General features: G+C 73.7%; 47 protein-coding genes and 1 pseudogene (1 of these 48 running past the window's edge). 33 read left to right on the top strand and 15 right to left on the bottom strand.

Going from position 1 to position 57,671, the window contains the following annotated elements; genetic code table 11:
• The 7 genes from ACVV2G_RS17175 to ACVV2G_RS17145 all read left to right on the top strand — a co-directional run.
• Window positions 1-504, top strand: the end of a protein-coding gene (locus ACVV2G_RS17175) for an MCE family protein (RefSeq protein ID WP_453843572.1). 795 nt of this gene lie to the left of the window's left edge; 504 of the gene's 1,299 nt are visible here — the last part of the coding sequence; its start codon lies off the left edge, out of view; its stop codon occupies window positions 502-504.
• A complete protein-coding gene (locus ACVV2G_RS17170) occupies window positions 501-1,019 on the top strand; it encodes a hypothetical protein (protein WP_453843571.1) in 519 nt (172 codons plus the stop codon). The genes ACVV2G_RS17175 and ACVV2G_RS17170 overlap by 4 nt, the downstream gene beginning before the upstream one ends.
• The gene (locus ACVV2G_RS17165) at window positions 1,016-1,894 is read left to right on the top strand and encodes a hypothetical protein (protein WP_453843570.1); all 879 of its coding nucleotides are present in this window, start codon (window positions 1,016-1,018) and stop codon (window positions 1,892-1,894) included. The genes ACVV2G_RS17170 and ACVV2G_RS17165 overlap by 4 nt, the downstream gene beginning before the upstream one ends.
• Window positions 1,891-2,475, top strand: a complete 585-nt coding sequence (locus ACVV2G_RS17160; RefSeq protein WP_453843569.1) for a nuclear transport factor 2 family protein — start codon at window positions 1,891-1,893, stop codon at window positions 2,473-2,475. The genes ACVV2G_RS17165 and ACVV2G_RS17160 overlap by 4 nt, the downstream gene beginning before the upstream one ends.
• A 25-nt stretch (window positions 2,476-2,500) precedes the next feature.
• Window positions 2,501-3,349, top strand: a complete 849-nt coding sequence (locus ACVV2G_RS17155; protein WP_453843568.1) for a hypothetical protein — start codon at window positions 2,501-2,503, stop codon at window positions 3,347-3,349.
• A 36-nt stretch (window positions 3,350-3,385) separates the two neighbouring features.
• Window positions 3,386-4,639, top strand: a complete 1,254-nt coding sequence (locus ACVV2G_RS17150) for a lytic transglycosylase domain-containing protein (protein ID WP_453843567.1) — start codon at window positions 3,386-3,388, stop codon at window positions 4,637-4,639.
• Between the two features lie 315 nt (window positions 4,640-4,954).
• Window positions 4,955-5,197 (top strand): DUF6411 family protein, encoded by a 243-nt coding sequence (locus tag ACVV2G_RS17145; RefSeq protein WP_453843566.1) that lies wholly within the window; start codon window positions 4,955-4,957, stop codon window positions 5,195-5,197.
• A gap of 46 nt (window positions 5,198-5,243) precedes the next feature.
• On the opposite strand, the gene ACVV2G_RS17140 is transcribed toward ACVV2G_RS17145, so the two are convergent.
• The gene (locus tag ACVV2G_RS17140) at window positions 5,244-6,599 is read right to left on the bottom strand and encodes a helix-turn-helix domain-containing protein (RefSeq protein WP_453843565.1); all 1,356 of its coding nucleotides are present in this window, start codon (window positions 6,597-6,599) and stop codon (window positions 5,244-5,246) included.
• Between the two features lie 696 nt (window positions 6,600-7,295).
• Here ACVV2G_RS17140 and ACVV2G_RS17135 point away from each other — a divergent pair.
• On the top strand, window positions 7,296-8,048 hold the full coding sequence (locus tag ACVV2G_RS17135) for a PAS domain-containing protein (RefSeq protein ID WP_453843564.1): 753 nt from the start codon (window positions 7,296-7,298) through the stop codon (window positions 8,046-8,048).
• A gap of 83 nt (window positions 8,049-8,131) precedes the next feature.
• Here ACVV2G_RS17135 and ACVV2G_RS17130 read toward each other — a convergent pair whose 3' ends face one another.
• On the bottom strand, window positions 8,132-8,650 hold the full coding sequence (locus ACVV2G_RS17130) for an RNA polymerase sigma factor (RefSeq protein WP_453843563.1): 519 nt from the start codon (window positions 8,648-8,650) through the stop codon (window positions 8,132-8,134).
• 64 nt (window positions 8,651-8,714) lie between these two features.
• The gene (locus ACVV2G_RS17125) at window positions 8,715-10,064 is read right to left on the bottom strand and encodes a phthiocerol/phthiodiolone dimycocerosyl transferase family protein (RefSeq protein ID WP_453843562.1); all 1,350 of its coding nucleotides are present in this window, start codon (window positions 10,062-10,064) and stop codon (window positions 8,715-8,717) included.
• 470 nt (window positions 10,065-10,534) lie between these two features.
• On the opposite strand from ACVV2G_RS17125, the gene ACVV2G_RS17120 reads away from it, so the two are divergent.
• The 4 genes from ACVV2G_RS17120 to ACVV2G_RS17105 all read left to right on the top strand — a co-directional run bounded on the left by ACVV2G_RS17120 (window position 10,535) and on the right by ACVV2G_RS17105 (window position 24,798).
• Entirely contained in the window at window positions 10,535-19,204 is an 8,670-nt protein-coding gene (locus ACVV2G_RS17120; protein ID WP_453843561.1) for an amino acid adenylation domain-containing protein, read from the top strand.
• Between the two features lie 85 nt (window positions 19,205-19,289).
• Window positions 19,290-23,243 (top strand): type I polyketide synthase, encoded by a 3,954-nt coding sequence (locus tag ACVV2G_RS17115; protein ID WP_453843560.1) that lies wholly within the window; start codon window positions 19,290-19,292, stop codon window positions 23,241-23,243.
• A 35-nt stretch (window positions 23,244-23,278) separates the two neighbouring features.
• Complete coding sequence (gene ccrA / locus ACVV2G_RS17110; RefSeq protein ID WP_453843559.1) at window positions 23,279-24,508, top strand: crotonyl-CoA carboxylase/reductase; 1,230 nt, start codon at window positions 23,279-23,281, stop codon at window positions 24,506-24,508.
• A gap of 95 nt (window positions 24,509-24,603) precedes the next feature.
• Window positions 24,604-24,798: an antitoxin gene (locus ACVV2G_RS17105; RefSeq protein WP_453843558.1), complete on the top strand. Its 195-nt coding sequence runs from the start codon at window positions 24,604-24,606 to the stop codon at window positions 24,796-24,798.
• Between the two features lie 60 nt (window positions 24,799-24,858).
• Here the strand turns inward: ACVV2G_RS17105 and ACVV2G_RS17100 are convergent, their stop codons facing one another.
• The 4 genes and pseudogenes from ACVV2G_RS17100 to ACVV2G_RS17085 all read right to left on the bottom strand — a co-directional run bounded on the left by ACVV2G_RS17100 (window position 24,859) and on the right by ACVV2G_RS17085 (window position 27,590).
• Window positions 24,859-25,458 carry a hypothetical protein gene (locus tag ACVV2G_RS17100; RefSeq protein WP_453843729.1) on the bottom strand — a complete coding sequence of 200 codons (600 nt, stop codon included), beginning with the start codon at window positions 25,456-25,458 and terminating at the stop codon, window positions 24,859-24,861.
• 54 nt (window positions 25,459-25,512) lie between these two features.
• Window positions 25,513-25,560 (bottom strand): annotated as a pseudogene (locus ACVV2G_RS17095) (hypothetical protein); the annotation flags it as partial.
• Between the two features lie 297 nt (window positions 25,561-25,857).
• A complete protein-coding gene (locus tag ACVV2G_RS17090; protein WP_453843557.1) occupies window positions 25,858-27,342 on the bottom strand; it encodes a class I adenylate-forming enzyme family protein in 1,485 nt (494 codons plus the stop codon).
• Complete coding sequence (locus ACVV2G_RS17085; RefSeq protein ID WP_453843556.1) at window positions 27,342-27,590, bottom strand: acyl carrier protein; 249 nt, start codon at window positions 27,588-27,590, stop codon at window positions 27,342-27,344. The genes ACVV2G_RS17090 and ACVV2G_RS17085 overlap by 1 nt, the downstream gene beginning before the upstream one ends.
• 332 nt (window positions 27,591-27,922) lie before the next feature.
• Here ACVV2G_RS17085 and paaA point away from each other — a divergent pair, with 332 nt between their 5' ends.
• The 11 genes from paaA to ACVV2G_RS17030 all read left to right on the top strand — a co-directional run bounded on the left by paaA (window position 27,923) and on the right by ACVV2G_RS17030 (window position 36,537).
• Window positions 27,923-28,972, top strand: coding sequence for a 1,2-phenylacetyl-CoA epoxidase subunit PaaA (gene paaA, locus ACVV2G_RS17080; RefSeq protein ID WP_453843555.1), 1,050 nt, complete (start codon window positions 27,923-27,925; stop codon window positions 28,970-28,972).
• Entirely contained in the window at window positions 28,969-29,280 is a 312-nt protein-coding gene (paaB, locus tag ACVV2G_RS17075) for a 1,2-phenylacetyl-CoA epoxidase subunit PaaB (RefSeq protein ID WP_453843554.1), read from the top strand. The genes paaA and paaB overlap by 4 nt, the downstream gene beginning before the upstream one ends.
• 79 nt (window positions 29,281-29,359) lie before the next feature.
• Complete coding sequence (gene paaC / locus ACVV2G_RS17070; RefSeq protein WP_453843718.1) at window positions 29,360-30,151, top strand: 1,2-phenylacetyl-CoA epoxidase subunit PaaC; 792 nt, start codon at window positions 29,360-29,362, stop codon at window positions 30,149-30,151.
• On the top strand, window positions 30,148-30,660 hold the full coding sequence (paaD, locus tag ACVV2G_RS17065) for a 1,2-phenylacetyl-CoA epoxidase subunit PaaD (RefSeq protein WP_453843553.1): 513 nt from the start codon (window positions 30,148-30,150) through the stop codon (window positions 30,658-30,660). The genes paaC and paaD overlap by 4 nt, the downstream gene beginning before the upstream one ends.
• Window positions 30,661-30,668: 8 nt before the next feature.
• Window positions 30,669-31,952 carry a 2Fe-2S iron-sulfur cluster-binding protein gene (locus tag ACVV2G_RS17060; RefSeq protein ID WP_453843552.1) on the top strand — a complete coding sequence of 428 codons (1,284 nt, stop codon included), beginning with the start codon at window positions 30,669-30,671 and terminating at the stop codon, window positions 31,950-31,952.
• Between the two features lie 121 nt (window positions 31,953-32,073).
• Window positions 32,074-32,850, top strand: coding sequence for an SDR family oxidoreductase (locus ACVV2G_RS17055; protein ID WP_453843551.1), 777 nt, complete (start codon window positions 32,074-32,076; stop codon window positions 32,848-32,850).
• 25 nt (window positions 32,851-32,875) lie between these two features.
• A complete protein-coding gene (locus tag ACVV2G_RS17050) occupies window positions 32,876-33,724 on the top strand; it encodes a tryptophan 2,3-dioxygenase (RefSeq protein WP_453843550.1) in 849 nt (282 codons plus the stop codon).
• The gene (locus ACVV2G_RS17045; RefSeq protein WP_453843549.1) at window positions 33,714-34,562 is read left to right on the top strand and encodes an alpha/beta hydrolase family protein; all 849 of its coding nucleotides are present in this window, start codon (window positions 33,714-33,716) and stop codon (window positions 34,560-34,562) included. Before ACVV2G_RS17050 ends, ACVV2G_RS17045 begins: the two co-directional genes overlap by 11 nt.
• Entirely contained in the window at window positions 34,559-35,818 is a 1,260-nt protein-coding gene (locus ACVV2G_RS17040) for a kynureninase (RefSeq protein WP_453843548.1), read from the top strand. Before ACVV2G_RS17045 ends, ACVV2G_RS17040 begins: the two co-directional genes overlap by 4 nt.
• A gap of 208 nt (window positions 35,819-36,026) precedes the next feature.
• Window positions 36,027-36,206: a hypothetical protein gene (locus ACVV2G_RS17035; RefSeq protein WP_453843547.1), complete on the top strand. Its 180-nt coding sequence runs from the start codon at window positions 36,027-36,029 to the stop codon at window positions 36,204-36,206.
• A 28-nt stretch (window positions 36,207-36,234) separates the two neighbouring features.
• Complete coding sequence (locus ACVV2G_RS17030; RefSeq protein ID WP_453843546.1) at window positions 36,235-36,537, top strand: hypothetical protein; 303 nt, start codon at window positions 36,235-36,237, stop codon at window positions 36,535-36,537.
• Between the two features lie 312 nt (window positions 36,538-36,849).
• On the opposite strand, the gene ACVV2G_RS17025 is transcribed toward ACVV2G_RS17030, so the two are convergent.
• On the bottom strand, window positions 36,850-37,785 hold the full coding sequence (locus ACVV2G_RS17025) for an aldo/keto reductase (protein ID WP_453843545.1): 936 nt from the start codon (window positions 37,783-37,785) through the stop codon (window positions 36,850-36,852).
• Between the two features lie 693 nt (window positions 37,786-38,478).
• Between ACVV2G_RS17025 and uppS the strand changes: the two genes are divergently transcribed.
• Together uppS and ACVV2G_RS17015 are read left to right on the top strand one after the other, a co-directional pair.
• The gene (gene uppS / locus ACVV2G_RS17020; RefSeq protein WP_453843544.1) at window positions 38,479-39,189 is read left to right on the top strand and encodes a polyprenyl diphosphate synthase; all 711 of its coding nucleotides are present in this window, start codon (window positions 38,479-38,481) and stop codon (window positions 39,187-39,189) included.
• Entirely contained in the window at window positions 39,186-40,700 is a 1,515-nt protein-coding gene (locus tag ACVV2G_RS17015; protein ID WP_453843543.1) for an oxygenase MpaB family protein, read from the top strand. The genes uppS and ACVV2G_RS17015 overlap by 4 nt, the downstream gene beginning before the upstream one ends.
• Before the next feature lie 212 nt (window positions 40,701-40,912).
• Here the strand turns inward: ACVV2G_RS17015 and ACVV2G_RS17010 are convergent, their stop codons facing one another.
• The 5 genes from ACVV2G_RS17010 to ACVV2G_RS16990 form a co-directional block, all read right to left on the bottom strand.
• A complete protein-coding gene (locus ACVV2G_RS17010) occupies window positions 40,913-42,511 on the bottom strand; it encodes a polyamine aminopropyltransferase (protein ID WP_453843542.1) in 1,599 nt (532 codons plus the stop codon).
• 10 nt (window positions 42,512-42,521) lie between these two features.
• Window positions 42,522-42,959, bottom strand: coding sequence for a DUF350 domain-containing protein (locus ACVV2G_RS17005; RefSeq protein WP_453843541.1), 438 nt, complete (start codon window positions 42,957-42,959; stop codon window positions 42,522-42,524).
• Window positions 42,960-43,022: 63 nt separating this feature from the next.
• Window positions 43,023-43,424, bottom strand: coding sequence for a DUF4247 domain-containing protein (locus ACVV2G_RS17000; RefSeq protein WP_453843540.1), 402 nt, complete (start codon window positions 43,422-43,424; stop codon window positions 43,023-43,025).
• Window positions 43,421-43,912, bottom strand: coding sequence for a DUF2617 family protein (locus tag ACVV2G_RS16995; RefSeq protein WP_453843539.1), 492 nt, complete (start codon window positions 43,910-43,912; stop codon window positions 43,421-43,423). Before ACVV2G_RS16995 ends, ACVV2G_RS17000 begins: the two co-directional genes overlap by 4 nt.
• Window positions 43,913-44,153: 241 nt before the next feature.
• Window positions 44,154-44,549, bottom strand: coding sequence for a cupin domain-containing protein (locus tag ACVV2G_RS16990; protein WP_453843538.1), 396 nt, complete (start codon window positions 44,547-44,549; stop codon window positions 44,154-44,156).
• A gap of 52 nt (window positions 44,550-44,601) precedes the next feature.
• Between ACVV2G_RS16990 and ACVV2G_RS16985 the strand changes: the two genes are divergently transcribed.
• A complete protein-coding gene (locus ACVV2G_RS16985) occupies window positions 44,602-45,594 on the top strand; it encodes a GlxA family transcriptional regulator (RefSeq protein WP_453843537.1) in 993 nt (330 codons plus the stop codon).
• 591 nt (window positions 45,595-46,185) lie between these two features.
• Here ACVV2G_RS16985 and ACVV2G_RS16980 read toward each other — a convergent pair.
• Window positions 46,186-46,728, bottom strand: a complete 543-nt coding sequence (locus tag ACVV2G_RS16980) for an MOSC domain-containing protein (protein ID WP_453843536.1) — start codon at window positions 46,726-46,728, stop codon at window positions 46,186-46,188.
• Window positions 46,729-46,750: 22 nt separating this feature from the next.
• Here ACVV2G_RS16980 and ACVV2G_RS16975 point away from each other — a divergent pair, with 22 nt between their 5' ends.
• The 7 genes from ACVV2G_RS16975 to ACVV2G_RS16945 all read left to right on the top strand — a co-directional run bounded on the left by ACVV2G_RS16975 (window position 46,751) and on the right by ACVV2G_RS16945 (window position 56,374).
• Window positions 46,751-47,212, top strand: a complete 462-nt coding sequence (locus tag ACVV2G_RS16975; protein WP_453843535.1) for a peptidoglycan-binding domain-containing protein — start codon at window positions 46,751-46,753, stop codon at window positions 47,210-47,212.
• Between the two features lie 463 nt (window positions 47,213-47,675).
• On the top strand, window positions 47,676-49,034 hold the full coding sequence (locus tag ACVV2G_RS16970; RefSeq protein WP_453843534.1) for an ABC transporter substrate-binding protein: 1,359 nt from the start codon (window positions 47,676-47,678) through the stop codon (window positions 49,032-49,034).
• 66 nt (window positions 49,035-49,100) lie between these two features.
• Window positions 49,101-50,018, top strand: a complete 918-nt coding sequence (locus ACVV2G_RS16965; RefSeq protein ID WP_453843717.1) for a carbohydrate ABC transporter permease — start codon at window positions 49,101-49,103, stop codon at window positions 50,016-50,018.
• Complete coding sequence (locus ACVV2G_RS16960) at window positions 50,015-50,914, top strand: carbohydrate ABC transporter permease (RefSeq protein ID WP_453843533.1); 900 nt, start codon at window positions 50,015-50,017, stop codon at window positions 50,912-50,914. Before ACVV2G_RS16965 ends, ACVV2G_RS16960 begins: the two co-directional genes overlap by 4 nt.
• Window positions 50,911-52,944, top strand: coding sequence for a beta-galactosidase (locus tag ACVV2G_RS16955; protein WP_453843532.1), 2,034 nt, complete (start codon window positions 50,911-50,913; stop codon window positions 52,942-52,944). Before ACVV2G_RS16960 ends, ACVV2G_RS16955 begins: the two co-directional genes overlap by 4 nt.
• A gap of 46 nt (window positions 52,945-52,990) precedes the next feature.
• On the top strand, window positions 52,991-55,147 hold the full coding sequence (locus tag ACVV2G_RS16950; RefSeq protein WP_453843716.1) for an alpha-galactosidase: 2,157 nt from the start codon (window positions 52,991-52,993) through the stop codon (window positions 55,145-55,147).
• A gap of 234 nt (window positions 55,148-55,381) precedes the next feature.
• The gene (locus tag ACVV2G_RS16945) at window positions 55,382-56,374 is read left to right on the top strand and encodes a LacI family DNA-binding transcriptional regulator (protein ID WP_453843531.1); all 993 of its coding nucleotides are present in this window, start codon (window positions 55,382-55,384) and stop codon (window positions 56,372-56,374) included.
• 337 nt (window positions 56,375-56,711) lie between these two features.
• Here ACVV2G_RS16945 and ACVV2G_RS16940 read toward each other — a convergent pair whose 3' ends face one another.
• On the bottom strand, window positions 56,712-57,125 hold the full coding sequence (locus ACVV2G_RS16940) for a hypothetical protein (RefSeq protein WP_453843530.1): 414 nt from the start codon (window positions 57,123-57,125) through the stop codon (window positions 56,712-56,714).
• Window positions 57,126-57,671 lie beyond the last annotated feature (546 nt).

Genomic DNA, 57,671 nt, shown 5'->3' with positions numbered 1-57,671 from the left:
GGCGTCGTCCTCGCCAACCTCCTCACCACCTCCGAGGTCGCCGTCACCCGTCAGCGCGGCATCGAGGAACTCCTCGTGACGTACCCGGCGGCCGTCTCGGCCGGCGCCACCTCCGTCGACGGAGGAACGATGAATCTGGGCCTGGCCGTCACCTTCTTCAAGCCCCTGCCCTGCACCGACGGCTACGGCGGTACCCGGTACCGCACCGGGCTGGACCTCGGCACCGCCCCCGCCCTCAACACCGGCGCCTCCTGCACGGCGCCGGCCGCGAGCGGCGTCAACGTACGCGGCTCCGCCAACGCCCCCCGGGGCGGCGCGGTGCCCGACCCGGCCAAGCCCGGCTCCCTGCCGTCGGGCAGCACGGCCAGCACGGGGAGTACCGCGCCGGCCCCGTCGGGCACCGCCGCGTCCCTGCCGGGCGCGCTGGCCCTGCCGGGCACGGGCGGCACCGGGGTCACCGGCCTGCCGGGGCTGCTCGGCGCGGACCCGGAGGCCGTCCGATGAGGCGGGCGCGCGTCCTCACCGGGGCGGGAGTGGCACTGGCGCTGGCCTTCTGCGGCACCGGGGCGTGGACGTACGCCGAGGCCCGGGGCGACGACTCCCTCGCGTACGGCCGTGAACGCGACGAGGCGCTGGCCGACGGGCGCGAGCGGCTCACCGTCCTCAACACCCTCGACGCCTCGTCCCGCGAGCGGGCGCGTGCGGGTATCCGGGAGTGGCGCGCCGCCTCGACCGGCCCGCTCAGGGAGGAACTGGGCGGCACCGTTGCCGAGAAGGGCGCTTCGGCGCGGGGCACGGTCACCGAGGCAGCGCTCACGGCGCTGGACACGCGCGCGGGCACCGCCAAGCTCATCGCCACCGTACGCGTCGAGGTCACGCCCGCCGGGGCGAAGAGGCCGACCACGGACCGCAAGCGCCTGGAGGCGGTTCTGGCCCGCACGGGAGAGGGCGGGTGGAAGGTCAGGGCACTGAGCGCGGTACCGCTCGCGCGGACGGCGGAGGAGGACGAGGGCCGATGACACGGCTGCTGCACCTCGGACGGTCCCGGGACCGGACCGGCCCGGGCGACGGGACGGAGGGCGGGACGGCCGCCGGCCAGGACGGGGGCGGCGCGGAGCCCGGCACGGACGGGAGGCCCGACGCCGGTACGCCGTCCGACACCGATGCCGACGCCGGCGCACCGTCCGAGCCGGGCGGGCCTTCCCCCGCGGGTACGCGGCCCGGTGCCGAGGCGCAGCCCGAGCCCGAGCCCGAGCCCGACACCGAGCCACGCCCCGAGCCCGGCTCCCAGGCCGAGCCCCGCGCCGACGGTGCGGACGCCGAGCCCGGCCAGGAGGTCCGGCAGGAGGAGGCGTCGCAGGCTCCTGGGAGCGTTCGCGGCGGGCGGCGTTCGCGCGTGCTCGTCCGGCGCCTCGTCCCCGCGGTGAGCGCCGCGCTGCTCGTCCTCGCCGGCTGCGGCCTCTTCCACGGCGCCCAGCAGCTGAGGTCCACCCCGTCCGCCGAGAACCGTGCGCTGACCGACGCCGAGGCGACCACCCGCGTCGCCGGCGACGTGGGCAACGCCCTCGCCCGCGTCTTCTCGTACACGCCGGACGGACTGGACACCACCGAGCGGGCGGCCAGGTCCGTCCTCGCGGGGCGGGCGGAACGCCAGTACACGGAGCTGATGGGCCGGATCCGCGCGGATCTCGCCGAGCAGCGCGTCACGCTGAGCACCCAGGCCGTACGCACCGGGGTGGTCGAACTCGACGGCGACAGCGCGCGGTTGCTGGTCTTCCTGGACCAGATCTCACACCGGGGCAAGGACGGGACCACCACCGCGGCGGCCCAGCTCACGGTGACGGCGCGATGGGAGAGGGACCAGTGGCGGATCGTCGACATCAGGACCCGATGAACGGGCGCGGGGAGAGGGGAACACGCGTGGAACGCGGAACCGGCGGACCGGCCCGGCCGAGGGCGCTGCCCGTCCCGGCCCTCGCCCTCGCCCTCGTCCTCGCGCTGATCGCGGGCGGCTTCGCCGCGTGGGCGGGCTGGGACTGGTACGACGCGGCCCACGACGACACCGTGGGCTACGCCGAGCAGCGCGACGCGGCCCTCGCCGCCGGTGAACAGGCCGTGCAGAACCTCAACACCCTCGACCACCGCAGCGTCGACCGCGGTCTGGACCTCTGGGAGTCCTCCACCACCGGGGAGCTGCACGAGCAACTGGTCTCCGGGCGGGACGAGTTCGTCACCCAGGTGAAGACCGCCAAGACCGTGACCACGGCGAAGGTGCTCTCCGGCGCGCTCACCGAACTCGACGACCGGGCCGGCCGGGCCCGGGTGCTGGTCGCTCTGCGGGTGACGGTGAAGGCGCCCGGCGACGCGCGTACCGACAAGGACAGCCGCATGCTCGGCGAACTGACCCGCACCGACGGCCACTGGAAGCTCAGCGCCCTGGGCCAGGCTCCGGTCGGCGGCACGTCGGCCGGCTGACCGGCGCAGGAGAGGACGACACACGATGCCGACGACCCGCCACCACCTCAACAACCTACGCCGCCGACAGGCCCGCGAGGCCCTGCGCACCCCCGCCGCCGCCGACGCCTTGCGGGCGGGCGAAACCCTGCGCACCCCGGCCGCCACCGACGGCCCCCGGGGCCGCGCGGTCCCGCCCGCCCCGGTGACCACCGACGCCACCGGGGGACGCGGGGAACCCCGCGACCGGCCTCGACCCACGCGCACCCGGCGCACCGCGCCCGGCACGGCGGCGGCCTCCCGGCAGACCCGCCCCGCGCCCGGCGAGGACACGGAGCAACCGCACGGAACGACCCGGCGCCCACCCGGGCCACGACGCCGTGCACTCGTCGCCCTCTGCCTGTCGACCCTCGTCCTCGGGGGCTTCGCCGGCTGGGCCCACGCCCGCGCCGAAGCCCTCCGCGACACTCCGGCCGCCCGCAACACGGCCCTGTCCGACACCGCCCGCACCAGCGAGATCAAGGGCCAGTCGACCAAGGCCGTCGCGGCGCTCTTCTCGTACGACCACGCGCACCCCGACGCCCTCGACAAGGCCGCGAAGGAGTGGCTGACGGGACGCGCCGCCGCCCAGCACCGGGAGCTGTTCGGCGACATCCGCACGCAGGCCGACCGGCAGAAGGCGGTGATCACCACCACGGTCACCGACAGCGCGGTCGAGCGCCTCGACGGCGACCGGGCCCGCCTCCTGGTCTACGCCGACCAGAGCAGCGTGAGCACCGCCGGCGACAAGAAGGCGGAGGACGACGGCGCCTACGCCGGGGCGATGTTCGCCGTCGACGTCGAGCGGCGCGAGGGCCGCTGGCTCGTCTCGGGCATCGACACCTTCGGCCGCTGAACCCCCACGCGCCTCACCACCAGGGAGTGACGGACCATGCCCCAACACCGCGCCCGACGCGTGCCCGCCCGGACCCGGCAGGGTCTGCGGGCCACCGCCATCGCCGTGACCGCGGTGGCGGCGCTCACCGCCTCCCAGGCACCCGGCCTTCCCCGGCAGGAGAGCGTCCGCAAGGCCGCCGACGGCCGCCCCGCGCCGGCTGCGGACCTCCCGTACGCCGAACTCGCCCCACCCGACGACGGCTCGTACCACACCGAACTGCCGCCGCTGGTCTCCCCGGACATCCCGCCGCGCCCCGCGCAGGCCGCCCGGGTGCGTGCCCAGGCAGGCATCCCGGGCACCGTGCTGCGCGCCTACCGAGCCGCGGAGAAGTCCGTCGACCGGACGGACCCGGGGTGCGCGCTGCCCTGGGAACTGCTCGCCGCCATCGGCAAGGTGGAGTCCGGGCAGGCGCGCGGCGGGGCGGTCGACCGGCACGGCACCACGCTCGGCCGGATCACGGGCCCCGCGCTCGACGGCCGGAACTTCGCCCTGATCCCGGACAGCGACGGCGGCGCCCACGACGGTGACACGGTGTACGACCGGGCGGTGGGGCCGATGCAGTTCCTGCCGTCGACGTGGGCGCGCTGGGGCGCGGACGGCAACGGCGACGGCCGCGCGGACCCCAACAACATCTTCGACGCGGCACTGGCCGCCGGGCACTACCTGTGCGCCGGGGACCGGAACCTGAGCCGGGCCGCCGACCTCGACCGGGCGGTCCTCAGCTACAACCACTCGCGTTCCTACCTCGAACTGGTCCGCCACTGGTTCGACTTCTACCGCGGCGGCGTGCACACCGTGCCCGACGGCAAGGGCGTCATCCCCGCATCCCCCGGAGCCGGCGGCCCCACCCCGGCGACGGAGCCGGTCGACGAGGACGGCCACGAGGGAACCGGCGGCCGGGGCGGTGGCGCCGATGACGGCATCGTCGTCGGGCCCGACCCCGGCACGCCCACTCCGTCCCCCTCTCCCTCCCGCCCGGTACCGCCCTCCCCGTCGTCCTGGCCGCCGTCCCCGTCCCCGTCCGCGACGAGACCCGGACCGTCCCCGTCACCGGATCCCACGCCGTCCGACTCCCCGACGCAGGAGCCCTCACCCACCCCGGCCCCCACCGGGACGCCCACCCCGGCCCCCGGCCCGTCGACCCCGCAGGACTGCCCCACCGACCCGGCGAGCCCCTCCCCGGACACCGGCGCGTCACCCACCGCCGGCCCGGCCGCCGAGGGGGAGGAGCCGCCCTGCCCGGCCTGAGCGAGCCGGTCCCGACGACCAGGTCGTGCCCCACCCGGACTCGGCCCACTGCCGGCCGGACTCCTGAGGAACAGCCCCCGAAGCCGTACGACGGGCTCCCGCACGGCATGCCGTCGACCCACCGGGAGGTCCGCAACCCCGGCCTCCTGGAGTCCGCGGGGCCGTAGCCGCTACCGAGGGCGGCGGCCCCGCCGGCGGAGGCCGCACCCCGCTCCCCGCATGCGGTGTCCCGCCCCGGGCCTGATCACGCGAGAAGCGGGCACGTGGGATCCACGGATTCCAACCGGTACGGCTCTCACCTCCCAGGAGGCTCGCATGATGGTTGTCGGCATCATCGCCGTTTGCGTGGTCATCGCTGCCCTCGCCTTTCTCGTCCCCCGTCTCTCCCGGCACCCGCAGAACGGAGCGCAGCGCTCCCTCGGTGTCGGTTCCCGGGCCGGCTCCAAGGCTCCGGGACTGCTCGGACGCCTCTTCAGCAAGCCCTTCCGTTCCAGCTCCCGCGCGGTCGGCCGCAGCGGCTCGGCGGGCCGGCGGGCTCGCGGGAAGCTGCCGTTCTGACGCCCGTCCGTACCGCGGCTCCGGTACCGGTGGGGGAGGGGCTCCGTCACCGCCGGCCGGTGCCGCCGCTCTCGCGGCGCCGTCCGGGGCCCTTCCGCTGCGGCGTCCCGTCCGTGCCCGGTGGGAGACCGGCGGCACCGCGCGACCCGACCTCCACGGCGTCGGCGTCGACGCCCCGCTCCGCGCGGGCGTCGGCCAGGGCCGTGGCCAGCGCCTGCCAGACATGGGCCGCCAGGTCGTGGTTCCTGGACTCCGTCGCCTCCCGTCCGAGCCGTCGCAGCACGGTGATGCCCTCGTCCACGTGGCCCGCCAGGATCGTCAGCCGGCCGTCGAGGACCGACAGCCGCACCCGGTCGCGGTAGGAGAGACGCAGGTCCTCCTCGGACAGCAGGGCCTCACCGAGCGCACGGGCCTCGTCCAACCGGCCCCGGTGGAAGGCGAGATGAGCCTGGAGCGCCCGCAACTCCTGGAGCTGCAGAGGGGTGCCGATCAGGCCGACGACGGAGGCGGCCTCGTCCAGCCAGCGCTCGGCGTCGGCCACCCGGGGCGGTGACATCTGCAGCGCGGCGGCGGTGGCCGCGGCCCGCAGCCGGGTCCACAGCACCAGGTCGTCCCCGCCCTGGAGCAGGCGCAGAGCCCTGTCCAGCCGGGCGCGCGCGGCCGCGTCGTCGCCCTGGCGGTTGCTGACCACCGCGGCCGTCCACAACGCCTCCGCCGCCTGCGCGGGCGTGGCCCCGGGCACCAGATCCCGCTCCAGTTCGTCGACGTGCCGGCCGGCCGCCTCCAGCCTGCCGAGTTCCGTCTCGACGCTGATCAGCACCATCAGGGCGGCCAGGGTGTCGGACACGGACAGATCGTCGGCGCGGGCGATGGCCAGCGCCTCGAGGGCCACCGGTTCCGCCGTGTGCATGTCTCCCAGCGCGCGGGTGCAGCGGGCGTACCGGACGCGCGACCTGGCCCTGAGTTCCGGTGACTGCAACAGGTCGCTCAGGGCGATGAGTTCCCGCAGCCGCTCGCCCTCCAGTTCATGGTCGCCGTCGCGGCCGGCGGCGTGGCTCAGCAGCCACAGCGCCTGCCAGCGGGCGGCGGGGTCCTCGCCCGTGTCCTCCTCGACCGCGCGGCTGAGGGCCGCCGTGTCGTCCAGACCGGGCGGTGCCGAGGCGACGGCGGCCAGCACCCCGGTCAGGGACCTGTCGTCCGAGGGCCCGGCCAGGGCGGACACCTCGACGCCGAGCCGGTGGGCGAGATAGGACACGGCGCGCTCGGTGGGGCGCCGTTCGCCCGACTCCAGGCGGGACAGGTATCCCGTCGACATGCCTTCACCGACCAGGCGGGCCTGGCTCAGGCCCCGTGCCAGCCGGAGCCTCTTCAGCCGACGGCCGAAATGCGGCTGCTCGAGCATCTCCCCCCTCTGGTTCCGTGGCGCGATCGGCAACGCCTCGCCGGTCCCGGCCTGCCCGGTCGGGCGCGTGGAGTTGCCAACACTGTACGAAGCGCGGCAAGCGCCGACAAGCTGCGCCGACAAGCTCTCGGATACTGGTCGGCCGCTCCCTCCGGGGCCGGCCCGGCGCCACGGAACGGTTTGAACCGGGGGTCCGCGCTGCCCGAAATCGGCCCGATTGCAAAGGAGTTGCCAGATCGCCGAGGCCATCTGGCAAACCCTTGCCACGCGGGTTGCCGCCCCTTAGTCTCGCAGGTGCCCCCTGATGCGATCCCCCTCGTCTCGTGGAGGTTCTTCGTGCTGCACATGTCCCGGCAGGGCTCCTCGCACCGGCCGACCGCTCGGTCGGCCGGTCCGCCCGGAGGCTCTCGGCCCGGATCGAACACTGAGATCGAATGGCCTTGACAACGTTATCCACGTCATCCAGGTGCCGACCGCCTCGGTACCGGCCGTTCAGTTCCCTCTGGCCCCACCCGGGAGACCGGCGTCCGCCGCCGGCCGGCCCGGAGCGACGCGGAACACCCGGCCCGGCCGCCGACCAGGTGGCACGTGCCGTCGCCGGGCGCCGGGCCACATCCAGGCCCGGCGCATCGGCCCGCTCCGCGCTCGCCGACCCTTCCCAGCTCCCCCACGCGCAGGAAGAAGGACGGTACGTCCGTGGCGACCACGAGTTTCCCCGACGCCTCGCTCCACAAGAAGAGGGCCGCCGCCCCGGCCGCCCGCGCCCGCCGCGCCCCGGCCGGGAGGGGCGTGCACCGCGATGCCGCCTCGGCGGCCGTCCGCGCAGCCCGTGTCTCCCCCGGTGATCCGGTCGTCACGGCCGCGGAACCCGCATTCGCCCGGCCATTCGGCCTCAGTGCCGAGGAAATAAGCGGGCGCCGATTTCTCGACCTGCTCGGTGCGCCCGTTCCCGCGCGGTTGCGGGAACACTTCGCCGCCCTCTTCTCGGGGCGTTGTCGGCGATTTACGGAAACGGTGACCTGCCGGGACGGCGACGGCCGGAAATTCCAGGCGGAAGTCACCGGAGTCCGCGTCAGAAAACCCTCGGGCGACGCCGTCGACGCCGTCCTCCTGCTGCGCCGGTCGGGCAAGGCGCAGCGGGGAGACGGCCCGCCCCGGGCCGGCGACGCGCGCGGGACGCGGCAGGGCGCCCCGGAGGCGGCCGGCCACGGGCCCGTACTCAGCGCCCTCGACGCGCAGGTGCTGGAAGGAGTCGCGAGTGGCGAGTCCACGGTGCAGTTGGCCTCCCGTCTCTATCTGAGCCGTCAGGGAATCGAGTACCGCGTCGGGCAGATGCTGCGGAGGTTCGACGCGCCCAACCGCCCCGCCCTGGTGGCGCGCGCGCACGCGTTCGGGTTGTTCGCCGCCGGCCAGTGGCCTCCGCGCGTCCTGCCGGAACACGTGCGGTAGCGCGGACGGGGCCCGCCGGAACCCCGGCTGGCCGTGTCGGTGACGCACCGTCACGGCCACCCGGGGCTCGCTCCGGCGTCGTCTCACGCCGCCGAGGGCTGCCAGGCCTCCTGGAAGCGCCGGCGGGCGCGGAAGAGACGGGAGCGGACGGTGCCCAGGGGCAGCGCCAGGACCTCGGCCATCTCCTCCTCGTTGAGCCCGTAGGCGCGCAGGGTGAGGACCTGCCGGTGCGCCTGAGACAGCCGCTCCAGCACATCGCTGATGTGGACCGCGTCCAGCGGATTCGCCTCCTGCCGCGACTCCAGGTCGGAGCAACTGCGTTCCTCGCCGTAGCGCTTGGCGGTGCGGACGGCCTCACGGACCGTCACCGAGCGCACCCAGCCGTAGAACGCCGCCGGTTCCCGCAGGGACCCCAGGCCGCGGTAGATGGCGAGCAGCGCCTCCTGCATGGCGTCGGCGCCGTCGTCGTGGGTGATGGACCGGCAGATGCGGGCGACGTACGGCGTGATGCCGGTCAGGAGGTGGTTCATCGCGTGCTCGTCGCCCGCCTGGGCTCGGGGGAGCAGCGTCAGGGGAGAGGGCAGTTCGCTGACGGTGGTCATGTCGGGCAGGGGCTCCTCACGGATGCCGGGCGGGCGGGGACAGGTGCGCGGGGGAGGGCCGTACTCAGCCGGTGCCGGTGCCGGTGCCGGTACCGCTGCCGGTGTCGGCGCGGGCGTGCTCGGGCTCCGCCGCGGCCGCGAAGCGCAGGAGGCCGGCCCGCACGTCGTCGCGGAACGCCCGCATGAAGTCCGGGCTGAAACAGGCGGTGGAGTGCGGGAACTCGACGGACAGCCGCCCCTCGAAGGAGACCACGCACGCCATGAGGGGGCTGCGTCCCGCCTGCGGGAAGTAGTGCTCGCGGGCCGGCACCAGACGCACGTCGACCGCCCGCAGTCCGCGCGGCAGGCGCGGGCCGGGGACGACGCCCATGTTGGTGGCGATCACCGTGGCCAGCTGCAGCGCGGGGTTGCGGGGGATCTCCGGAGTGATGCGCATCTCGTGGAAGTGGTCACCGCGGTCGAGGAAGTCGCCCAGGCGGGCGTGCACGGCTCGGGCCAGATCCAGCGGCTCGGAGGCGTCGGAGACCTCCAGGGTCTGCAGGTGGGTGGTGACCGCGGGCACCGTCGCGCCGGCGGGCAGCGGAGGGGACAGCCGGGAGCGCAGGTCGACGGGGGAGAGGCAGCCGAGGGTGCGGGGACCGTCGCCGCCCAGGCGCCGCCGTGCCGTGGCCAGGAGCGTGGCGGCGATCAGCGCGTGCACGGAGACACCCGAGCCGCGCGCCGTCCGGCGCAGCCGCCCGGTGAGAACCGGGTCCAGGGTCAGCCGGGAGACCTCGATGTGCCCGTCCGGGCCGGCCTCGTGACCGGTGGAGGAGGGACGCCGGACGTCGTAGGGGACCAGCTCGACGGGGTGGCGCCGCGCCTCCTCCAGACGGCCGTCGAGGTACTTCGCCGTGTCGGCCTCGTCGGCCGGGGGCAGGAGCCGGCTGACGGGCTCGGGCCACAGCGGCCGTCCGGACGGCGCCGCCGGGCCCGCGGGCTCCGCGTCGACCAGTGCCCGGTAGCGGTCCCACAGGGCGTTGTGGAGCGCGATACTGCTGTGGCCGTCCGTGACGGTGTGGTCGACCACCAGCACGAACAGGTGACTCTCGCCGTCCGACGCGCTGACCAGGACGGCTCGGCTCAGCGGGCCACCGACCGGCAGGGGCCTGTTCAGCTCCGCCGCGTACGCCTCCTCCTCGTCGCCCGCGCGGGTGGCCAGCCGGGGGCGCTCGTCCTCGTCCAGGAGACGCAGTACGTGGCCCGCGCCGTCCTGCTCGATGCGTGACCGCAGCGCCGGGTTCGCCTCCGTCAAGGCGTCGAACGCGGCGGACAACGCCGGGACGTCCACGGGTCCGCGCAGGGTGCAGGACAGGACGGCTCTGCTTCTCTGGCCCACGTAGAGCGTCTCGACCGGACACAGCACACGGTGCATGCCGTCAGCCTTCTTTCCGTCGTTCACGTCGGGGATCTCCGCGGCCCGGGACCGGCCGGCCTGTGCGGGCTGTCCGCGGGGGAAGGGGCCTTTCGAGAGTGCACGGCAAAAGGCCGCCGAATCCAGCCGGGAACCCGATGCGAAAGGCAAGTCGCGTGATTTCCCTAGAAGATGAACCGGGCCCGCGCACTCCCCGGCCCCGCATTCTCCAGGGAAACACCTGAATCGACGTCGTCGGGGCCCGTCCCGCTTGACCCGGCCGCTTTCGCTGCCGCAGCGTGATGTGCCGTGAAACCGGGGCCGGGCGACGAGGTCTTCCCGCCCTCGGCGTGCGGCCTCCTTCGCCGCTGCGCGGGCCGGCCCGGCGCGTCACACACGCCAGGGCGGCACGCGACGGTGGCCGCACCCGTCCGATCCGGCCGGGCCTTCGCCGTCCGGGACATTACGGCTTGCCACGTGAGGGTTGTGCTATGTCACTCCAGGAGGACGAACGTCGACCGCTGTCCGGAGCCCAGGAGGGTCTCTGGTACGCCGGCCGGCTCGCGGCGGACAGCGCCGCGTACAACACCGCGGAGGCGGTGGAGATCCACGGCCCCCTCGACACCGCCCTGTTCGAGACCGCGCTGCGGCGCACCGTCGGTGAGGCCGACACCTTCGCCCTGCGGTTCACCGACACCGACGACGGCCCCCGCTGCCATCCCGCTCCGGACGCGGACGCCTGGACCCTGCACCGGGTCGACGTCAGCGGCGCCGAGGACCCCGAGGCCGCCGCGTGGGCCCACGTCCGCGCCGACCTCGCGGCCCCCGCGGACGTCGACAAGGGCCCGCTGTTCGCGCACTCCCTGCTCACCCTGGCCCCCGACCGCTTCCTCTGGCTGCTGAGGGCCCATCACCTCCTTCTCGACGGCTACAGCTACAAGCTGCTCGGACGGCGCCTGGCCGAGACGTACAACGCGCTGGCCGAGGGCCGTGACCCGGGCCCCAGCGGATTCGAGCCGGTGAGCCTGCTCCAGACGCAGGAGGCGGCCTACCGCGCCTCCGAGGGACACGCCCGCGACCGCGACCACTGGGCGCGGCGTCTGACCGGTCTGCCCGAGCCCGCCCGCCTCACCTCCCGTACGGCCGCCCCCACCGCGCCCTTCCTGCGCCGCACCGCCGGACTGACGTCCGCGGAGACCGACGCCCTCGACACCGCCGCGGCCCGCCTCGGCGTTCAGCGCACCGACCTGCTGACCGCGGCCACCGCCGCCTACCTGCACCGGATGACCGGCGCCGGGGACCTGGTGCTGGGCCTGGCCACCATGAGCCGCCTCGGCAGCGCCGCCCTGCGCACCCCCGGCACCGCCTCCGACGTCCTCCCGCTGCGCGTGGCCGCCGCCCCGGACACGCCCCTCGCCCAGCTGGCCCGGACCGTCGCGGACGAGCTGAGGGCCCTGCGCCGCCACCAGCGCTACCGGGGCGAGTTCCTCCGCCGCGACCTGGGCCTGCTGGGCACCGGGCGCCGGCTGTACGGGCCGGTGCTGAACATCGTGCCGTTCGACGAGTCCCCCGTCTTCGGCGGACACCCCACCACCTGGCACCACCTGTCCGGCGGAGCCGTCGACGACCTCCAGATCTCGGTACGCCCCGACGCCCGCACCAAAGGACTGTGGCTGGCCTTCGACGCCAACCCCGCCCTGTACGAGGAGGAGGAACTCGCGCTGCACCGCGACCGGTTCCTCACGGTGCTGCGCCGGCTGGCCGAGGCCGGGCCCGCGACCGAGCTGGGCGACCTGGACCTGCTGCTGCCCGGCGAGCACCCGGGCGACGCCCCCGTCCGCACGCTTCCCGTCGAGCGGACCCTCACCGAGCTGTTCGAGGAGCGTGTGGCGGCCGGGCCCGAACGCACCGCCGTCACCTGCGGGGACCGACGGCTCTCGTACGCCGCCCTCAACGCCGAGGCCAACCGGCTGGCCCGGCTGCTGACCGAGCACGGCGCCGGCCCCGGCCGGGTGGTGGCCCTGGCCCTGGAGCGCGGGGTGCGCCTGCTGCCCGCCCTGCTGGCCGTTCTCAAGACCGGCGCCGCCTACCTGCCCCTGGACCCCGGCCACCCGGCCGAACGGCTGCGGCTGGTCGTCGAGGACGCGTCCCCCGTCGTCCTCGTCACCGAGCACGCCCACGCGCACCTGGCCGGGGACGCGGTCCCCTCCGTCCTGCTGGACGACCCGCGGATCACGGCGGACCTGGCCCGCCGCTCGGCCGCCGACCTGGGCGACACCGACCGGCACGCGCCGGTGAAACCGTCCGACACCGCCTACATCATCCACACCTCCGGCTCCACCGGCCGCCCCAAAGGAGTGCCCGTCCCGCACGCCAACGTCGTGCGCCTGTTCACCGCCGCGGCCGAGCACTTCGACTTCGGTGCCGACGACGTGTGGACGCTGTTCCACTCCTACGCCTTCGACTTCTCCGTCTGGGAGATCTGGGGCGCCCTGCTGCACGGCGGCCGGGTCGTCGTCGTCCCGTACGCCGTCAGCCGCTCTCCGCGGCAGTTCCTGGAACTGCTGCACCACGAGGGCGTGACCGTCCTCAACCAGACGCCGTCCGCCTTCGAGCAGCTCATGGACGCCGACCTCGAACGGGACGGCGACACCGGGGCGCTGCGCTACGTCGTCCTCGGCGGCGAGGCCCTGCGCCCGGCGCGGCTGCGGCCCTGGGCCGACCGGCACGGCCTGGACCGCCCGGCGCTGGTGAACATGTACGGCATCACCGAGACGACCGTGCACGTCACCCACCACCGCCTCACCCGGGCCGACCTGGACGACCCGCGACGCGGCAGCGTCATCGGCACCCCCCTCGCGGACCTCCGCGTCCACCTCCTGGACGCCGGCGGACGCCCCGTGCCGCCGGGCGCGAGCGGCGAGGTGTACGTCTCCGGCGCCGGCGTCGCCGCCGGATACCTCAACCGGCCCGACCTCACCGCCGAACGCTTCCTCGACGACCCCTACGGCCCGCCCGGCACCCGCATGTACCGCTCGGGCGACCTGGCCCGGCGCCGCCCCGACGGCACGCTCGACCACCTCGGCCGCGCCGACGCCCAGGTGCAACTGCGCGGATTCCGCGTCGAACCCGGCGAGATCGAGGCCGTCCTCGCCACCCACCCGGGCGTCGCCCGTGCCGCCGTCGTGCCCCGCCGGGCCGGCAACGGCGCCCTGCACCTCGTCGCCTACACCGTCCCCGCGGGCGACCTCCCGGTGGACCCGGCCGAACTGCGGTCCCACGCCGCCGCACACCTGCCCGAGCACATGGTCCCGGCCGTCTGCGTCCCGGTGGACACCCTGCCGCTGACCGCCAACGGCAAGCTGGACACCCGGGCCCTGCCCGCCCCCGACTTCACCGCCGCCGCCTCCGGCACCCGCCCGGAGACTCCCCGGCAGATCCTGGTGTGCGGCCTGTTCGAAGACGTGCTGAAACTGCCCCGGGACACCGTGGGCACGGACGTGAACTTCTTCGACCTCGGCGGCGACTCCCTCCTCGCCACCCGTCTGCTGGCCCGCCTGCGGCACGAGACGGGCGCCGAGGTCCCCATCACCGCCCTGTTCGAGACGCCGACCCCGGCCGCCCTCGCCCACCGGCTCGCCGCACACACGGGCGGTGCCCTGCCCCGGCCTGCCCTCGGCGACGCCGCACGCCCGCCGCGCGTGCCGCTCTCCTTCGCCCAGGAACGCATGTGGTTCCTCCACCGGCTCGACGACGCGGCGGCCACCTACAACATCCCGCTCCTCGTCCCCCTCGGCACGGACCTCGACACCGAGGCGCTCGGGGCCGCCCTCGGCGACCTGGCCGACCGCCACGAGAGCCTGCGGACCGTGATCGCCGAGCACGACGGCGTGCCCCACCAGCGCATCCTGCCGCCGGGGGAGCTGCGCCCGGTACTGCGCCGCGTCGACTGCCCCGCCGCGGAGACCACCGCCCACGTCACCGCCGCCCTGCGGCACCGCTTCGACCTGACCGCCGAAAGCCCCCTCGCCGTCTGGCTGCTGGGCACCGGCACCGACCGGGCGCTGCTCTTCGTCCTGCACCACAGCGCCGCCGACGGCTGGTCGCTCGGCCCCTTCGCCGCCGACCTGAGCGCCGCCTACGCGGCCCGCCGCGCCGGCCGGGCTCCCGACTGGACCCCGCTGCCGGTGCAGTACGCCGACTACGCGCTGTGGCAGCGCGCCCTGCTGGCCCCCGAACCCGACGGCCCGGGCCGGCTGGAACGGCTCACCGCCCACTGGCGCGCGGCCCTGGACGGGCTGCCCGAGGAGTGCACCCTCCCCGGCGACCGGCCGCGTCCCACCGCACCGCGCGGCGGCGGCGCCCACACCGACGCCACCGTCGACGCCGCCCTGCACCGCGCCCTGCTGCGCCTGGCCGACCGCGAGGGCGCCAGCCTGTTCATGGTGCTGCACGCCGCCGTCAGCGCCCTGCTCACCCGCGCCGGCACCGGCGAGGACATCGTCCTCGGCACCCCCGTCGCCGGCCGCACCGAACCCGCCCTCGACCCCCTGATCGGCCTGATCACCAACACCCTGGTCCTGCGCGCCGACACCTCCGGCGACCCCGCCTTCCGGGACCTGCTCGCCCGGCTGCGCACCGCCGACCTGGCCGCCCTGGACCACCAGGACATGCCCTTCGACCGGCTGGTGGACGCGCTCAACCCTCCCCGCACACCCGGCCGGCACCCCCTGTTCCAGGTCATGCTGGCCCTCCAGAACAACGAACCCGCCGTACTCGAACTGGACGGCACCAGGGCCGAGTTGCGGCCCACCGCCACCGGCACCGCCAAGTTCGACCTGTTCGTCGACGTCTTGGAGCACCACACCCCCGAGGGCGCCCCCGACGGCCTGACACTGCACGTCGAGTACGCCACCGACCTGTACGACGCGCCGACCGCTCAGGCGTTCACCCACGCCCTGCACGACGTCCTGCGCACGGTGAGCGCCGACCCCGGGCTCCGCGTCGGGCAGCTCCCCGCACTCCCCGAGCGCGCCCCCGCCCCGGCAGCGACCGGCACCGGACCGCTGGAGGACACGGCCCTCGCCGTGGCCGGCGTCCGCGAGGCCCTCGCCCTGCCCGGCACCGGCGACGGCCCGCCGCGCCTGTACGTGGTGCCCGGCCGGGCGGACGCCGCCGAGCGCGTCGAGGACGCCCTGGACCGCGCGGGCCACGGCACGGTCCGCGTCACGGCCGTCAACGCGCTGCCCCGCGCCGAGGACGGCGCCGTCGACACCGAGGCGCTGCGCGCCCTGCCCGCCGTCGACCGCACCGCCGCCGAGACCTGGCGGGAACGGCTGGCCGCCCTCCCCGGCGTCACCACCGCCGAGGTGACGGCGCAGCCCGCACCCGAGGAACTGGACCGCCGCCACACCGGTCTGCCCGACCGCGCGGCGCGGCCGGCCCCCGCCGCCGCCCGCCCCGGCCGCGCCTCCGCCGTCCCGGCACTCAGCGAGGGCCCCGCCCTCACCGAACCGTCCGTGCCGAGCTGGGCCGAGGCCCTGCGCCGTGCCGCAGCACGGGACCGGGGCGACATCGTCCACGTCCACGCCGACGGCAGCGAACACCGGCGCAGTTACGCCTCTCTGATCCCCGAGGCCTCCCGCGTCCTGGCCGGACTGCGCCGGGCGGGCCTGCGCCCCGGCGACCAGGTCATCCTCCAGTGCGACGCCACCGAGGACTTCCTCGCCGTGCTGTGGGGCTGCGTTCTCGGCGGTTTCGTCGCCGTCCCGCTGACCGTCCCCGCCTCCTACGACACCCCCTCGGCGGCGCTGACGAAGCTGGAGGGCATCTGGCGGATGCTCGGCCGGCCCCGGATCGTCTGCTCCGCCGGCCGCGAGGCCGGGCTGCGCGCCGTGGCGGACCGGCAGAACTGGCCGGGGCTGCGGCTCACCACCGCCGACGCCCTGCGCGAGGCGCCCGAGGACCACGACTGGCACCCCGCCCGGCCCGACGACCTCGTCCTGATGCTGATGACGTCCGGCAGCACCGGCCTGCCCAAGGCGGTGCGGCTCACCCACCGCAACGTCCTGACCCGCTCCGCCGCCACGGAGCAGCTGAACGGGCTCGGCGAGGACGACGTCTCCCTGAACTGGATCCCGCTCGACCACGTCACCGGCGTGGTGATGTTCCACCTGCGGGACGTGTACCTGGGCTGCCGTCAGGTCCACGCCCCCACCTCCTGGATCCTCCAGGACCCGCTGCGCTGGATGGACCTCGCCGACCGGCACCGGGTCAGCGTCACCTGGGCGCCCAACTTCGCCTTCGGGCTCCTCGCCGAGCAGTCCCACCGCTTCGCCGACCGGTCCTGGGACCTGACGCCGATGCGGCTGGTGATGAACGCCGGCGAGGTCGTCGTGGCCTCGGCCGCCCGCCGGTTCCTGCACACGCTGGAACCGTTCGGCCTGCCGCAGGACGTGATGCACCCCGGCTGGGGCATGTCCGAGACCTGCTCGGTGGTCACCGACGCCGTCCTGCCCGCCCGAGCCGGCGGTGACGAGGACACGTTCGTGAGCTGCGGCCGGCCCTACCCCGGCTTCGCCATGCGGGTCGTCGACGAACAGGGCACGGTCCTCACGGAGGGCGAGGCGGGCCGGCTCCAGGTCCGCGGCACCTCCGTGACCGGCGGCTACCACGACAACCCGGCGGCCAACGCCGAGGCCTTCACCGAGGACGGCTGGTTCGACACCGGCGACCTGGCGTACCTGCGCGCCGGCGAGCTGTACATCACCGGCCGCGCCAAGGACGTCATCATCGTCAACGGCGTCAACCACTACAGCCACGAGATCGAGGCGTGCGTCGAGAAACTGCCGTACGTCGAGAGCAGCTTCACCGCCGCCGTCGCGGTGCGCTCCGAACCGTCGTCGCCCACCGACGAACTCGCCCTCTTCTTCCACCTCACCCCCGAGACCACCGCCGACCCGGCAGCGGCACTCCGCGAGATCGGCGGCAAGGTGACCCGCGAGATCGGCGTCAGCCCCGCCTTCCTGATCCCGGTCGGACGCGACGCCGTCCCCAAGACCGAGATCGGCAAGATCCAGCGCACCAGGCTGCGCAAGAGCTTCGAGGCGGGCGCCTTCGACGACGAGGTCCGCCGCACCCAACTGCTGCTGGGCACCGCGGCCACCCTGCCCGACTGGTTCCTGCGGCCGGTCTGGCAGCGGGCGGCACGCCCTGCCGCCCGTACGACGACGCCCGGCCGGCACACCCTCGTCCTGGCGGGCGGCGACCCACGGGTCCACGCGCTCGCGGAACGGCTCGCCGACGCGCTGCGGTCCGGTGGCGGCCTGTGCACGGTGGCCGGCGAGGGGATGTCGTACACCCGGCTCGACGCCGCGCACCACCGCCTGCGGCCCACCGAGGAATCCGACTACGCCGCACTCCTCGACCACCTGGAGGACGACCACCGGCCGGTCGACGCCGTCCTCCACCTCGACGGGCTGCGGCACCCGGCGGGCCCGGGCGCGGCGCCCGACGACACGACCGGTGCGGAGGAGCTGCTCGCGCTCACCCGGGCCCTCGCCGCCCGGCCCGGCGGACAGCGCCCCGTCGACCTCGTGTACGTGACGGCGGGCGCCCGGGCCGTACGGCCCGGGGACCGGCCCGCCCCGGCCCACGCCATGGCGAGCGCCCTGCTCAAGTCGCTGGCCGAGGAGTCCGGCCGGCTGCGCGGCACGCACCTCGACCTCCCGCCGGACGACGGTACGGACCCGCTGCCCGTCCTGCTGGCCGAGGCGACGGTCACCGCGGACGGCGCGGAGGTGGCGTACCGCGACGGACACCGGTACGTACGCCGCCTCGCCCCCCTGCCCGCCACGCCGGCCCGCGTCGAGCCGCCCGCGCACGACGGCTTCACCCTGCTCACCGGCGGCCTGGGCGGCGTCGGCGCCGAGGTCGCGGCACACCTGCTCAGCACCCCCGGCACCCGGCTGCTGGTCGTGGGCCGCACACCGGCGTCCGAGGCCGAGGCCCCCGGCCAGGCGCTCCCACGGCTGCGCGAGCTGGGCGAGGTCCGCTACGCCCGCGCGGACGTCACCGACGAACGCCAGGTGCGGGCCGCGGTGGAGGACGCCGCCGAGGCGTGGGGCGCACCCCTGGCGTCCGTGCTGCACCTGGCCGGCACCCTCGTGGAGAGCCCCGCCGGCGAGCTGGACGCGGCCACCTGGCGCCGGGCGCTGGCGGCCAAGGTACGCGGCGCGTGGACGCTGCACCGGCTCACCGCCGACCACCCGGTCGGCTCCTTCGTCACCTTCTCCTCGGTCAACGGATTCTTCGGCGGCGCCCTGAACGCCGCCTACGCCGCCGCCAACGCCTACCTGGACGCCCTCGCGCTGTACCGCCGCGACCTCGGCCTGCCCGCGCAGTCGCTGGCCTGGAGCATGTGGCGCGAGCGCGGCATGAGCCGCGGCTACCGCCTCACCGCGCTCACCGAGGCGCGCGGCTACCGGCTGCTCGACGCCCCCGCCGCGCTGCGCTCGTTCGACCTGGCCCGCACCCTGGACGAACCGCACCTGCTGATCGGCGCCGACCGCACCGCCCCCTGGGTCCGCAGCCACGTCGTGGCGCCCGCCCGGCAGGTGCGGCGCCTGGCCGCACGCGTCGGCCTCGAGGACGGGACCGACCTCGGCGCCCTGTACGGCGCGGCGGCCGACCGTGCCCGCGCGGCCGGTCTGTCCGACGCGTGGACACTGCTCTCGGCGGGGGCCACCGCCCGTCCGGACCACGCGGAGGCGGGGGAGGACCTGCGGCGGCTGGAGCACCGGCTCGCCGAGGTGTGGTGCGGGGTACTGGGCCGCGACCGGGTGGGCCGGGACGACAACTTCTTCGACCTGGGCGGCAACTCCCTGCTCCTCGTCACCGCCCAGACCGCCGTCAACCGCGCCTTCGGCACCGACCTCTCGGTCGTCGACCTGTTCGCGCACCCCACCGTGCGGGACCTGGCCCGCCGGCTGACGGCGCACACCGGCGCCGGTGCCACGACGGCCGCCGCTCCGTCACCGCAGCACGAGTCCGCCGAACCGCCGCCCAGCGGCCTGGACCGGGCCAGGGAGCAGGCCCGGCGCCAGCGAGCGGCCCGCGCGAGCCGCTCCGCACGGCACGGAAAGGACCGGGGCCGTGGGTGACGTGGCCACGGGTGGAGGAGACGGCGGAGACGGGGCGGGAGCCGTGGGCCATACCACCGCGGGCGGAGGAGACGGAACGAGAGCCGTGCGGGACGCCACCGAGCGGCAGGATCCCACCGAGCCGCAGAACGCCAATGAGCCGCAGAACGCCACCGAGCCGCAGGACCCCAACGAGCCGCAGAACGCCACCGAGCCGGAAGAGGACGAGGCACAGACCGTGCACGACACCACCGCAGCCCAGGACGAGGACTTCCCCGCAGTCGCCGTCATCGGTATGGCGGGCCGCTTCCCCGGCGCCGACGACCTCGACGCCTTCTGGGAGAACCTCGCGGCCGGCCGGGAGGCGATCCGGCCCGTGACCGAAGAGGAGTTCCTCGCCGCGGGCGGCGCCCCGCGCGACCTGGACGACCCCTCGCTGATCCGGATGGCGTCGGTCGTCGAGGGCATCGACCGCTTCGACTCCGGCTTCTTCGGCCACAGCCCCGCCGAGGCCGCCGTCGTCGACCCGCAGCAGCGGCTGCTGCTGGAGACGGCCTACCACGCCCTGGAGGACGCCGGCTGTCTCGGTGCGGACCGCACGTCCGAGGCGTTCGGCGTCTACGCGGGCGCCGGCGACAGCCGCTACTACCCGGCGCACGTGTACCCGCGCTTCGCCGGGCAGCCCGGGTCGGTGGAACTCGTCCACGCGGCCACCGCCAACTCCCTGGGCACCCTCGCCACCCGCGTCTCCTACGAACTCGGGCTCACCGGCCCCAGCGTGTCCCTCCAGACGGCCTGCTCCACCGCGCTGGTCGCGGTGCACACCGCCTGCCAGGACCTGCTGGACCACCGCTGCGACACCGCCCTCGCCGCCGCCGTCTCCCTCAACCCCTCCGCCGCGCTCGGCTACCGCCACGTACCCGACGGGCCCTTCTCGCCCGACGGCCACTGCCGCGCCTTCGCCGCGGACGCCGCAGGCACCTCCTCCGGCGACGGCGTGGGAGCCGTCGTACTCAAGCGCCTGGAGGACGCCCTCGCCGACGGCGACCGCGTCCGCGCCGTCATCCGCGGCAGCGCCGTCAACAACGACGGCCGCCGCAAGGTCGGCTTCAGCGCGCCCAGCGCCGCCGGACAGACCGAGGTCGTCCTCGCCGCGCAGGCTCAGGCGGAGGTCGACGCCGACACCATCGGCCTCGTCGAGGCCCACGGCACCGCGACCAAACTCGGCGACCCGATCGAGGTGTCCGCGCTCACCGAGGCGTTCCGGCACAGCACGCGGCGGACCGGGTTCTGCGCGCTCGGCTCCGTCAAGACCAACATCGGCCACCTCGGCGCCGCCGCCGGCATCGCCGGACTCGTCAAGGCGGTCCTGGCCCTGGAACACCGGCAAATACCGCCGAGCCTGCACTTCGACCGGCCCAACCCGCTCATCGACTTCGACGCCGGCCCCTTCCGCGTCCCCACCGCACTGGAGGACTGGCCCGCGGGGGAACACCCCCGCCGGGCCGCCGTCAGCGCCTTCGGTATCGGCGGCACCAACGCCCACGTCGTCCTGGAGGAGGCCCCGCCCGCCGCCCCCGCCGCGCCCCGCCCGCCCGAGGACGGCCGCCGCCTGGTGCTGCCGCTGTCCGCACGCACCCCCGGCGCCCTGCGCGGCCAGGCCGACGCCCTCGCCCGGCACCTCGAACGCCACCCGCACCTGCGCCTGGACGACGTCGCGCACTCCCTGCGCGCCGGCCGTCCCGCCATGCCCCACCGCCTCACCGTCACGGCGGCCTCCCGCGACGAAGCCCTCGACGCCCTGCGCTCCGCCACGCCCCACATCCCGCCGCCGTCCGACGACCCGGCCCGCGTGGCGTTCCTGCTGCCGGGCGGCGGCACCCAGTACCCCGGCATGGGCGCGGAGCTGTACCGCGACCACACCGTCTACCGCGACACCGTCGACGAGTGCGCCCGCATCCTGCGCCCCGCCCTCGGCGCCGACCTGCGCACCGCCCTCTTCGAGGAACAGCGGCCCGACGACACCGCCGCGTTCCTCGGGCTGGTGGTCACCGAGTACGCCCTGGCCCGTACGCTCATGGAGGCGGGCGTGCGCCCCGACGCGCTGATCGGCCACTCGCTCGGCGAGTACACGGCCGCCTGCCTGGCCGGCGTCATCGACCTCGCGGACATGCTGCCCCTGGTCACCGAACGCATCCGGCTCATCAGCTCCGCCGGCGGTGCCACGGTCGGCGTCGCCGCCCCGGCCGAGGAGATCCGGCCGCTGCTCGACGACGCCCTGTCCCTGGCCGCCGTCAACGGGCCCGGCGCCTGCACCGTCGCCGGACACCTCGACGCCGTCACCCGCTTCGAAGCCGAACTGTCCCGCCGCGGCATCCCCTTCCGCCGCCTGCGCATCCCCGTCGCGGCCCACTCCCACGTCCTGGACCCGGTCCTGCCCGCCTACGAGGCGCATCTCCGCCAGGTCACCCTGCGCCCGCCGCGCATCCCGTACGTCACCAACGTGACCGGCACCTGGGTCACCGACGCCCAGGCCACCTCCGTACGGCACTGGCTCGACCACACCCGCGACACCGTGCGGTTCGCCGACGGCATCGCCGCCCTGTGGGACCGCCTGCACCCCGTCCTCGTCGAGATCGGGCCGGGCGACACCCTGACCAGGCTCGCCACCGGCCGGCTCGACGACGCGGCACCGGTGACGGTGACCACCATGCGGCACGCCAAGGCCGAGGCGTCCGACGGGTTCGTCCTCGCCGAGGCACTGGGAGGGCTGTGGAGCGCCGGCGTCGACAGCGCCCTGCCCCCGGTACCGGGCACGCCCCGGCGAGTGCCGCTGCCCCCGTACGCCTTCGAACGCCGGCGCCACTGGATCGACGCCCCCGGCGCCCGCACGGGCCCGGCGGCGCCCGACGACACCCCCGCCGCGGCGGAGGCCGGTCCCGGCCTCGCCCCACGGCCCCGCCTCACCACGGAACACGTGCCGCCCCGCACCGGACGGGAACGGGAAGTTACCCGCCTCTGGGAGGAGACCCTCGGTATCGGCGGCATCGGCGTGCACGACAACTTCTTCGACCTCGGCGGCGACTCGATGCGCGCCGTGCTGCTGGCGGGCCGGCTGCGCCAGGCGGGCGTCCTCGACGTCCCGGCGGCGGCCCTGCTGGCCGCGCCCACCGTGGCCGGGGTCCTCACCGCCGCCGAAGAGCAGCCGGACGCCCGCACTCCGGGGGCCGCCACCACCGCCCTCGCCCCCCTGCTGCCGCTGCGCGCCGAGGGCACCGCCCGGCCGCTGTTCTGCGTCCACCCCGGCGCGGGCGTGTCCTGGCGCTACACCGGCCTGCTGCCCCACCTCGGCGGCGACCAGCCCGTCCACGGCATCCAGGCGGCCGGCCTCGACGGCACCGTCCCGCCCGCTCCGGACGCCGCCGCCATGGTCGGCCACTACCTCGACCTCGTGCGCCGGGTGCAGCCGCACGGCCCGTACCGGCTGCTGGGCTGGTCCTACGGCGGATTCGTCGCGCACGCCATGGCCTGCGCACTCCAGCGCGACGGCGAGCGGGTCGAACTCCTCGCCATGCTCGACGCCCCCCAGCCGCACGGCACCGCCCACGACCCCGAAGCGGCCGAACGCCAGGTGGCGGCCCTGCTGTCCAGGGTGGCCGGCCTCCCCGTCGACCCCGGGACCACGCCCGCGGACGCCGGCACCGTCCTGGACCGGATCGACGCCCGGGTCACGGCCGACCCGTCGAGCGCGCCCGTCACCCGCGCCGAGGCCGCGGCCATCGCCGCCGTCATGCGCAACAACCTGCGCATCGCGCCGCAGTTCACCCCCGGCGTCTACCACGGTGACGTGCTGTTCTTCAGCGCGGCCGAGGAGGAGCGCACGGACTTCCCGACGGACCTGGCGGTGCTGCCGGGCAAGGCCGACAGCTGGCGGCCCTACGTCGACGGCACCCTCCACGACCACCACGTGCCCTGCGGCCACTACGAGATGACCGAACCCGAGCCGATCGCCCGTATCGGCGAGGCGGTTGCCAAGGCCCTGCGGGACCTCGGCGACTGATCCCCTTCCCCCTGAGCACGTGTTGAGGAGAGCCCGTGAGAGCGACCCAGGACCTCTACGAACTCGGCGACGCCCCCGAGATCGGCACCGCCCCGAAGGAGATGTACGCCTCGCTCATCCGCCGTGAGCGCTACGGCCGGCCCGTCGACGCCTTCCGGACCGAGGTGGTCGACGTCCCACCGGTGGGCCGCGGACAGGTCCTGGTGAAGGTGATGGCCGCCGGCATCAACTACAACAACGTCTGGGCGGCGCTGGGTTCACCGCTCGACGTGATCGCCGCCCGGCAGAAGGCGGGAGCCACCGAGGACTTCCACATCGGCGGCTCCGACCTGTCCGGGATCGTGTGGGCGGTCGGCGAGGACGTACGCGGGGTGCGGCTCGGCGACGAGGTCGTCGTCCTCGCCAACCGCTGGGACGAGAAGGCCGAGGACATCCGCCTCGGCGGCGACCCCACCTGGTCCGCCAGCCAGCGGGTGTGGGGCTACGAGGAGAACTACGGGTCCTTCGCCCAGTTCGCGGTCGTCGACGACTACATGTGCCACCCCAAGCCCGCCCGGCTGTCCTGGCCGGAGGCGGCCTGCTACATGGCGACCGCCGCCACCGCCTACCGCCAGCTCTTCGGCTGGCCGCCGCACACGGTGCGCCCGGGCGACCCGGTGCTGATCTGGGGCGGTGCCGGCGGCCTCGGGTGCATCGCCATCCAGCTCGTCCGGCACGTCGGCGGCATCCCCGTCGCGGTCGTCTCCAGCGAGGAACGGGGCGAGTTCTGCCTCAAGCTGGGCGCCGAGGGCTGGATCGACCGGCGGGAGTTCGACCACTGGGGGCGGCTGCCGGACACCTCCGACGAGGCGGCGATGGGCCGCTGGCTGTCGGGAGCCCGCGCCTTCGGCCGGCGCCTGTGGGACGTGCTCGGCGAGCGCCGCAGCCCGCGCATCGTGCTGGAGCACTCCGGCGCCGACACCATCCCCACCTCGCTGTACCTGTGCGACAACGGCGGCATGGTCGTCCTGTGCGGCGGGACCACCGGCTACAACGGCGACGTGGACCTGCGCTTCCTGTGGATGCGGCAGAAGCGGCTCCAGGGCTCGCACGTCGCCACCGCCCGCGAGGCACGGGAAGTCACCCGGCTGATCGACCAGGGCGTCATCGACCCGTGCCTGTCCCGGACCTTCGGGTTCGACGAGATCGGCCTCGCCCACCAGCTCATCCACGACAACCGGCACCCGGCGGGGAACATGGCCGCGCGGGTCGGCGACCGGCCGTGAGGAATACGGCGGCGGGGGACCGGAGGGGTGATTCGCGCCCGGCGGGCGGGGTACCTGCGGCGGAGTACGACGCACGCACCACCGGGAGGTACCCCATGGGCAAGCTGGGCGACATGATGAACAAGGCCAAGGGCATGGCCAAGGGCCACCCCGACCAGGCCGACAAGGGCGTCGGGGGCGCCGAACGAACGGTCGACCAGCGGACGGGCGACAAGTACGACGCCCAGACCGACAAGGCCGCCGACGCGGTGCGCCGCTCCTACCGCGACGGTGGTACGTCGGAGCGCTGACCTGCTCCGACCCGTCGGCCGTCCCCGGTGCGCCGTACCGGGGACGGCCGACGCGCGTGCTCAGCCCCGGCCGAGGACGTAACTGAACACCCCCGCGCCGACGGGCAGCACCCGCACCCTTACGACACGCGCGGGATCCGCGCGCGTACAGACGAGCAGGTCGCCACCGGCCGCGCACACGCGCAGGTCCCGCAGACCCCCCGCCGGCCCGCCACCGCGCCGGCCCCCTGACCCGTCCCGGTCCCGGTGTCCCGGGCCCCCGGCCACCGAACCGCCCCGGCGCCGGCCCTCCGGCCCGTCGAGGCCCTCGTCCCGCGGATCGTCGAGGCGCTCGCCCTCCAGGCCGTCGAGACGCTCACCCTGCGGATCGTCGAGGCCCCCGTCGTCCGGCCCGAACCGGAACTCCTCGTCCGGCCCGTCCGGGCGCAGGCCCCGCGGTCCGTCCGGACTCATGGCCCAGGGCCCGGTGAGGGCCTTCCACGCGGCCTCCTTGGCGGAGAACAGCTCCGTCACCGTCCAGGCCGCGCCCGCCGGCCGGGAGCCGGCGCCCAGCAGTCCCTCCTCGTCCTCCCGCAGCACCAGACGGGCCGCGGCGCGGGGGAGGGGCCGCAGTTCCAGATCGCAGCCGAGCGGCGTGTTCTGGCCCGGTGCGCGGGCCACGGCGACGGCGATGCCGGCACTGTGCGAGATCGAGGCCGCTCGCCCCGGCGGGAACACCGGCAGCCGTCCCGAACGGGGTATCTCCCCGCAGTCCAGCCCCACCGCCCGCAGGGCCCGGCGGGCGGCCCCCGGCCGGCCAGGAACTCCAGGCGCCGCCGCGGCGGCATCGACGCCGCAGCGGCCGCCTCGGCGGGCCCCGCCGGCCGCGGGTACGGCTCCGAGACGTCCGCGACGCCCAGACCGAGCCCGGCGCCGGCCGGCAACGGACCCGGCACGGCCACGCCGGCGTCCGCCGCCCACGCGGACGCCCGACCGGTCCGGGCCGGCCACGACGTCCCCGTCGTGGCCGGCCCGGTCTCCGCGGGGCGCCCGGTCATCGCCGCCCGCCGCAGCGCACGCTCACACCCGCAGCAGCTTCTTGATGATCTTCCCGGCGGGATTGCGCGGCACCTGTTCGATGAACTCGGTCCGGCGCGGACGCTTGTACGGGGCGAGCAGCCCCGCGACATGCTCGTGCAGCGCCGGCGCGCCCGGGTCCGCGCCCGGCTCCAGGACCACGTACGCCAGCGGCACCTCGCCGTAGTCCTCGTCGGGCATCCCGACGACCGCCGCGTCCCGGACCGCCGGGTGGCTCATCAGGGCGCGTTCGATCTCCGAGGGATAGACGTTCTGGCCCGCGCGGATGATGACGTCCTTCGTGCGGTCCACCAGGCTGATGCGGCCCTCGTCGTCCATGAAGCCGAGGTCGCCCGTCCTGATCCAGCCGTCGAGGGTGATCTCCCGGGTGGCCTCGGGATCGTTCCAGTAGCCCTGCATGACGCCCGGCCCGCGCACCACGATCTCACCGATCTCGCCGGGCGGCAGTTCCCGGCCGTCCCCGTCCACCGCACGGGCGGACATGCCCGGCACCACCCGCCCGCACGGGATGCGTGCGCTGACGTCCCCCGGGGCGGGGTGCTCGTCGGGACCGAGCGTGACGAACGGGCCGCCCACCTCGGTCATGCCGTACACCTGACGGAAGCCGCAGCCGAGCCGTTCGACCGCGTCGGCGTAGACGTCGAGCGGCATCGGCGCGGCGCCATACAGGATCTCCCGCAGGGACGACAGGTCGGTGCGGTGGGACGCCTTGGCCTGGAGCATGAAACGCAGCATCTGCGGCACCGTCCACATGTGCGTAGCACGGTGCCGCTCCACCGCGGACAGCGCCCGCTGCGGGGTGAAGCCGGGCATCAGCACGACCGTCGCGCCGGCCGCCAGGTACGTCAGGGACACGACCATGCTGCCGTGGTACAGCGGACAGCAGTTGACCATGACGATGTCGTCGGTGGGGCGGGCCATCACCAGCCAGCCGAGGGCGATGGCCCGGAACGACGCGCTGTCGACGGTCACCCCCTTGGCCTGCCCGGTGGTCGCCGAGGTGTGCAGCACGGCGATCGGGTCGGTGTCGGCGACGTCCGGCAGGTCCCGTTCGGCGCCCGTCGTGCCCAGCGCCGCGAAGGCGGGCTTGTCGAGGGCCACCCTGAGCCGTACCGGCGCCGGCAGTTCGGGATGCCGGTCCAGCAGCTCCGACTCACCGATGACGGCCACGGCGCCGACGCGCTCGACGATCCCGGCGACCTCCGGCTCCGCCATGCTGTGGTTGAGCGGCACGAACAGCGCCCCGAGCCGGGCGAGCGCGAAGTAGCTCTCCAGGACCTCGATCCGGTCCTTGGACAGCACCGCGACCCGGTCCCCCCGCTCGATGCCCAGCTCGGCCAGTCCGCGCGCCAGCTCCAGCGTGCGGTCGTGGAACTCGGCCCAGGTGACGCTGCGTTCCTCGTCCACCAGCGCGGTCCGGCCGGGCCGGCACTGGCGATTGCGCTCCAACAGCTGCGTCAGCCACATCACGCACCGCCGCTCGCACCGGCGACCGAGTGCTCGGCCACGAAGCGCTCGTAGTCGGCGATCGTGTGCAGCCGCTCCATGTCCTCGGCGGTGATCTCCACACCGAGGCGCTGCTCGACGAGCAGCACGAGACGCACCAGATCCCCGGAATCGATGCCGCTGGCGGCCAGGTCTACGTCGTCGCCGATCTGGTCGGCGTACTCGGTCGTTCCGGTGAGTTCGACCAGCAACTCCCTGATGGTGCCCATGGTTTCCCCTTTCGGCTCGGCGTGCCGGCCGCCGCGCGGTGTACGACTGTCACCCCTCAAGAGGCGGGCACGGCCGGGTTCCACTCCCCGGACCGTGCCGTGAGCTTTGTCACGCGCCCGGACCCGCGCGGCGGGGATAGCCGGACCGCGTCCCCGGCCTCTTACCGCTACGAAGCGCCCCGTTCCGCCCGGCCCGCCCCCGTCCGGGCGCGGGCGGCCCCGAGCGAAGGAGTGATGCGAGTGCCCAGGCAGCTGGTACGGGTCCGGGCCCCGGGACGGCGTCCGACGCGCCGCACCGCCACGACGGTCACCGCTCGGACGGGCGGTGCCCGATGACCGCGCGGACCACCGCCGGCGCCGCCTCCGAAGGCCTCACCGCCATGCCCGAGCCCGCCACCGCGGACCAGGACGAGCTGCTCGCGCACTTCGACGCCCTCATCGCCGCCGGCGAGACGGTCGAACCGCGCGACTGGATGCCCGACGGGTATCGCCGCATGCTGGTCCGCCAGATCGCCCAGCACGCCCACTCCGAGATCATCGGCATGCAGCCGGAGGGCGCCTGGCTCACCCGCGCCCCGTCCCTGCACCGCAAGACCGTCCTCATCGCCAAGGTCCAGGACGAGGCCGGCCACGGCCTCTACCTGTACTCCGCCGCCGAGACGCTCGGCGTGGACCGCGCCGACCTGCTGGACGCCCTGCACCGCGGCCGGCAGCGGGCCTCCGCCACCTTCAACCACCCCGCGCTCACCTGGGCGGACACCGGGGCCATCGCATGGCTGACGGACGGCGCCGCCGTCATCAACCAGGCACCCCTGTGCCGGACCTCCTACGGGCCGTACGCCCGGGCGATGCGCCGCGTCTGCCAGGAGGAGGCCTTCCACGTACGGCAGGGCTACGACCTGATGCGCGCGCTGTGCGAAGGGACACCCGAGCAGAAGGAGATGGCGCAGGACGCCGTGAACCGCTGGTGGCTGCCGGCCGTGGCGCTGATGTTCGGACCGCCCGACACCGAGGCGGGCGGTGCCGACGCGCGGACCGCCGCCCTGGGCGCCGCCGTCTCCCGCCAGGCGATGAGCTGGGGCATCAAGCGGCACACCAACGACGAACTGCGCCAGCGTTTCGTCGACATCTGCGTCCCGCAGGCCGAACGCATCGGCCTGACCCTGCCCGATCCGGCGATCCGCTGGAACGAGGAGCGCGGCCACTACGACTTCACCCCCATCGACTGGGACACCTACCGCGAGGCGATGGCCGACGACACGCACTGGGCCCGGCAGCGGATCACGCACCGCCGGTCCGCCCACGAGGACGGCGCCTGGGTCCGGGAGGCCGCCGCCGCTCACGCCGCCCGGACGGACACGACGGGAGGAGCGGCCGCATGAACGGGACACGGGAGGGCGCACCGGCGTCCTGGGAGGTCTTCCTGCGGGCCCGCCGGGGCCTGGCCCACCAGCACGTCGGGTCGGTGCGCGCGGCCGGACCCGACGCGGCGCTGGCCGCGGCCCGGGACCTGTACACGCGCCGGGGCGAGCCGCTGTCGCTGTGGGTGGTCCGCTCCGACGCCGTCCACACGGCCTCCCCGGACGAACGCGACCCGTACTTCGCGGGCGCCCGCCACAAGCCGTACCGCCACCCCGAGCACTTCGCGCCGCTGACCGAGAAAGGCCCCGAGAGTGAGCACGACGAGTGACGCCTCGACGGTGACGACCACGCGCGACGTCCCGGTGACCGCGACGAGCGGCCTCCCGGCGGCAGGCGGCGCCCCGGCGGTGAGCCCGGATGCCGTGCCGGGCGCGTCGCCGGCCGGGCCCGCCGCCGACCTGGCGGTGCACCTCCTGCGCCTCGGCGACGACGCCCTCGTCCTCGGCCAGCGCCTGTGCCAGTGGATCACCCGCGCGCCGACCGTCGACGAGGACCTGGCCCTGTCCAACATCGCCCTCGACCTGATCGGCCACGCCCGCGCCCTGCTCACCCGTGCCGGACAGCTCGACGGGACCGGCCGCACCGAGGACGACCTCGCCTACACCCGCCGGGAACGCGAGTTCACCAACGCCCTGCTGACCGAACTCCCCAACGGGGACTTCGCGACGACCGTCGCCCGGCAACTCGCCTACACCCACTACGCCGTCCTGTACTACGAGACGCTCGCGCACTGCGCCGACACCGAACTCGCCGCGTTCGGGGCGCGCGCCGCCAAGGAGGTCGCCTTCCACCGGCTGCACGCGGACCGCTGGACCGTGACCCTGGGCCGCGGCACGGAGGAGAGCGCCCGCCGTATGCGGCGGGGCCTGGACCAGGTCTGGCCGTACACCGGGGAACTCTTCGAGGAGGACGAGGTGCTGCACCGCCTGTCCGCGTCCGGCACGGTGCCCTCACCCGCGTCGCTGCACGGGACGTGGCTCGAACGCGTCACCGGCGTCGTCACCGGGGCGGGGCTCACCGTGCCCACGAGCACCTGGTCGGCCCGGGGCGGACGCTCGGGCCGGCACACCGAGGAGTTCGGCCCGCTGATCGCCGAACTCCAGTCGGTGCGCCGCCAGTTCCCCGGAGGCACCTGGTGAACGGGCCCGCACCGTCCACGTCCCCCCGTACCGCTCAGGAGGTGCGCGAGCGGGTGGAGGCGCTCCCGGACCCGGAACTGCCGGTGATCGGCCTCGGCGACCTGGGCGTGGTGGGGTCCGTCGCCCCGGGCGCCGACGGCGTCCTGGAGGTGGAGATCACGCCCACCTATCTGGGCTGCCCCGCGCTGGCCGAGATCACCGCCGCGGTGCGGGACGTCCTGACCGCCTGCGGCCACCCCGACGGCCGCGTCCGGCAGGTCCTGGCGCCGCCCTGGTCGACGGACCGCGTCACCGCCGAGGGCCGGCGCAAACTCGCCGCGCACGGCATCGCCCCGCCCGTGTCCCCGGCCCCCGGCGGCCCGGTCCCCGTCGACCTGGGCGGGGTGCCCTGTCCGCACTGCGGCTCGCGCGCCACCCGGCCGCACAGTTCCTTCGGCCCCTCCCGTTGCCAGTCGATGCTGTGGTGCACGGCGTGCCGCGAGCCCTTCCCCCACCTGACCGCGCTGTGAGGCACACCGTGAACACCGCCACCAACGCCGCGCCGGCCACCACCACCGAGCCGACCACCGCCACCGCCGAGCCGACCACCGCCCCCACCGCGTCGACCGCTGTGCCCGGGTCGGCGGCCACTGCCGCATCGGCCGTTGGGTCCGGTTCGGCCGTTGCGTCCGGGCCGGCCGCCACCGCCCCGTCCGACGCGCCGACGGCCGCCCCCGCCGGTCGCGCCCGCTGGCACCCGCTCCGCGTCACCGAGGTCCGGCACCTCACCGCCGACACGGTGGCCGTCACCCTGGAGGTGCCCACCGCCCTGCGGGACGTCTTCGCCCACCGCCCCGGCCGGCACGTCACCGTCCGGCACCGCCGGGCCGGCACCGAACTGCGCCGCAGCTACTCGGTCTGCCCGCCCCCGCACGCCCCCGAGGCACTCCGCCTGGTGATCAAACGGGGCGCGCCCGACGGCTTCGGCGCCCACGCCACCACCCGGCTCGCCCCCGGCGACCACCTCGAACTCTCCCCGCCCTCCGGCGCGTTCGCCCTGCCGGACGTACCCGGCGCCCACCACGTCCTCCTCGCGGGCGGCTCCGGCATCACCCCCCTGGCCCCGATGGCCGCCCACGCGCTGCGCCGGGACCCGGCCTGCCGCGTCACCCTCGTCCACACCGCCCCGACCTCCGCCGACGCCCTGCTGGCCGACGAGATGGCCGAACTGAAGGACGAGTTCCTCGACCGGTTCACCGTCCTGCACGTGCTGACCCGCGAGGACCGGGGGAGCGGGGGCGGCGGCCCCCTCGGGCGGCGGCCCGACGCGGCCGGGCTGCGCCACCTGCTGGCAGCCGTGGACGCGCGTCCCGGCCCGGACACCACCTTCGCCCTGTGCGGACCGCCCGGACTCATCGACACCGCACGGCGGGTCCTGGCGGACTGGGGGGCCGATCCGGCGCTCGTCCGCCGGGAGATGTTCACGGCCCACGGGACGGCGCCGCCCCCACCGCGGACGCCCGCACCGGCGCCGGCGGCGGGGGAGACCCGGGTCACCGCCCTCGTCGACGGCCGGCGCCGCGTCGCCACCGTCCTGCCGCGCGACACGTCCCTCCTCGACGCGCTGCTGCGCGCCCACCCCGACGTGCCGTACGCCTGCCGTGAGGGCGTGTGCGGCAGTTGCCGCGCCAAAGTCCTGTCCGGGCAGGTGACGGCGGACCGCCAGCACGCCCTGGACGAACGGGACCGCGCCGCCGGTTACACGCTCGCCTGCCGGTCCCGCCCGCACCCTCCCGAGGTCACCCTCGACTTCGACGCCTGACCCGCACGCCGGCCCCCGCACCCGCGCCCGACCGAAGGCGCCCGGCCCCCGCACCCACCCGCGACCCGCACCCGCCCCCACGCCCGGCCACCCCCGCCACCCTCACCCAAGGAGGCCCACCATGACCGTCACCGCCCGCCACGAGGGAAAGACCGCCCTGGTCACCGGGGGCAGCCGCGGAATCGGCAGAGCCATCAGCCGCCGCCTCGCCCGCGAGGGCGCCCTGGTGGCGGTGCACTACGGCCACGACCTGACGGCCGCCGAGCGGACCGTCAAGGAGATCGAGGCCGACGGCGGCCGCGCCTTCCCCGTGCACGCCGAACTCGGCATCCCCGGCGACGCCGGGACCCTGTGGTCCGCCTTCGACCGCGCCCTGGCGGAGCAGGACGCGCCGGCGGGACTGGACATCCTCGTCAACAACGCGGGCATCACCGTCCCCCGCGGCATCGCCGACGTCACCGAGGCCGACTACGACCGCGTCTTCGCCATCAACACCAAGGCACCGTTCTTCATCATCCAGCGCGCCCTGACCCGCCTGCGCGACGGCGGCAGGATCGTCAACATCTCCTCCGTGGCGACCCGCGTCGCCTTCCCGGCGATCGTCTCCTACACCATGACCAAGACCGCCCTCGACTACCTCACCCTCACCCTCGCCCAGGAACTGGGGCCCCGGGGCATCACGGTCAACTCCGTCGCCCCCGGCTACACGGAGACGGAGATCAACCCCACCCTCGCCGTGCCGGAGATCCGCCGCAGGTACTCGGAGGCCTCCACGTTCGGCCGGCTGGGCGACCCGGTGGACATCGCCGACGTCGTCGCCTTCGTCGCGAGCGACGACGCCCGCTGGGTGACCGGCCAGTGGATCGACGCCTCCGGTGGCGCCCACCTCGGTGTGTGACCCGTACGCACCCCTAGGAGATGTGATGAACAACAGCACGTCCGCTCCCGACGAGCCGGTGAAGGACGACGCCCTGACCCGGCCCTTCGCGGGCGCGAGCCCCTACGACACGTACGTGCACGCGTCCGTCCTCAACTCCCTCCAGCGCCCGCTCACCGAGGCCCCGGACGAGATGGGGTTCCTGGTCACGACCCAGGTGATGGAACTGTGGTTCACCCTGATCGTGCACGAATGGCGCGCGGCACGGGTGGCCTTCGCCAAGGACGACCTGCACGCGGCCATGGACGCGCTGACGCGCAGCCGCCGTGCGCTGACCGCCCTCAACGCCGCCTGGGCGCCCATCGCCGCACTGACACCCGCCCAGTTCAACGGTTTCAGGGCCGCGTTCGGCCAGGCTTCCGGCTTCCAGTCGGCGATGTACCGGCACATGGAGTTCCTCCTCGGCGACAAGTCCGCCGGACTGCTGCGCGCCCACCGGGGCGACCCGGACGTCCACGAGGCGCTCGCCGAGACCTACCGCGAACCGTCCCTGTACGACGAGGTACTGGCGTACCTCCACCGGCAGGGCCTGCCCGTGCCGCGCCACGTCCGCGAACGCGACGTGACCAGCCCGTACACCAGCGATCCGGGGGTGGTGGAGACGTGGCGGCACGTCTACGCCGGCCCGCAGCACCACCCTCACCTGGCGCTCGGTGAACTGCTCACCGACCTCGCCGAACTCGTCACCCGCTGGCGGTTCGACCACGTCATGGTGGTCCGTCGTGCCATGGGCTCCAAACCGGGCAGCGCCGGTTCCGCCGGGCTCGCCTGGCTGGAGCAGCGGACGGCCCGCCCGGTCTTCCCCGAACTGTGGGAGGTGCGCGGTGACGTCTAGGGCCGTCTCCGCCTTCGCCGCCGAGGAGGAACAGCGGGTCCTGAGCCTGAAGCCGGTGCTGGCACCGGTGCACGGCCGCTACGGCGACCACCCCCACCAGTCCTACGACGCCTGGCCGTCCGACGACCCCGACGCCCCGCTGGTGATCCTGCTGCACGGCGGCTACTGGCGCTACGACCGAATGCACCTGACCCCGTTCGCGGCGTACCTGTCCCGGCAGGGCTTCGACGTGCTGCTCCCCGGGTTCCGGCGGTCCGGCGGCGCGGGAGGCCACCCGGAGACCTTCGACGACGTCGCCCGCATCGTGGACACCCTGCCCCGAGGGCGGCCGTACGTCCTGGCGGGCCACTGCTCCGGCGGTCATCTGGCGCTGTGGTGCGCTGCCCGGGGACTGCTGCCGCCGGGCTCGCGCTGGCACACGCGCACCCTGCCGACGAGCGTGCTCGCCCTCGCACCGATCACCGACCTCACCGCCACCCGCCGGGACGGCCTCAGCGACGGCGCCGCCCTCCAACTCCTCGGTGGCCAGGACCACTTCGAGGAGCGACTGCCCGAGGTGGACCCCCTGACCCTGCTGCGCGACGCCGGTACCACCGGGGTGCCCACCGTGCTGCTGCACGGAGCCGACGACGAGGAGGTCCCGCTCACCCAGTTCGGCGACTACGCGGCCGTGCACCGGGACCTGAGGACGGTCGTCCTGCCCGGCACCGGCCACTACACCCTCATCGAACCGGGAGCACCCGGCGCCCGCGCGGTCGCCGACACCCTCCGGGAGATGGCGGCCGGGTTCACCCCGGGGTGCCCCGGCCGCGCGGACGAGGAGGCCGCACACCGATGACCACCGCGCTCTCCGCACCGGCCGCCCTGCGCGAGCGGGCCGCGCGGCTCGACGCCGAGGACCCCCTGGCCGCCCTGCGCGCCCGCTTCCTGCTCCCGCCGGGCGTCGTCCACCTCGACGGCAACTCCCTGGGCCCGCTGCCCGCCGCCGTCCCGGCGGCCCTCGACGACGTCGTGAGGCGCCAGTGGGGCACCGGCCTCATCGGTTCCTGGAACGCCGAGGGCTGGTGGGACGCTCCCCTGCGGGTGGGGGACACCGTCGGTGCCCTCATCGGGGCGGCGCCGGGGCAGACGGTGGCGGGCGACTCCACCAGCGTGCAGGTGTTCACCGCGCTCGACGCCGCCGCCGCGCTCCGCCCGGACCGGCCGCTGCTGGTCACCGACCCGGGGCACTTCCCCACCGACCGCTTCCTGGCCGACGCCGTCGCCTCCCGCCGCAACGCGGAGGTACGGCGGGTGCCGCCGGAGGACCTCCCGCGCTTCCTCGCCGCCGAGGGCCACCGGGTCGCCGTCGTCAGCTACGCGCCCGTCGACTTCCGCACCGGCGAGCTGTACGACATGCGGGCGCTGACCCGGGCCGCCCACGACGCCGGCGCCCTCGCACTGTGGGACCTGTGCCACGCGGCCGGCGCCCTGCCCCTCGACGTCGACGCCCTCGGCGTGGACCTGGCCGTCGGTTGCGGCTACAAGTTCCTCTCCGGGGGCCCCGGCGCCCCCGCCTTCCTCTACGTGGCGCGGCGCCATCACGCCGCGCTGGAAACCCCGTTGCCCGGCTGGACCGGCCACGCCGATCCGTTCGGCCTGGCCGGGCAGTACACGCCCGCCCCCGGCATCGCCCGCGCCCGCATCGGCACCCCGCCGATCCTGTCCCTGCTCGCCCTCGAAGCGGCCCTCACCGCCTTCGACGGCGTCGACCTGACGCGGGTACGCGCCAAGAGCCTGTCCCTGACGGGCTTCTTCCTGCGCTGCGCGGACGACCTCCTCACCCCCCTGGGCTTCACCTCCGTCACCCCGGCCGAGCCCGCCCGGCGCGGCAGCCAGGTCACCCTCCGGCACCCCCACGCCCGCGGTCTGGTGGTCGCCCTCGCCGAGCACGGCGTGATCGCCGACATGCGCGTGCCGGATCTGCTGCGGTTCGGCGTGAACGCCCTCTACACCAGCCACCAGGACCTGCTCACCGCTGCGCTGCGCCTGCGGGACCTCGTCCGCGAAGCCGCCTACGACCCCGCGCCGACGGCCGCGGGGCCGGTGACCTGAACGGCGGACGGTGCGCCGCCGCCCACGCCGACGACCGGTGGGCGCTCGTCGACGGGCGGGAACGCGGCACGGGCCCCGACGAAGCACCCGTGGCCGTTCCCGCCCACCGCGGCGGTGGGTACCAGGGCGCACCTTCCCGGCATCCGGGAGGACGTACCGGGTAGGCGCGACGTGTACGCACAAGCGCTCACGACGTCTGGATGAGTTCATGACGGAGAAGACCGAAGACACGAACCGCACCCGGTCCTGCCTCGCCTGCGGCACGCCCGCCGGGGACGGCGCCCTGTGCGAGCGCTGCGGCAGGGTCCTGGAACTCCCGGCCGACGCCGGGCTGACGGAGGACCGGGGCGCGGCAGTCCGCCGGGACTTCGAGGGCCGCGGCAGGTAAGGAGCCGATGACGGGGTACACGCCCGGCATGGCAAAGAGGAATGATCACCAGGCACTGCCGCCCCGCATCCGTCAGCTCCGTCAACTGCGCCACATCCGGGCCTTCTACGCGGCGGGGTTCGCACTGTGGGCGGTATCGGCGGCCTGGACGGGCTGGGAGTCCCCCGGGAGCCGGCAGATGTGGGTGGCGCTGCTCCTCCTGGGGGTCTTCAGCGGTCTGCTGCTCACCGCCTCGGCGTGGGTCAGGCGCCTCGACAGCGACGCCCCGCGAGGACCCGCGCGCCATGCCGCTCCGCGCAGGGCGATGACCACGCACCACGGGACTTCCTGAGCGGGACCGGCACGACAGCCGCGACCCGACGGTGACGGGACGGACCGAACCCCACCGCCGCGTCCTCGACGGCCCGGACCCGGGGAGCGTCCCGAACCGGCCCCGTGCGCGAGCGACGCGGTGACCCGCGGACCCTGGCGGGGCCCGCGTCCCGCCGACCGCGCAAGCCCGACCGGCACCTGCGGCACGGCACCGCCCCCAGCCCGCCCGACTTCTACGACCAGGCCATCGACGGTATCGCCACCGGTGAGGGCGTCGGCTCCTGCGGCACCGCCGCCCCACCGCGCCGTCAGCGGGTCGTCGTCACCGCGGCTACCGCGCTGCCGCGAAGCGCGCCACGTGCTCGTCGCCGAGCCGCACGCGGCGTGCGGCGAGTGCTTCCTCGATCTGCTCCACCCGGCTTGCGCCGACGATGGGATCGATCCCCTGCTGCATCAGCCATGCGAGCACGACCTGGTTCCTCGTGGCCGAGAGTTCGCCGGCCACGTCGTCCAGGACCGTGAGGACCCGGGCGGTCCCGGGGTGATCATAGGTCGGCGGAAGCGGCTTGTCCGCGCGCACGTAGGACCCCCACATCAACGAGCTGTACGACCACACGGCAAGCCGCTCCGACCGCGCCAGGTCCAGGTCCTCGGCAGCGAGCAGGCGGTGGCCGCCCTCCGGAACGGGGGCGAGCGGGCGCGGCTGGACGAGCGAGTGGCGCAGTTGCAGGGACGTCCACGGCTCCACGCCCCGTTCCCGCGCGAGTGACCGGGCGCGCTCGACGCGCCAGGCGGGATGGTTCGCCGCACCGATCCGCAGCGTCACTCCCTTCGCGACCAACCCGCCGAAGGCGACGACCGTTTCCTCCAGTGGCACGGAACGGTCCTCCGCGTGGGCCCAGAGCAGATCGACGTGATCGACTCCGAGGCGCTCCAGGCTCCCCTCCACGCCGGCGTGCACGGCGCGCTCCGACAGTCCTTCGGCGCTCTCGGGCGAGTGCGGGACGAGCAGGTTGTGACGGACCTTCGTCGCGATCCGCACCGTGTCGCGTGCGCCCGGGCGGGCCCGGAGCCACGCTCCGATGACGCGCTCGCTGGCGCCGCCGACCCCCCTGGGGTCGGTCCAGTAGGAGTAGCAGTTCGCGGTGTCGAGCCAGACGCCGCCACCGACGACGAAGGAGTCGAGGATCTCGAAGGCCTGGTCGGGGGCGACACGGGTGCCGAAGTCCATCGTGCCGAGAACGATCCGGGGGTCTGTGGTCTCCATGCCGCCCATCCTCGGATCTGGAGCGCGCTCCAGGTCAAGCGGTGACAGGCCCGCTGCGGACGGCCTGGACTCTTTCTCGGGGCCGCATCACGTGGCGACCGCCGGGACGCTGCCCGATGGCCGGCGGCGACATCCGAGCCGTGGAGGCGACGCCGTGCCGGAAGGCAGGGCGTGCCCCGCTCCGCCCCCGAGTGTTCCCGGTCCGGCAGGCCCGGTTCACTCCTTCCCGCCCGTGTCCGCTGCCCGGGCGGTCACGGTGAGTGTCGGGCCGTATCCGGGACGGGACCAGTGGAGTGACATCACCCGGGAGCAGTGACTCGGACGTACGAGCCAAGGGTGACGCCGCTCCGGTTCCGCCGGTCGGGGCCCTTCGCGCTGTCACACTCCCCGGGAGGGCCCGCGCCGGCGGGGTGTGGGCGGGGCGGTTGGTGAGACGGGGTGGGCGTGATCGAGCGCGGTCCGGCAGGACATGGCGCGTCGGACGGGACGGTGTCGGGCATGACGGACCACGGCGTCCCGTGCGCACGTCCGACGACGGAGGACCGCCCGGACGGCCGGCACGGCGGCGACGACCCCGGTGGACGGCGGCAGGGCGACGACCCCGGCGGGTGGCGGCAGGGTGACGGGCCGGGCCGGGATCGGCCGAACGGAGGGCTCGGTGAGCAGCGGCGAGGCGCCGGACCGCCATCTGCGGTGCCACGGCACGTGGCCTGCGTGATGGACGGCAACGGCCGCTGGGCACAGCGGCGTTCGCTACCCCGCACGGCGGGTCACCGGGCTGCCGAGACCACCGTCATCGACATCATCGAGGCGGCCCGGACAGCCGGTGTCGAGTGGCTCAGCCTCTACGCCTTCTCCACCGAGAACTGGAACCGGCCCGGGACCGAGGTCGATTTCCTGATGCGCCTGGTCCGCCGGGTCGTGCGCAAACACGCGCCGCTCCTGCTGGCCCGGGGCATCCGCTGTCGCTTCCTCGGGGTCGCCGACTCGCGCATCCCCCGGGAACTGGCCCGGGACTTCGACGACCTGATGACGCTGACCTCCGACAACCGGGGGATGACCTTGACCGTAGCCTTCGACCACGGAGGGCGCCGGGACATCGTGGAGGCCGCAAGGTCGCTGATCCGCAGCGGGACGCCCGCCCACGAGGTGACCGAGCAACTCTTCGCGGACCACCTGCCGTTCCCCGACACCCCCGACGTGGACCTCGTCATCCGGACCTCCGGTGAGCAGCGCATCTCCAACTTCATGCTCTGGCAGGTCGCCTACGCCGAGTGGGTCTTCCCCGAGGTGCTCTGGCCGGACTTCCGGGCCCCCGACTTCCTGACCTGCCTGCACACCTTCCGGAATCGCGACCGCCGCTTCGGCGGCGTGCCGCCCCACACGAACGGAGACCGATCATGACCACGGAAGCCACGGGAAGGCCCTACAAGGATCCGCTGTCCGGCGCCACGGGAGCTACGGGGACGGCCGAGGAGGAGTCTCTGTTCGGCCCGGGAACTCAGTTCAGCGCTCTCTTCGACGACCCGCGCTGGGCACTGGCCATGATCCGCGCCACGGTGCTGGAGGCCGCTCACCCGCAGATCGGCGCCGCCCTCGTCGACAACTCCACCTTCGTCGCCCACCCCTGGCGCCGGCTGCGCAACACCTTCCTCAGCATGCGGCGCATGCTCGGCGACGACCCCGCGGTACGGGCGCGGGAGGCCGCCCGGCTCAACCGGCTGCACGCCCGCATGAGCGGCTCCGACTCCCGTGGCCGCGCCTACGACGCGATGGACCGGGCGGCCCGTGCCTGGGTGGTCGCCACCCTCTTCGAGAGCGCGGTCACGATGTGCCGGCTGAGCGGCCAGCCGCTCGACCGGGACACGATGGAGCGGATGTACGCCGAGTACCGCGGGTTCCTCGCCGCGCTCGACGGTGACGCCGCAGAGCTCCCCGAGGACCTGAACGGCTTCTGGCGGTACTTCGACCGGGTCGTCGAGAACGAGCTGGAGGACACCGAGGCGGCCCGCGTCATCCTCTACCGGCTCTTCGACCACCTGCCGGCCCCGGCCCTGTTCGACGGCGCGCCGACCCTCTGGGCGGCAGGCCGGGCCGTCGCCGGGCCGCTCCTGGGCGCGATCACCGTCGCCTCGCTTCCCGAGCCGTACCGGCGCCGCGCCGGCCTGCCCGAGATGCCCGGTGCCCCGTCCCTCATGCAGGGCGCCTACCTCGCCGCAGGCCTCGCCCGTTTCCTGCCCGCGGGCTGGATCAACGCCGAGAGCATCATCGAAGTCCTCTCGCTCTCGCCCGGCGGCGACGACCCCCGCGCCCGGACCGTGACCGCCCTGCGCGCCCGCGTGAAGCGGGCCTCGGCGCTGCTCCGCCTCCTCGCGCCACTGAGCGGCGACACCGATCGCGGCCCGGAACCGGCGGCTTCGGCCGGTACGGAGGAGGGCCGCCGCTCGGCGGAGGAGTTCTTCCGCCAGGTCCTGGACCAGACCGGCGACGGCCACCTCGACTGGCCCGACCTCGCTGCCATGGCCCGCGAACTCGCGACCCGCCTCGACCTGGACGAACCCGGGGAGACCCGGCTCTACGACGCCTTCGCCGCCTGGTGGCGCGAGCTCCAGGCCGCCCTCGACACGGATGGCGACGGCCGCGTCGCCGCCGACGAGTACGCCGCCGCGGTCCCCTCCCTCGCCGGGCCCGCGCTCATCCGCGTGGCGGAGACCCTCTTCGACGCCACCGACAAGGACGGCAACGGCACCATCGACGCCGACGAGTACCGAGCCCTCTTCCGGACCGCCTTCCACCGGGACCTCACCTCCACCCACGCCACCTACGGCCGAAGCGCCTTCGTGGGCGACTTCCTCTCCTTCATGTCGGGCCGCCGCACGAACACCGCGTACGACCCCCTGCTCGCCGACGCCTGAAGTGCTCCCGCCGTGCGGTACGGCGAACCCCGTGGTCCGCCGGCGCCCCGCCCGTCCCGCACGCGCCGGGCAGGAGCACCGGCGGGACCAGGCCCTCCCCGTCGGGCCCCCGCACACCCCGGGCCGGCTCCTCCGCTCCCGCCGTCACCCTCCCGCCGGCGTGACCGTGACGCGCGCCCGTGCACCGAGGCGGTCACCACGCAGGACGCGGCCTAGTAGTTGCGCCACTCGTCCAGGACGTACTCGAGCACCGCCGGGTCCATCAACGTGCTCGGCCGTACATCGGTGCGCCGGCGGTCGGCGGGGAACACGGTCGCCGCCCTGAGTACCGCGGCGTCCAGGTAGCGCAGCTTCGGGACGTCCGCGGCGAGGCGGAGCGGCGGGGGTTCGGTGCCGCGGCCGGCGAGCACGAACCCCCAGTTGCCGAAGCTGGGCACGTCGACCTGGAACGCGGTCGTCGCGTACCCCGCCGTCTCGATCGTTTTCGCGATCGACCAGTACGTCTTCGGGGCGAAGTACGGCGATCCGCTCTGCACCATCACCTTGCCCTGCGGCGCCAGGACCTGCCCGAGCAGGTGGTAGAACTCCACCGAGTACAGCTTGGCGAGCGAGGCCGCATCCGGATCGGGGAAGTCGATGACGACCGCGTCGTACCGCTGACGGGCACCACGCAGCCAGGTGAAGGCGTCGGCGTTGACCACCTCGGCCCGCGGGTCGTCCAGCGCGCCGCGGTTGAGCGCGCGCAGCGGCGCGTAGGTCCGCGCCAACCGGGTCATGGCCGGGTCCAGTTCGACCAGCGTGACGTGCCGGACGTCCTCGTACCGCAGCACCTCCCGCAGCGCGAGCCCGTCACCGCCGCCCATGATCAGCACGTTGGAGCGGGGGCCCGACAGTGCGGGGTGGACGAGCGACTCGTGGTAGCGGTACTCGTCGACGGAGCTGAACTGGAGGTCGCCGTTGAGGAACAGCCGTGTGTCGGGGCTTCCCGTGAAGGCGGTGGAGCGGGTGACCACGATGTCCTGATACTGCGTGGTCTCGGCGTGCACGATGGGATCCGCGTACATCTGCTGCCGTGCGGTGACCTCCAGGTCGTCCGCCAGCACGTACGTCGCGCCGAGCACGGCGAGCACCGCGGCGACCCCCGCCAGCAGACCGGCCCGGACCAGGCGGCGGAGTTCGTGACGGAAGAGGAGGACCACGACGATGACGCCCGCGACCGCGTTGACCGCGCCGATCACCAGGGCGCCCTTGAGCTGGCCGAAGGTCGGCAGCAGGAGCAGCGGGAAGCACAGGCCGCCGACGAGGGCGCCGATGTAGTCGACGGCGAACATGTCGGCGACGGCACTGCTCGCCTCCTGCCGGCGGATCCGCTGCAGGAGGGTCATCAGCAGCGGGATCTCGGCGCCGATCAGCAGGCCGATCACCAGTGACACCACGATCATCGCGGGCATGTAGAGCTGGAGCCAGGCGAAAGCCGTGTAGAGCACCAGGACGGACAGGCCGCCGATCAGGGCCAGCGTCCCCTCCACCACGGCGAAGGCGACGACGGCGTGGCCGCACAGCGGCTTGGCGGCCAGTGAACCCACCCCCATGGCGAAGACCATCACGGAGATGACCACGGAGGTCTGGAGCACCGAGTTGCCGATGAGGTAGCTGCCCAGCGCGGTCAGGGCCAGTTCGTAGACGAGGCCGCAGGCGGCGCAGAGGAAGACGGCGAGCAGCAGCAGGAAGCGCGCCCCCCGGTGGGGAGGGGAGACCAGGGGGCGGGAAGGAGCCGCGCTGTCCAGGTCGTCCACAACGGTGGAACTCATGGGCGCGGTCCTAGGAGAGGGCAGCGCCGACCATGAAGGCGGTGCCCAGGTACATGCCGGCCTGGACCCAGGCGGCGGGGTGCGGGCGGCCGTCCTCGTCCTCCAGGGCGGCCGCGCCCATCTGGCCCGGTGTGAGCAGGCCGATCACGATGCCGACCAGCGTCATCACCAGCACGCCGGCCAGACCGTACAGGAGCGTGCTCACCAGGCCCTGGCCGAGCCCCTTCTCCGACTCACTCGCCCGGATGGCCTCCATGATGACCAGGCCCACCGCGACGGACTGGCTGCCCAGCAGAACGGCCGCCCCGCGGTTGCGGTCCCGCCACACCACGTGGAAGAGCTTGCCGGGTGTCACGAGGTCGAGGGCGACGAAGCCGAGGGCCATCACGGCGAGGCCCACGACTCCGTAGAGCAGGGCCTGGCCGGCCGACTCGAAGATCTCGGTCACTGGGGTGCCTTTCTGGAGGACGTCGTCGGGGTGGGGGGGGGTGGTGCCGGGTGCGCGCCGGGGTCACTTGCCCTCGCCGGGACCGCCGCCGCGGTAGCTCTGGCTGTTCGGGTTGGGCCAGTTCACGAGGTGTTGCTGGTGGCGCCGGTAACCGTTGCGGTAGTCCTCGATTTCGATCAGGCTGCCGCCCCCGTGCGGTGAGACGGTCACCATGTCGTCGCCGTAGCGCAGGAAGCGCATGCCCCCGCCCGAGGAGCGGTCGAGGGCCTCGCGGTGTCTGTGGATCGCGTCGGCGACCCGGGCGGGGGAGCTGTCCTCGTCGAGCCACCGGGAGCCGCTGACGGTGTAGGTCTCGCGGATCCAGGAGCGCGGGACACCTTCCTTCCCGTCGCTGGAGCAGGCCGGGAGCAGGAGAGTGACCAGCACGGCAGCCACCGCTCCGCGGACGAGTCGGGCATGGTTCATCGGGCCTCCAGCCTGGTGCGCGTCGATACGATCTGCCCGTCCTGCGGGTAGGTGTGCCAGGTGCGCCAGACCAGCCGGGCCCGGGAGGTCTCGGCGGACGCCTCGACGACCACAGCGGTCACCGCCTCCGGTGAACCGGGGAAGACTCCGCACAGGCTGTGCTCGGCGCCGGCCGCCCGGTCGAGGATCTCCGCCACCCGCGTGCTGAACTCGTGGGGGGCCGGATGAGCCGTGGTGGCACCGAAGTCGTAGGTCCAGCCCGCCTCTTGCCGGGTGAGCCCGGCCGGCAGCCCCCGGGCGGCCCCCGGCAGACACGCCACCGTCTCCCTGACGGGCCCGGCGAAGACCTGGTGCGAGGCACCGAGCAGCCTCATCCGCACGCCCACTCCGCCCACGAGCGCCTCACGTTCGGCGAGTGCCGGCCGTTCGGCCAGGTCCAGCGAGAAACACAGCTGGTCCGCGGACGTGTCCAGATAGGAGGCGCGCAAGGACAACACGTGTACATGGCCCCCCGTCCGATTGTGTTACGAGCGGCGCCGAGTATGGCATACGACACCACTGGGGCTGGAACGGCGGAGGCGTCCACGCGGACGCCCACCCGCTGCCCCCGCGTTCCTTACGGGGCCGAGGCCGGGTGGGCTGCCGAGCCGCCGTCCCTCACCGGCTCGGCAGGGACGCTGCATGGGCCCGGGAGCACGGCCCGCCACCCGGCCCCGGCGCTCGGGCTCATCAGGTACCGAGTGCGTGCCCGGTCGTCGAGTCGACGTGGTCCGGGATCTCGTCGTGGCGATCGCCCACAGTCGGAGTCCCGGCGGGCTCGAACATGAGGATCGCGGCCCCGGACGGAGCGTACGGCCTGTGCTCCGTGCCGCGGGGCACGGTGAAGACCGCCCCTTGTGGCAGCACGACCGTGCGCTCCCCATCGGGCTCGCGCAAGGAGATGCGGAACTCGCCGTCGAGTACCAGGAAGAACTCGTCGGTGTCGTCGTGCACGTGCCAGATGTGTTCGCCCTCGACCTTGGCGATGCGGACGTCATAGTCGTTGACGCGTGTGACGATACGGGGGCTCCACACGGCATCGAAGGAGGCCAGAGCCTTGCTGAGTGGGATGGGTTCGCTGCTCATGGGCTCATCCTGAGCCCATTCGCACGGCCGCCGTGAGTGCTAGGAATTGCGCATGGCGAAAGAATCCTCGCACGCAGCTCGCGCGGCGGGCGTACACCGGGTCGTCGTGATCGTGGACGAGAACTCGAACCCCTTCGAGCTCGGCTGCGCGACCGAGGTCTTCGGTCTGCGCAGACCGGAGATCGGCCGTGATCTCTACGACTTCAGGCTCTGCTCCCCTGAGCCCCGCACCCTGATGCGAGACGGATTCTTCACGCTCACGGGAGTCGCCGGCCTGGAAGCGGCCGAGGCCGCGGACACCTTGATCGTCCCCAACCGGCCGGACATCGAGGTGCCCCGCCGGCCCGCCGTGCTCGATGCCGTCCGGCGGGCGCACACACGCGGTGCGCGTCTGGTCGGCCTCTGCAGCGGTGCCTTCACACTGGCCGAGGCCGGAGTGCTCGACGGGCGCCGGGCGACCGCGCACTGGCAGTGGGCGGATTCCTTCCGGGCCCGCTACCCTTCCGTCCGGCTCGAATCCGACGTCCTGTTCGTGGACGACGGCGACGTCCTCACCGCCGCGGGGAGCGCGGCGGCGCTCGATCTCGGGTTGCACGTGGTGCGCCGCGACTACGGCGCGGACGTCGCCAACTCCGTGAGCCGCCGCCTGGTCTTCTCGGCGTACCGGGACGGCGGTCAGCGGCAGTTCGTGGAGCGCCCCATGCCCGACCTGCCGGACGAGTCCCTGGCGCCTGTTCTCGCCTGGGCCCAGGAGCGGTTGGACGCACCGCTCCCCGTGCCCGACCTGGCGGCACGTGCGGCGGTCAGTCCCGCGACGTTGCACCGCCGCTTCCGGGCACAACTGGGCACGACCCCGTTGGCATGGCTCACGGGGGAGCGACTCGCCCTGGCCTGCCGGTTGATCGAGCGGGGCGAGACCCGTTTCGAGGTGGTCGCGCGGCGCAGCGGCCTTGGCACCGCTGCCCATCTGCGTGCGCTGATGCGCCGTGAGCTGGGCGTCACTCCGTCGACATACCAGCGCCGGTTCGGGCCGGAGGGGAAGTGACGGCGGGCGTGCTCTCACCGCCCATCACGAGGAAAAGCGTCACCGTCGGCCGCCAGCGGGGCTGAGACGGCTGCTGAGCGCGGCGATGGCCCCCCGGGCCTTGAGCGGCTGCGGCCGTTCTCCGGGTTCCCGTGCTCGGCCTTCGCCATCACCGTCAAGGGGGCCGTCTCCGCCTCACCGAACCCTGGGCCGGCGTGCCGACCAGGACTCCGCCCGGAGCACGGCCACGTCAACGCACAGTCAGCAGACCGTCATGGCACCGCCGGCTTACGCAGGTTGCGTCGGCCGGAACGAACAACGGCACCGGACCATCCCCGCCTGTCCGCGCTCCCTCTCGGACTGCCGAAGACCACAGCCGGCACCGGACCCGGTTCATGCGGCGATCAGTAGCACGCGTCGGCCCGCTCAAGCAAGGGGTCGTGTCGGCCTTGCGGCTCGGCTGAAGGGTGCTCTTCGTCAGCCCTGCGGGCGTACGGCGGCCCGGTCGCGCATCCGGTCGAGCCGCGGACGGCTCCGGACCCGGAAGGCCCGATGTTCACCCCCCGGGAACCCGCGCGGTCGATGCCACGACACGGTCGTCCGGTACGGACGTCAGACCCGCTCCAGAGGCCGGTGCGGCCCGCTGGGAAGCTCCGCCGTGATCGTGTCGCCCGGGCGCACCGTGCCGCCCCGCCGCACGATGCTCATGATCCCGGCCCTGCGCACGACGTTCCCGGCCTCGTCGCGGCCGATCACCTGCTTGAGCAGCCCTTCCTGGAAGTTGTCGATCTGCAGGCAGGGATTGCGCAGGCCGGTCACCTCCAGCACCGCCTCGTCGCCGATGCGCAGCAACGCGCCGACCGGCAGGCCCAGCAGATCGATGCCGTGGGTGGTGATGTTCTCGCCGAGGTCACCGGGCGCCACCTTGAACCCTTCCGCACCGACCTCGGCGAAGAGTTCCTCCTGGATGAGGTGGACCTGGCGCAGGTTCGGCTGGGTGGGGTCCTGCGCGACCCGGGAGCGGTGCTTGACCGTCACGCCGGCATGCACGTCACCCTCCACACCAAGCCCGGCGAGCAGCGTGATGCTCTCCCGGTTCGGCTTGGTGAACGAGTACGCACCGTTGCTGCTGACTGCCGTAACCCTTCCGCTCATCCGCGGACCCCCTTCAACGACGATGACCGGCTACGACCCTAACCCTTGGGGCAAGGCACAAGCCGCGATCAGTCGTGGGCGAGACCGGGAGACGGCGACGCGGAAACGGAGCGGCGCAGCACTGACAAAGTTCCTCGCACGGATGACACAGGTCGATGCCCGCGACGGTCCCCTGAACACCGCCCGGGCGAAGAACCGGCAGTGCTTTCTGACCCGGTCCGGTTACGAACCCTGGCAGCACGAAGGGCGGCCGGCCGCCGATGGCTGGAAGGCCGCGCAGCGGATGTTCAGCGCACGTGGCTTCCATGGAGGCACTCGCTTGGTCGTCGACGGAGTCGCCGGGCCCTGCACGATCACGGCGTTGCAGCGCTACTTGGACTACTGCGGTTTCGGCCTTGCCGTTGACGGAATCGCCGGACCGAAAACCAAGGATGCCTTCTGGGAATGCAACGGGGTCCCCACCCAGGACCCCCGGTGTGTGTGAGTGCACAAGTCCGTGCGGCGATGGTGGACGAGGGCACAGGCGATGCTCGTGAAGGTGGGGAAGTGTTCGGCTTCGCGTGCGTAACGGGGGTGAATTCGACGGCAGTCGGCGAGCCGGACCGTGGCACGCGCGGTGGCCCAACGGAGTTGCCCCAGTCGCTGTGCTCGTGACCACCCCACCGGGTGCCCCGGGGCGCCCGGTGGGGCGGGTGCCGCGCCGAGCCACCGGCGGTCACCACGACGTAATCGATTCCGCGCAGCGGGAGTGGCGCTCATCCATGTGGCTTGAATCATTGAAAGGCCAGGTCAAAAGCGTTTTCATCACCGTGAGTCAGGTAACGGGAAGGTTGCGAACGAGGATCGACGTCCATTTCCCTCTCCCGTCCTGTTGACTTGTGTGAGGTCGTGTTGTCTCGTGTGCCCACCGCTTCGTCGGAGCGGACATCGGCGCAAGGAGCAACCTCATGGTGACGCGTGCTCGCACTTCCCTGGCCAGACGCTACGTGCTCGGCACGGTGGCCTTGGCCCTGACCGCGGTGACCGCCTGCAGTGGGGGAGGCGGTGACGAGGCCGACGGCGCGGCCGGCGGGTCCTGCGAGCCCACCTCGGGCAAGGTCACGCTGGACTACTGGTCCTGGGTCCCCGGCATCCAGAAGGCCGTCGACCTGTGGAACAAGGAGAACCCGGACGTCCAGGTCAGGCTGAAGACGGTTCCCGCGGGCAACGCCGGCACGTACCAGAACCTGTCCAACGCGCTGAAGGCGGACAAGGCCCCCGACCTCGGCCAGGTCGAGTACGACTCACTGGCGAGCTTCCGGCTCAAGGAGGGCCTGACCGACATCTCCTCGTGCCCCGGTGTCGAAGAGGCCGGGGACAAGTTCGTCGACTGGACCTGGGCGCAGGTGGATTTCGGCGCCGAGGGCAAGGACGGCGTCTGGGCCGTGCCCCAGGACACCGGCCCCATGGCGCTGTTCTACCGCAAGGACGTGTACGACAAGCTCGGCATGAAGGCCCCCGCCACCTGGGACGAGTACGCGGAACAGGCCCGCGTGCTCAAGAAGGACGGCAAGTTCATCACCCACTTCTCCCAGACCGACCCGAACTGGTTCACGGGGCTGCTGTGGCAGAACAAGGCCACCATGTTCGAGCGCGAGGGCGACTCCTGGAAGGTCACCGTCGACCGCCCGGAGAGCCGGCAGGTCGCCGACTACTGGCAGAAGATGATCGACGACAAGCTCGTCGCCACCGACCTCCAGGGCTTCTCCCCGGCGCTGTACAAGGCCTGGAACACCGGCGAGGTCGTGACCTGGGTCAGCGCGGCCTGGGGCTACAGCACCATCCGCGACAACGCCAAGTCCACCGACGGCAAGTGGGCGGTCGCCCCGATGCCGCAGTGGAAGGCCGGCGACCAACAGGCCGGGAACTGGGGCGGATCCACCACCACCGTGATGCGCGGCACCGAACACCCCGCCGAAGCCTCCGAGTTCGCCCTGTGGCTGAACACCGACCCCGAGGCACTGGCGATCCTCAACCGCGAGGGCGGGCTCTACCCCGCGGCCAGGAACGGCCTGGAACTGCCCGCACTGCAGCAGCCCGTCGACTTCTACGGCAAGCAGAAGATCTTCGGCGTCTTCGCACAGGCCTCCGCCCACGTCGACACCGACTTCACCTGGGGCCCGACCATGACGGACACCTACCGGTACCTCAGTGACGGAACGGCGGGCGTCATCGGCGGCGAGAACACCCTGGGCGATGTGCTGAAGGACACTGGCGCGCAGAGCGCGGACTCGCTGCGCAAGCAGTCGCTCGACGTGACCGAGTAGACCGCGTCGTCGGACCCCTCCTGCCCTTCCCGACGCCTCGGAGCGTCGGGAACAGCACCGCAAAGGCTGCCCGTGACAACCACCGCCCCACCGGCCCCGGCACGCCGGCGCCCCCGCCGGGCCCTCGCCCCGTACGCCTTCCTCGCCCCCTTCCTCGTCCCGTTCGTCCTCTTCACCCTCGTCCCGGTCGGCTACGCCTTCTGGCAGAGCCTGCACAGGACCGAGCGGACGGGCGGCACCTTCGGCAAGACCCGGACCGTCTTCGCCGGCTTCGACCAGTACGCACGGGTCCTCCAGGCGGACTACTTCACCGAGAGCCTGCTGCGCGTCCTCGGTTTCGCCCTCGTGCAGATCCCCGTGATGCTGCTGCTCTCCCTGGTCCTCGCCCTGCTGCTGGACTCCGCGGTGGCACGCGCCAAGAAGTTCTTCCGGCTCGTCTACTTCGTGCCCTACGGCATCCCCGGCGTCGTGGCGGCCCTCATGTGGGCCTTCCTCTACGATCCGCGGCTGTCACCCGTGGTGGACCTGCTGAGAAAGGCCGGCGCCGACGTCGACCTGCTCGGCCCGGACGTCATCCTGTGGTCCATCGCCAACGTCGTCACCTGGACCTACACCGGCTACAACATGCTGATCATCTACGCCGCCCTGCAGGCCGTCCCCTCCGACATCGAAGAGGCGGCCCGGGTGGACGGGGCGAGCGGCTGGACCATCGCCCTGCGCATCAAGATCCCGATCATCCGGCCGGCTCTGGTCCTCACCGGTGTCTTCTCCATCATCGGCACCTTCCAGCTCTTCACCGAGCCGCAGGTCTTCCGTGCCGTATCCACCAGCGTGACGAGTACCTACACCCCCAACATCGCCGCGTACTCGCTCGCCTCGGGCGACAGCTACAGCGAGGCCGCAGCCCTCTCCGTGGTCCTCGCGCTCGTCACGTTCGCCCTCTCGTTCGCGTTCCTGCGCTTCACCTCCAGGAGGCAGGGATGAGCTTCCTCACCCGCACCGAGGGGGCCCACGCCCCCGTACCCCCCGCTCGCCGACGGCCGCGCACCGGTATGTCCGCCGCCGTCGCCGTGACCTTCATGATCGCGGTCGCCTGCTACATGCTGCTGCCGGTCTACTGGCTGCTGGTCTCCTCCACCAAGAGCCAGAGCGACCTCGTCAGCACGCCCGGTCTCCTCCCCGCCGAATGGCACCTCGGCGACAACCTGTCCTCGCTCTTCGCCCAGCAGGACGGGGTCTACGCCCGCTGGCTGCTCAACAGCCTGCTGTACGCGGGCCTGGGCGCCGCCGTCGCCACCCTCCTGGCCGCCGCGGCCGGGTACGCCCTGGCCAAGTACACCTTCCGCGGCAGAGAGGCGGTCTTCTCCGTCGTCCTCGGCGGCGTCCTCGTACCGGCCACCGCACTCGCCCTGCCGCTGTTCCTGATGTTCGCCGAGTATGACGCCACCAACACCTTCTGGTCGGTGTTCCTGCCCAGCATCGTCAGTCCGTTCGGCGTCTACCTCTCCCGCATCTTCGCCGCCGCCTCCGTCCCGGACGAGGTGATGGAGGCCGCCCGCATGGACGGCGCGAGCGAGTTCCGCATCTTCCGCACCATCGCGCTGCGCCTCATGGCGCCCGCCCTGGTGACGATCTTCCTGTTCCAGTTCGTCGTCATCTGGAACAACTTCCTGCTGCCCCTGATCATGCTGCAGGACGAGCGGCTCTATCCCGTCACCCTCGGCCTGTTCACCTGGCAGTCGCAGACCAGCCGCCTGCCCGAACTGCAGACCCTCACCATCGTGGGCGCCCTGATCTCCGTCGTGCCCATCGTGCTCACCTTCCTCCTCCTGCAGCGCTACTGGCGCGCCGGACTCGCCGCTGGAGCCGTGAAATCGTGAACCACCCCCTCAGCGACGTCACCCGCGCCCTGGGCGGGATCGCCTACGGAGGCGACTACAACCCGGAGCAGTGGCCGCGGGACGTCTGGCGGGAGGACGTACGCCTCATGCGCGAGGCGGGCGTCAATCTCGTCACCGTCGGCGTGTTCTCCTGGTCCCGCATCCAGCCGCGCCCCGGCACCTACGACTGGACCCTGCTGGACGAGGTGCTCGACCTGCTGCACGCGAACGGCATCGCGGTGGACCTCGCCACCGCCACCGCCGCCCCGCCCCCGTGGTTCACCCGGCGGCACCCCGACGCGCGGCCGGTCACCGCCTCGGGCACCCGCCTCGCCCACGGCAGCCGGCAGGTCTTCTGCCCCAGCAGCCCGGCCTACGCCGAAGCCGCGGACGCCCTCGTCACGGCACTGGCGGCACGGTACGGCGACCACCCCGCACTCGTCATGTGGCACGTGCACAACGAGTGGGGAAACCACAACGCCCTGTGCTACTGCGACACCAGCGCGGCGGCGTTCCGCTTCTGGCTGCAGGAGCGGTACAAGAGCCTCGACGCCCTGAACGACGTCTGGGGCACCGACTTCTGGAGCCAGCGCTACGGCGACTGGGACGAGATCGAGCCGCCCCGGGACACCACGGCCTTCCGCAACCCGGGGCAGGAACTCGACTACCACCGCTTCTCCTCCGACGCCCTGCTCACCCGGCACCGCGCCGAGACCGCCCTCCTGCGCCGGATCGCTCCGCGCGTGCCCGTCACCACCAACGTGATGGGCACGTTGGAGAAGAAGATCGACGGATTCGCCTTCGCCGCCGAGTGCGACCTGGTCTCGGTCGACCACTATCTGCCGGCCGCCGACCCCGACGGGCACATCGACCTGGCGCTCAACGCCGACCTGGCCCGGGGCATGGCCCGGGGCCGGCCCTGGCTGCTGATGGAGCACTCCACCTCGGCCGTCAACTGGCAGCCGGTCAACGTGGCGAAACGCCCGGGCGAGATGCGCCGCAACAGCCTGGCCCACCTCGCCCGGGGCGCGGACGGCCTGATGTTCTTCCAGTGGCGGCAGTCCCGCGCCGGTGCCGAGAAATGGCACTCCGCGATGCTCCCGCACGCCGGTACCGAGGGGCGTGTCTGGAAGGAGGCCAAGGCACTGGGAGCCGAACTGGCCGCCCTGCGCGAGGTGACCGGCAGCCGCGTGCGCGGCGACGTGGCGATGCTGTTCGACTGGCACGCCTGGTGGGCCCTGGAACTGCAGGCCCGCCCGTCCGGCCAGGCGCACTACCTGGACGCGGTCCGTGACTGGTACGAGGCGCTGTGGACGCTCAACATCACCTGCGACCTCGTACCGCCCGGCACCGACCTGACCGGCTATCGCGCCGTGGTCGCGCCCAATCTGTACCTGGTGTCCGACGAGGACGCCGACAACCTCAGCCGTTACGTCGACCAGGGGGGGCAGCTCGCCGTCGGCTGCTTCAGCGGGGTCGTCGACGCGTACGACCGGGTGCGACCCGGCGGACACCCCGGAGCACTGCGCGAGGTGCTCGGCCTCGTCGTGGACGAGTACCTGCCGCTGCGCGTCCGGGACCACGCCCGGCTCGAGGACGGAACACGGATCCGGCAGTGGGCGGAACGCGTCGAACCCCGCGGCTGCACTCCGGTGCTGCGCTTCGCGGAGACCGCCGACGGCGGCCCCGCCCGGGGCGGCCCCGCCGTCACCCGGCACGCCTTCGGCCGGGGTACCGGCTGGTACACGGCCACCCGCCTGCCGGTACCGGCGCTGCGCGAACTGCTGCGCACCCTGTGCGCCGAGGCCGGCGCGGTGCCCGTCGTCGAGGCCCCGCCGGGACTTGAGGCGGTACGCCGCACGGGGGAGACGTACACATATCTCTTCCTGATCAACCACACGCAGGACACGGTCCTCGTTCCCGTCGCCGGAGTGGGTGTCGCCGGCGCGGAGATCGCCGGCGGCCGGGCGGTCGTACCGCCTGGAGGCGTGGTCGTGGTCCGCGAGGACCCGAAGACCGCCCCGGCCTGACGTACCACCACCACAGAAAGCACCCGCGAGGAGCGTCCCCGTGACGATGGAACATGCCGTCCCGATCCCCCCGGTGGAGATCGACGAGGCGAGCGGCACGGTACTGCTGCGCACCACCCGCAGTGCCTACGTCCTGAGGGTCGACCGCGCCGCGGGCACGGTGCGGCACGTCCACTGGGGCGCTGGGTTGCCACTCGCGGACGCGGTGGAGCTACCGGTGTGGTCCGAGCACGACAACAGCTTCGCCGGCCGCTGGGACGGAGTGGAGGAGTACCCCGTCGACGGCGGCGCCCGCTTCGGCGTACCCGCCCTGGAGGCCCGTTTCGCCGACGGCTCCAGTCCTCTCGAGCCGATCGTGGTGGACGTGGCACTGCGGGCGGACGACCACGTGGTCGTCCGCCTGCGGGACCGCACCCGGCCGCTGGCCTGGCACCTGCACTACCGCGTCCCCGCCGGCGGCGACGTACTGGAACGGTGGACCGAGTTCCACCACACCGGCACCGACGACGGGGACGTCCTGCTGCTGCGGTACGCCTCGGCGCACTGGCCGTTGCCGCAGCGCCCGGCCTGGCGGATCGGCTCGGTGCACGGCGGCTGGGCCAGCGAGGGCCGCCTCGAGAGGTCGGCCCTGCCGGTGGGCGAAACGGTCCTCGGCAGCCGGCGCGGCCACACCGGTCACCACGCCAACCCCTGGGTGGCGCTGGACGCCGGTGACGCGGGCGAGGAACACGGCGAGGTCTGGGTCGTCGCGCTCGCCGCGAGCGGCACCTGGCGCCTCACCGCCCAGCGCACCGCCGCCGGACGGACCGGCGTGGTGGCGGGGGAGGGCCACGAGGGCATCGAGCTGCGGCTCGCACCGGGCGGGAGCCACCGCACGCCGGTCAGTCTCGCCCTGCACACCGTGCACGGGTTCGGGCAGGCGAGCAGAGCCTTCCACCACCATGTGCGGGTACACGTCCTGCCCCACCCGGAGGAACTGCGACCGGTGCTGTACAACTCGTGGGAGGCGACCTCCTTCGCGGTGAGCGAGGACGACCAACTGGCCCTCGCACGGCGCGCCGCCGACCTGGGCGCGGAACTCTTCGTACTCGACGACGGCTGGTTCCGCGGCCGGGACGACGACCGGGCCGGACTGGGCGACTGGACACCGGACCCCGAGCGCTTTCCCCGGGGACTGCGCCCGCTCGCCGACGAGGTGCACCGCCTCGGCATGGCGTTCGGCCTGTGGGTGGAACCGGAGATGGTCAACGCGGACAGCGACCTGTTCCGCCGGCACCCCGACTGGGTCCTGCACCTTCCCGACCGCACCGCCACCGAGCTGCGCAACCAGCTCGTCCTGGACTTCTCCCGGCCGGAGGTGACCGACTGGGCCCTCACGTGGCTGCGCGAGGTGGTGGCCGAGAACGCCGTCGACTTCCTCAAGTGGGACTTCAACCGGGCGTTCACCGAAGCCGGCGCGCACACGGCCGGACCGGACGCCCGACGCGTCCACGTGCAGCACGCCCGGGGCCTGTACCGCGTCCTGGACCGACTGCGCACGGACTTCCCCCACCTGCGGATCGAGGCCTGCGCGGGCGGCGGCGGACGCGTCGACCCGGGCATCCTCGCCCGTACCGACCAGGTGTGGACCTCCGACAACACCGACGCGGTGGACCGCCTCACCATCCAGCACGGCTTCAGCCAGCTCTACCCGCCCGGCGTCATGTCCGCGTGGGTGACCGACAGCCCCAACCCGCTGACCGGCCGCGCGGTGCCGATGCGCTTCCGCTTCCACAGCGCCATGGCAGGTGTCCTCGGCATCGGAGGGAACCTGAAGCGCTGGACGGACACGGAACGCGCCGAGGCCGCGGATCTGGTCCGCGTCTACAAGGACATCCGGCCCGTGGTGCAGCAGGGACGGCAGTACCGCCTGCTGGCTCCGGGCGAGGGGCCCTGTGCCGCCGTGCAGTACGTCAGTGAGGACGGTCGCCGTGCCGTCGTGCTGGCCTGGCGGCCCAGCACGGCCTTCGGTCCCGCGCTGCCCCCCGTGCGACTGCGCGGTCTGGACGAGGAAGCCCGGTACCGCGACGAGGAGACCGGGCGCGAATGGTCCGGGGCGACCCTGCACGCCTTCGGCCTGACCCTGCCCGACCTGCCTCCCGGTGACTGCGCGAGCACGCTGGTGCGCCTGCGTCGCGTCGAGGAAGCGGAACCGGAGGCCTGAGCGCCTCCCGGGGACAGGACGCCGCGACGGGAGGGGGCGGGGTGCTCGAACCCCGGTGCGGCTGGGTCCGCCCGGGGCCGTGAAGGGCCCGCTCGCGCGACCTCGGACGGCAGACGCCCGACGTTCCGCCGCGGTCGCGGACCGCGGCGGGTTTCCCGGGTGGATCACCTGTGAGAGCGCTTCCAGTGAGAGATCGGACGTGAAGTAGGGTGACCGTGGAAGGGAGCGTGTGTGGTGCGTGAGCGGGTCACCATGGCCGACGTCGCCCGTGCGGCCGGGGTGTCGTCCGCGACGGTCTCCTACGTACTCTCCGGCAAGCGACCGGTGGCCCCCGAGACCCGGGCCGCGGTGGAAGCCGCCATCGAGGAGCTGTCCTTCACCGTCAACGTCACGGCCCGCAGTCTGCGCACCGGCCGGTCCAGTCTCGTGGCGCTGATCGTGCCGGACATCGCGAACCCGTTCTTCGCGCAGCTCGCGGCAACGCTCCAGGAGCAACTGCGCGGCCTCGGGCTGCACGTCGTCGTCTGCGACACCGGCGCGCGCCGGGAGGAGGAGCGGGCCCTGCTGGCGGAGGCGGTGCACCAGCGGTTCGCCGGGGTCGTCATCACTCCTTTCAGGCTCAAACCGCAGGATTTCAAGCCGCTCGCCGACGCGGGCATGCCCGTCGTCGTCAGTGCCGACGTCTCCTTCGGTCCGATCGACCTGGTGACGCCCGACGCCCGCGCGGCCACCCGGCAGGCGCTGGAGCGGGTGTCCACGGCCCAGAGACGGCGCATCGCGATGATCGCGGGCCCCCGCGACGCCACCGGCGGGGACCCGCGCCTGGAACACCTCAGGGCCGTAGCCCTGCAGTTCGGCATGTCCCTGCCGCACGAACTGGTCGTCCGGGGGGAGCACACGCGGGAGGCCGGAGCAGCCGGTTTCGGCGCGCTCATGAGTCGCCGCTATCCCCCCGACGCGGTTTTCTGCGCCAACGACGTGATCGCCGTCGGAGCCATGGACAAGGCGCACGAGCTGGGCGTCGACATCCCGGGGGACGTGGCGCTGATCGGCCACGACGATGCCTCGTTCGCCTCGCTCGTGCGCCCGCAGCTGACCACCATCCGTTATCCGGCGGCCGAGGTCGGCCGGTCGGCCACTCAGCTGCTCATCGAGCGGCTGAGCGGCCGACAGGTCCCCAAGACGGTCCGGGTGAAGGCCGAGTTCGTCGCTCGTTCCTCCGTCTGACGTGACCGGCGGGGAGCGCCTTCCTGCGGGGCGTGCCTTCTCCGGGTCGTGGCCGGCGCGTCGGCGGTGGAGCGTCCCCGCCGAGCGGATGGTGGCTCCCGGCTGATACCCGGCTCGGCCAGGCCCGGCTCTGGCGTTCACGTCCGGCCGAACGAGCGGCAGTCGGGGCTGCTGCTGGGCTGCGGTGGCGTACTCGGTGGACGCGGCCAGGATGCCGAGGCGCCTCTGCCGGTATGCCCAGCCGTGAGTGGGGCGTGTGCTCGGTGTCCGCGTTCACCTCCACGTGTGGCGAGGCCCGGCCGCTTACGGTCGCGGCCGGACCGGAGTCGGGGGCCGGTCAGGACTTCGGGCAGAGCGTCTTGCGCAGACCGATGTTGATGTGACGTCCGTCTTCATCGGTCAGCGTGACCCCGTCGTAGGAGAAGCGCTGCGCTGCACCGCGGTCGGGGTTCGCCGCGCCGCCGTCGAGGGACGAGCACTGGTTCCGGGCCGCGTTGACGGCCTTGTCCTCGTCATGGGTGAGGCCGGCATGGACGTCGCGAATGGCTGCGAGGACGGCGTCCCGCTCGGCACCCACGGGCTCCGGCGGGAGGCCGGGATTCTTGGCGGCTCCACTTTCGGTCGAGGCACGTGACGTCTCGGCCACGGTGCTCTTGGTGGTGTCGGCCGCGCTCTCGCTGCCTTTGTCGCTGCTGCAGCTGATGACGGTGCCGGCAAGTATGGCGACGATGGCCGCCGTGGTGGTGCGCATGCGCATGATTCCCCCCAGATATGACACGAGTGGGAACAGGGTGCGTCAGGTGGGGCGTTGGGCCTGCGGCGGTTGATGGAGTTGTGACGTCATACGGACGCACCGGGAGCGATCCGTGTCCTGTGGCGGTCCCTGCTTCCGGGACAGCGCGGCGTCTGCCGGACGGAGTCGGCCCTGGAGTGCCCTGGCCTTGGCGGCGGTCCTTGAGATCGGAGTGCGGGACGTGAGGCGGGCGAATCAGTTCCGCTTCATCGCTGACCGGGGAGTGGGTTACTGCACGACAGGACGACAGGCCCATGGTGCGCGGAGTCTCGTCGGTCTCGTCGGGAGGGTTGCCCGCCACAGTCCAGTGATCGCGCCGCTTGGGCGGAGTTGACGAGCGGTGCAATGGACTCCGCTTGCTCAATGGGGAGTGTGGTGGGTGTGGTGTGGGTGGGTGTGGATGGTGGTGGTGAAGGTGGTGTGGTGGTGTTGGGTGCCGGTGATGTGGTGGGTGGTGTGGGGGTGGGTGGGGGTGGGTGGGGTGGTGGTGGTGTGGAGGTAGAG

This window comes from Streptomyces sp. JK94 (assembly GCF_053613315.1).
This window is presented reverse-complemented; position numbering and strand designations above follow the sequence as displayed.

Excerpts from the sequence above, each read along its gene's own strand:
- ACVV2G_RS17170 (WP_453843571.1), top strand. The coding sequence starts at position 501 with ATGAGGCGGGCGCGCGTCCTCACCGGGGCGGGAGTGGCACTGGCGCTG.
- ACVV2G_RS17165 (WP_453843570.1), top strand. The coding sequence starts at position 1,016 with ATGACACGGCTGCTGCACCTCGGACGGTCCCGGGACCGGACCGGCCCG.
- ACVV2G_RS17160 (WP_453843569.1), top strand. The coding sequence starts at position 1,891 with ATGAACGGGCGCGGGGAGAGGGGAACACGCGTGGAACGCGGAACCGGC.
- ACVV2G_RS17155 (WP_453843568.1), top strand. The coding sequence starts at position 2,501 with ATGCCGACGACCCGCCACCACCTCAACAACCTACGCCGCCGACAGGCC.
- ACVV2G_RS17150 (WP_453843567.1), top strand. The coding sequence starts at position 3,386 with ATGCCCCAACACCGCGCCCGACGCGTGCCCGCCCGGACCCGGCAGGGT.
- ACVV2G_RS17145 (WP_453843566.1), top strand. The coding sequence starts at position 4,955 with ATGATGGTTGTCGGCATCATCGCCGTTTGCGTGGTCATCGCTGCCCTC.
- ACVV2G_RS17140 (WP_453843565.1), bottom strand. The coding sequence starts at position 6,599 with ATGCTCGAGCAGCCGCATTTCGGCCGTCGGCTGAAGAGGCTCCGGCTG.
- ACVV2G_RS17130 (WP_453843563.1), bottom strand. The coding sequence starts at position 8,650 with ATGACCACCGTCAGCGAACTGCCCTCTCCCCTGACGCTGCTCCCCCGA.
- ACVV2G_RS17125 (WP_453843562.1), bottom strand. The coding sequence starts at position 10,064 with ATGCACCGTGTGCTGTGTCCGGTCGAGACGCTCTACGTGGGCCAGAGA.
- ACVV2G_RS17120 (WP_453843561.1), top strand. The coding sequence starts at position 10,535 with ATGTCACTCCAGGAGGACGAACGTCGACCGCTGTCCGGAGCCCAGGAG.
- ACVV2G_RS17105 (WP_453843558.1), top strand. The coding sequence starts at position 24,604 with ATGGGCAAGCTGGGCGACATGATGAACAAGGCCAAGGGCATGGCCAAG.
- ACVV2G_RS17090 (WP_453843557.1), bottom strand. The coding sequence starts at position 27,342 with ATGTGGCTGACGCAGCTGTTGGAGCGCAATCGCCAGTGCCGGCCCGGC.
- ACVV2G_RS17085 (WP_453843556.1), bottom strand. The coding sequence starts at position 27,590 with ATGGGCACCATCAGGGAGTTGCTGGTCGAACTCACCGGAACGACCGAG.
- paaA (WP_453843555.1), top strand. The coding sequence starts at position 27,923 with ATGACCGCGCGGACCACCGCCGGCGCCGCCTCCGAAGGCCTCACCGCC.
- paaB (WP_453843554.1), top strand. The coding sequence starts at position 28,969 with ATGAACGGGACACGGGAGGGCGCACCGGCGTCCTGGGAGGTCTTCCTG.
- ACVV2G_RS17055 (WP_453843551.1), top strand. The coding sequence starts at position 32,074 with ATGACCGTCACCGCCCGCCACGAGGGAAAGACCGCCCTGGTCACCGGG.
- ACVV2G_RS17050 (WP_453843550.1), top strand. The coding sequence starts at position 32,876 with ATGAACAACAGCACGTCCGCTCCCGACGAGCCGGTGAAGGACGACGCC.
- ACVV2G_RS17040 (WP_453843548.1), top strand. The coding sequence starts at position 34,559 with ATGACCACCGCGCTCTCCGCACCGGCCGCCCTGCGCGAGCGGGCCGCG.
- ACVV2G_RS17035 (WP_453843547.1), top strand. The coding sequence starts at position 36,027 with ATGACGGAGAAGACCGAAGACACGAACCGCACCCGGTCCTGCCTCGCC.
- ACVV2G_RS17030 (WP_453843546.1), top strand. The coding sequence starts at position 36,235 with ATGGCAAAGAGGAATGATCACCAGGCACTGCCGCCCCGCATCCGTCAG.
- ACVV2G_RS17025 (WP_453843545.1), bottom strand. The coding sequence starts at position 37,785 with ATGGAGACCACAGACCCCCGGATCGTTCTCGGCACGATGGACTTCGGC.
- ACVV2G_RS17015 (WP_453843543.1), top strand. The coding sequence starts at position 39,186 with ATGACCACGGAAGCCACGGGAAGGCCCTACAAGGATCCGCTGTCCGGC.
- ACVV2G_RS17010 (WP_453843542.1), bottom strand. The coding sequence starts at position 42,511 with ATGAGTTCCACCGTTGTGGACGACCTGGACAGCGCGGCTCCTTCCCGC.
- ACVV2G_RS17000 (WP_453843540.1), bottom strand. The coding sequence starts at position 43,424 with ATGAACCATGCCCGACTCGTCCGCGGAGCGGTGGCTGCCGTGCTGGTC.
- ACVV2G_RS16990 (WP_453843538.1), bottom strand. The coding sequence starts at position 44,549 with ATGAGCAGCGAACCCATCCCACTCAGCAAGGCTCTGGCCTCCTTCGAT.
- ACVV2G_RS16985 (WP_453843537.1), top strand. The coding sequence starts at position 44,602 with ATGGCGAAAGAATCCTCGCACGCAGCTCGCGCGGCGGGCGTACACCGG.
- ACVV2G_RS16980 (WP_453843536.1), bottom strand. The coding sequence starts at position 46,728 with ATGAGCGGAAGGGTTACGGCAGTCAGCAGCAACGGTGCGTACTCGTTC.
- ACVV2G_RS16975 (WP_453843535.1), top strand. The coding sequence starts at position 46,751 with ATGACCGGCTACGACCCTAACCCTTGGGGCAAGGCACAAGCCGCGATC.
- ACVV2G_RS16970 (WP_453843534.1), top strand. The coding sequence starts at position 47,676 with ATGGTGACGCGTGCTCGCACTTCCCTGGCCAGACGCTACGTGCTCGGC.
- ACVV2G_RS16960 (WP_453843533.1), top strand. The coding sequence starts at position 50,015 with ATGAGCTTCCTCACCCGCACCGAGGGGGCCCACGCCCCCGTACCCCCC.
- ACVV2G_RS16950 (WP_453843716.1), top strand. The coding sequence starts at position 52,991 with ATGGAACATGCCGTCCCGATCCCCCCGGTGGAGATCGACGAGGCGAGC.
- ACVV2G_RS16940 (WP_453843530.1), bottom strand. The coding sequence starts at position 57,125 with ATGCGCACCACCACGGCGGCCATCGTCGCCATACTTGCCGGCACCGTC.